Origin of the sequence: Akkermansia sp. (assembly GCF_020860705.1) — a bacterium.
Taxonomy (GTDB): Bacteria; Verrucomicrobiota; Verrucomicrobiia; order Verrucomicrobiales; family Akkermansiaceae; genus Akkermansia.
Genome location: NZ_JAJBTT010000053.1, coordinates 1 through 43,365 on the forward strand (window position 1 = coordinate 1; position 43,365 = coordinate 43,365).

46 protein-coding genes, 1 tRNA gene and 1 pseudogene are annotated in these 43,365 nt (G+C 51.9%); 27 read left to right on the plus strand and 21 right to left on the minus strand.

Going from position 1 to position 43,365, the window contains the following annotated elements; translation table 11 throughout:
* A partial coding sequence (locus LIO64_RS12035; protein WP_290549694.1) for a hypothetical protein occupies window positions 1-192 on the plus strand: 192 nt, incomplete at its 5' end.
* On the opposite strand, the gene LIO64_RS12040 is transcribed toward LIO64_RS12035, so the two are convergent.
* The 3 genes from LIO64_RS12040 to LIO64_RS12050 all read right to left on the minus strand — a co-directional run bounded on the left by LIO64_RS12040 (window position 193) and on the right by LIO64_RS12050 (window position 3,115).
* The gene (locus LIO64_RS12040; protein ID WP_290549695.1) at window positions 193-1,194 is read right to left on the minus strand and encodes a nucleotidyl transferase AbiEii/AbiGii toxin family protein; all 1,002 of its coding nucleotides are present in this window, start codon (window positions 1,192-1,194) and stop codon (window positions 193-195) included. It lies immediately after the preceding gene.
* Window positions 1,191-1,775 carry a DUF6088 family protein gene (locus LIO64_RS12045; protein WP_290549696.1) on the minus strand — a complete coding sequence of 195 codons (585 nt, stop codon included), beginning with the start codon at window positions 1,773-1,775 and terminating at the stop codon, window positions 1,191-1,193. The genes LIO64_RS12040 and LIO64_RS12045 overlap by 4 nt, the downstream gene beginning before the upstream one ends.
* Before the next feature lie 287 nt (window positions 1,776-2,062).
* On the minus strand, window positions 2,063-3,115 hold the full coding sequence (locus tag LIO64_RS12050; protein ID WP_290549697.1) for a restriction endonuclease: 1,053 nt from the start codon (window positions 3,113-3,115) through the stop codon (window positions 2,063-2,065).
* 297 nt (window positions 3,116-3,412) lie between these two features.
* Between LIO64_RS12050 and LIO64_RS12055 the strand changes: the two genes are divergently transcribed.
* The 9 genes from LIO64_RS12055 to feoB all read left to right on the plus strand — a co-directional run bounded on the left by LIO64_RS12055 (window position 3,413) and on the right by feoB (window position 15,863).
* Window positions 3,413-5,968, plus strand: a complete 2,556-nt coding sequence (locus LIO64_RS12055) for a type I restriction-modification system subunit M (protein WP_290549698.1) — start codon at window positions 3,413-3,415, stop codon at window positions 5,966-5,968.
* Window position 5,969: 1 nt separating this feature from the next.
* Window positions 5,970-7,145: a restriction endonuclease subunit S gene (locus LIO64_RS12060; protein ID WP_290549699.1), complete on the plus strand. Its 1,176-nt coding sequence runs from the start codon at window positions 5,970-5,972 to the stop codon at window positions 7,143-7,145.
* A gap of 171 nt (window positions 7,146-7,316) precedes the next feature.
* Entirely contained in the window at window positions 7,317-10,472 is a 3,156-nt protein-coding gene (locus tag LIO64_RS12065) for an HsdR family type I site-specific deoxyribonuclease (RefSeq protein WP_290549700.1), read from the plus strand.
* Window positions 10,473-10,747: 275 nt separating this feature from the next.
* Entirely contained in the window at window positions 10,748-11,599 is an 852-nt protein-coding gene (locus LIO64_RS12070; protein ID WP_290549701.1) for a DUF932 domain-containing protein, read from the plus strand.
* A 45-nt stretch (window positions 11,600-11,644) separates the two neighbouring features.
* Window positions 11,645-11,950, plus strand: a complete 306-nt coding sequence (locus LIO64_RS12075) for a hypothetical protein (RefSeq protein WP_290549702.1) — start codon at window positions 11,645-11,647, stop codon at window positions 11,948-11,950.
* Window positions 11,951-11,982: 32 nt separating this feature from the next.
* Window positions 11,983-12,111, plus strand: a complete 129-nt coding sequence (locus tag LIO64_RS12080) for a hypothetical protein (RefSeq protein WP_290549703.1) — start codon at window positions 11,983-11,985, stop codon at window positions 12,109-12,111.
* A 701-nt stretch (window positions 12,112-12,812) separates the two neighbouring features.
* Window positions 12,813-13,469, plus strand: coding sequence for a metal-dependent transcriptional regulator (locus LIO64_RS12085; protein WP_290549704.1), 657 nt, complete (start codon window positions 12,813-12,815; stop codon window positions 13,467-13,469).
* A 28-nt stretch (window positions 13,470-13,497) separates the two neighbouring features.
* Window positions 13,498-13,722, plus strand: coding sequence for a FeoA family protein (locus LIO64_RS12090; protein ID WP_290549705.1), 225 nt, complete (start codon window positions 13,498-13,500; stop codon window positions 13,720-13,722).
* Between the two features lie 8 nt (window positions 13,723-13,730).
* Complete coding sequence (gene feoB / locus LIO64_RS12095) at window positions 13,731-15,863, plus strand: ferrous iron transport protein B (RefSeq protein WP_290549706.1); 2,133 nt, start codon at window positions 13,731-13,733, stop codon at window positions 15,861-15,863.
* Between the two features lie 273 nt (window positions 15,864-16,136).
* Here feoB and LIO64_RS12100 read toward each other — a convergent pair whose 3' ends face one another.
* From LIO64_RS12100 to LIO64_RS12120, 5 genes are all read right to left on the minus strand, one after another.
* Complete coding sequence (locus tag LIO64_RS12100) at window positions 16,137-17,036, minus strand: SDR family oxidoreductase (protein ID WP_290549707.1); 900 nt, start codon at window positions 17,034-17,036, stop codon at window positions 16,137-16,139.
* A gap of 439 nt (window positions 17,037-17,475) precedes the next feature.
* Window positions 17,476-18,036, minus strand: coding sequence for a chromate transporter (locus LIO64_RS12105; protein WP_290549708.1), 561 nt, complete (start codon window positions 18,034-18,036; stop codon window positions 17,476-17,478).
* A complete protein-coding gene (locus LIO64_RS12110) occupies window positions 18,033-18,602 on the minus strand; it encodes a chromate transporter (RefSeq protein WP_290549709.1) in 570 nt (189 codons plus the stop codon). Before LIO64_RS12110 ends, LIO64_RS12105 begins: the two co-directional genes overlap by 4 nt.
* Before the next feature lie 382 nt (window positions 18,603-18,984).
* A complete protein-coding gene (locus LIO64_RS12115) occupies window positions 18,985-19,245 on the minus strand; it encodes a hypothetical protein (protein WP_022396429.1) in 261 nt (86 codons plus the stop codon).
* Between the two features lie 120 nt (window positions 19,246-19,365).
* Window positions 19,366-19,767 (minus strand): hypothetical protein, encoded by a 402-nt coding sequence (locus LIO64_RS12120; RefSeq protein WP_290549710.1) that lies wholly within the window; start codon window positions 19,765-19,767, stop codon window positions 19,366-19,368.
* 407 nt (window positions 19,768-20,174) lie between these two features.
* Between LIO64_RS12120 and LIO64_RS12125 the strand changes: the two genes are divergently transcribed.
* Window positions 20,175-20,642, plus strand: coding sequence for an acyl-CoA thioesterase (locus LIO64_RS12125; protein ID WP_290549711.1), 468 nt, complete (start codon window positions 20,175-20,177; stop codon window positions 20,640-20,642).
* 28 nt (window positions 20,643-20,670) lie between these two features.
* On the opposite strand, the gene LIO64_RS12130 is transcribed toward LIO64_RS12125, so the two are convergent.
* The 5 genes from LIO64_RS12130 to gpmA all read right to left on the minus strand — a co-directional run bounded on the left by LIO64_RS12130 (window position 20,671) and on the right by gpmA (window position 26,635).
* Window positions 20,671-22,080 (minus strand): DHA2 family efflux MFS transporter permease subunit, encoded by a 1,410-nt coding sequence (locus LIO64_RS12130; protein ID WP_290549712.1) that lies wholly within the window; start codon window positions 22,078-22,080, stop codon window positions 20,671-20,673.
* Between the two features lie 118 nt (window positions 22,081-22,198).
* Complete coding sequence (locus LIO64_RS12135; RefSeq protein ID WP_290549713.1) at window positions 22,199-23,356, minus strand: acyltransferase; 1,158 nt, start codon at window positions 23,354-23,356, stop codon at window positions 22,199-22,201.
* Window positions 23,357-23,609: 253 nt separating this feature from the next.
* Window positions 23,610-24,500, minus strand: a complete 891-nt coding sequence (locus tag LIO64_RS12140; protein ID WP_290549714.1) for a hypothetical protein — start codon at window positions 24,498-24,500, stop codon at window positions 23,610-23,612.
* 331 nt (window positions 24,501-24,831) lie between these two features.
* Window positions 24,832-25,854, minus strand: a complete 1,023-nt coding sequence (locus LIO64_RS12145) for a 2-hydroxyacid dehydrogenase (RefSeq protein WP_290549715.1) — start codon at window positions 25,852-25,854, stop codon at window positions 24,832-24,834.
* A 16-nt stretch (window positions 25,855-25,870) separates the two neighbouring features.
* Entirely contained in the window at window positions 25,871-26,635 is a 765-nt protein-coding gene (gene gpmA, locus LIO64_RS12150) for a 2,3-diphosphoglycerate-dependent phosphoglycerate mutase (RefSeq protein ID WP_290549716.1), read from the minus strand.
* A 204-nt stretch (window positions 26,636-26,839) separates the two neighbouring features.
* On the opposite strand from gpmA, the gene LIO64_RS12155 reads away from it, so the two are divergent.
* Window positions 26,840-28,771: a beta-galactosidase gene (locus LIO64_RS12155; protein ID WP_290549717.1), complete on the plus strand. Its 1,932-nt coding sequence runs from the start codon at window positions 26,840-26,842 to the stop codon at window positions 28,769-28,771.
* Between the two features lie 67 nt (window positions 28,772-28,838).
* Here LIO64_RS12155 and LIO64_RS12160 read toward each other — a convergent pair whose 3' ends face one another.
* A complete protein-coding gene (locus LIO64_RS12160) occupies window positions 28,839-29,411 on the minus strand; it encodes a tyrosine-protein phosphatase (protein WP_290549718.1) in 573 nt (190 codons plus the stop codon).
* Window positions 29,412-29,419: 8 nt separating this feature from the next.
* On the minus strand, window positions 29,420-30,073 hold the full coding sequence (locus LIO64_RS12165) for a nitroreductase family protein (RefSeq protein ID WP_290549719.1): 654 nt from the start codon (window positions 30,071-30,073) through the stop codon (window positions 29,420-29,422).
* A gap of 355 nt (window positions 30,074-30,428) precedes the next feature.
* On the opposite strand from LIO64_RS12165, the gene LIO64_RS12170 reads away from it, so the two are divergent.
* The 5 genes from LIO64_RS12170 to LIO64_RS12190 all read left to right on the plus strand — a co-directional run bounded on the left by LIO64_RS12170 (window position 30,429) and on the right by LIO64_RS12190 (window position 35,393).
* Window positions 30,429-32,588, plus strand: a complete 2,160-nt coding sequence (locus LIO64_RS12170) for a hypothetical protein (RefSeq protein ID WP_290549720.1) — start codon at window positions 30,429-30,431, stop codon at window positions 32,586-32,588.
* A 134-nt stretch (window positions 32,589-32,722) separates the two neighbouring features.
* Window positions 32,723-33,250, plus strand: coding sequence for a gamma carbonic anhydrase family protein (locus LIO64_RS12175; RefSeq protein WP_290549721.1), 528 nt, complete (start codon window positions 32,723-32,725; stop codon window positions 33,248-33,250).
* 19 nt (window positions 33,251-33,269) lie between these two features.
* A complete protein-coding gene (locus LIO64_RS12180) occupies window positions 33,270-33,755 on the plus strand; it encodes a bifunctional nuclease domain-containing protein (RefSeq protein ID WP_290549722.1) in 486 nt (161 codons plus the stop codon).
* Between the two features lie 226 nt (window positions 33,756-33,981).
* Window positions 33,982-34,067 (plus strand) — tRNA-Tyr (locus LIO64_RS12185).
* A 156-nt stretch (window positions 34,068-34,223) separates the two neighbouring features.
* Window positions 34,224-35,393, plus strand: a complete 1,170-nt coding sequence (locus LIO64_RS12190; RefSeq protein WP_290549723.1) for a tyrosine-type recombinase/integrase — start codon at window positions 34,224-34,226, stop codon at window positions 35,391-35,393.
* Here LIO64_RS12190 and LIO64_RS12195 read toward each other — a convergent pair.
* The 4 genes from LIO64_RS12195 to LIO64_RS12210 form a co-directional block, all read right to left on the minus strand.
* Complete coding sequence (locus LIO64_RS12195) at window positions 35,388-36,011, minus strand: hypothetical protein (protein ID WP_290549724.1); 624 nt, start codon at window positions 36,009-36,011, stop codon at window positions 35,388-35,390. The two genes, LIO64_RS12190 and LIO64_RS12195, sit on opposite strands and share 6 nt — an antisense overlap.
* Window positions 36,012-36,094: 83 nt before the next feature.
* Entirely contained in the window at window positions 36,095-36,385 is a 291-nt protein-coding gene (locus LIO64_RS12200; protein ID WP_290549725.1) for a YHYH domain-containing protein, read from the minus strand.
* A 90-nt stretch (window positions 36,386-36,475) separates the two neighbouring features.
* Window positions 36,476-36,814, minus strand: coding sequence for a hypothetical protein (locus LIO64_RS12205; protein WP_290549726.1), 339 nt, complete (start codon window positions 36,812-36,814; stop codon window positions 36,476-36,478).
* 112 nt (window positions 36,815-36,926) lie between these two features.
* Entirely contained in the window at window positions 36,927-37,685 is a 759-nt protein-coding gene (locus tag LIO64_RS12210) for a hypothetical protein (RefSeq protein ID WP_290549727.1), read from the minus strand.
* Window positions 37,686-37,884: 199 nt separating this feature from the next.
* Here LIO64_RS12210 and LIO64_RS12215 point away from each other — a divergent pair, with 199 nt between their 5' ends.
* Both LIO64_RS12215 and LIO64_RS12220 read left to right on the plus strand, forming a co-directional pair.
* Window positions 37,885-38,013: a hypothetical protein gene (locus LIO64_RS12215; protein ID WP_290549728.1), complete on the plus strand. Its 129-nt coding sequence runs from the start codon at window positions 37,885-37,887 to the stop codon at window positions 38,011-38,013.
* 101 nt (window positions 38,014-38,114) lie between these two features.
* Window positions 38,115-38,954 carry a phage antirepressor KilAC domain-containing protein gene (locus LIO64_RS12220; protein WP_290549729.1) on the plus strand — a complete coding sequence of 280 codons (840 nt, stop codon included), beginning with the start codon at window positions 38,115-38,117 and terminating at the stop codon, window positions 38,952-38,954.
* Between the two features lie 320 nt (window positions 38,955-39,274).
* Here the strand turns inward: LIO64_RS12220 and LIO64_RS12225 are convergent, their stop codons facing one another.
* Both LIO64_RS12225 and LIO64_RS12230 read right to left on the minus strand, forming a co-directional pair.
* Window positions 39,275-39,976 (minus strand): hypothetical protein, encoded by a 702-nt coding sequence (locus LIO64_RS12225; protein ID WP_290549730.1) that lies wholly within the window; start codon window positions 39,974-39,976, stop codon window positions 39,275-39,277.
* Window positions 39,977-40,005: 29 nt separating this feature from the next.
* Window positions 40,006-40,353 (minus strand): hypothetical protein, encoded by a 348-nt coding sequence (locus LIO64_RS12230; protein WP_290549731.1) that lies wholly within the window; start codon window positions 40,351-40,353, stop codon window positions 40,006-40,008.
* 130 nt (window positions 40,354-40,483) lie between these two features.
* On the opposite strand from LIO64_RS12230, the gene LIO64_RS12235 reads away from it, so the two are divergent.
* The 8 genes and pseudogenes from LIO64_RS12235 to LIO64_RS12270 all read left to right on the plus strand — a co-directional run.
* Window positions 40,484-40,960: a hypothetical protein gene (locus LIO64_RS12235; RefSeq protein ID WP_290549732.1), complete on the plus strand. Its 477-nt coding sequence runs from the start codon at window positions 40,484-40,486 to the stop codon at window positions 40,958-40,960.
* 195 nt (window positions 40,961-41,155) lie between these two features.
* The gene (locus LIO64_RS12240) at window positions 41,156-41,290 is read left to right on the plus strand and encodes a hypothetical protein (RefSeq protein WP_290549733.1); all 135 of its coding nucleotides are present in this window, start codon (window positions 41,156-41,158) and stop codon (window positions 41,288-41,290) included.
* Complete coding sequence (locus LIO64_RS12245; RefSeq protein WP_290549734.1) at window positions 41,287-41,643, plus strand: helix-turn-helix domain-containing protein; 357 nt, start codon at window positions 41,287-41,289, stop codon at window positions 41,641-41,643. Before LIO64_RS12240 ends, LIO64_RS12245 begins: the two co-directional genes overlap by 4 nt.
* A complete protein-coding gene (locus LIO64_RS12250) occupies window positions 41,640-42,245 on the plus strand; it encodes a hypothetical protein (protein ID WP_290549735.1) in 606 nt (201 codons plus the stop codon). Before LIO64_RS12245 ends, LIO64_RS12250 begins: the two co-directional genes overlap by 4 nt.
* A gap of 23 nt (window positions 42,246-42,268) precedes the next feature.
* A complete protein-coding gene (locus LIO64_RS12255) occupies window positions 42,269-42,451 on the plus strand; it encodes a hypothetical protein (RefSeq protein ID WP_290549736.1) in 183 nt (60 codons plus the stop codon).
* A 71-nt stretch (window positions 42,452-42,522) separates the two neighbouring features.
* Window positions 42,523-42,942 carry a hypothetical protein gene (locus LIO64_RS12260; RefSeq protein WP_290549737.1) on the plus strand — a complete coding sequence of 140 codons (420 nt, stop codon included), beginning with the start codon at window positions 42,523-42,525 and terminating at the stop codon, window positions 42,940-42,942.
* Window positions 42,939-43,148, plus strand: a complete 210-nt coding sequence (locus LIO64_RS12265; RefSeq protein WP_290549738.1) for a hypothetical protein — start codon at window positions 42,939-42,941, stop codon at window positions 43,146-43,148. The genes LIO64_RS12260 and LIO64_RS12265 overlap by 4 nt, the downstream gene beginning before the upstream one ends.
* A 7-nt stretch (window positions 43,149-43,155) precedes the next feature.
* Window positions 43,156-43,365, plus strand: a pseudogene (locus LIO64_RS12270) (polymer-forming cytoskeletal protein); the annotation flags it as partial.

Genomic DNA, 43,365 nt, shown 5'->3' on the forward strand with positions numbered 1-43,365 from the left:
CCAGGAAGTTTTGGCTTGATGAAGGGTGCAAGTGCGCAGTATTTTGAAGTTTCTAATATACACATCGGGCATGGCAGGGATACGTCCCTCCATGCCCATCTTGTTTTCATCAGTGGTGTGATTTTCTTCTCTTTTTCGATTTGGTTGGCTGGTATTGTTTTTGATCACCCACCCATTTTGACGTTGAGCTGATCATTTCTTGAATTTCAATTCCACAAAGTCCCGAATACGCTGTACGATGACGGCAAACTCTTCAATTTCGCCAAACAACATCGGTTTCATTTGGATGTAGTCACGAGCCCATGCCTGATAACTGTGGTCGTCAGGAGGCAGGATATGCATATCGGACGGGCTCAGGTGATCATAATCGATCCACGAATATCCGTAATTGACCGCACGCTGTTGTTTGATTTGTTCGAACAGAGACCCGTCGTACATGCCATTTTTGATCAGGGCATCCAGATCATAATAGTGTCTCGCCAGTCGTGGTTTGCTGGGGCCACCCCGCACGTTTTCCTCATGCAGAATGAACGCCTTTTCCCAAAAGATGCGTTTGGGAGAAACGACTTGCAGAGAAACAGGCGCTGCCAGCTCGGGAAAAACATGAGCTATATAGGATTCGATCTCAGCCGGGGACGAAGGCGTTGTCTCTGCTCTGCCGCTTAGTTCCAGTTTGACAGCTGGAGCCACATAGGACCCAGCATCATGTTCCAGCACGGAAGGATAATGAATATAAAGAACGAACGGATCACGGGCCTTGCTGAGATCTTCCAGTTCAAAACGAACTCCTGAAATGCCGCGTCGTTCAAAAGATTGCTGTAAGGTCGGCAGGATGAAGTCACGCATCAGACTCCTGTAGTACTCTCTCATTTTACGCTGCTTGCGATCACGCTGCGACGAAGATTCACCAGGGACAGGGAGTAGTTCACCGGACATGTCAGGAAAGAACGCAGGAGATAAGGCAATGTCTATGTCCTCAGAAAAGCGCTGGATACAATGGAAGGCTTTCGACAGGGACGTACCGCCCCGGAAACACAAATGGGGGTTCAATGCCTGGTGTTCAAACAACATCTCCAGCACCCTGCATACCCAGTAGTCTTTTTCCAGAAAGAGAGCTGGCAGGCCCAATTGGTGCTGAGTTTCAGCGAGCACATCACGTTGCTGTTCGGGGAAAAGCTGGAAATAAGGAATCATGATGGCAAATTGAAAATGATAGGACGCATCCATTCAGGAGCTTGGGGCGTCCACCGGTTGAGCTGTTTCTTATCGTTCGATGAAAGATTTTGCGACAAACGGGAACGCACTTCTTCCACATTAGTCTGATCCTTACCGAGGAAACGCAATGCCATATATACTTCTCCCATGATGGTGCCAGACAAATCCATCAGGTTTTTGGCCGTGCGGCGTAACCTGATTTGCAAAGCCCCGATACGGAAGTCTTTTGACCGTCCATCCGTCAAATATTCATACGAGGCGGGAACCTGATCGATCAATCCGAGTTTGTTGGCAAGGCTTGCTCCGGACGGCATGATACGGGAACCTGTTTTACGAGCCAGAGCCTGAATGATCTGATCCGGGGACGGAGGCAATGGCCGTTGAGAATAACTGCTGATTCGGGGCATGTAATACAATCCGGTTGCAATTCTGACAATACATCCCCTCTCTGCCAACCGGGAAAGAGACTGATCCAAAGCAGCTCGAGAGCCAAGCTCCTTCAAGTCTACAGCTGAGAACACATCTCCCAAGGCAAATCGCTTTTTGATTTGCTTCAGCATGTCAATTCTGGTTGCGGACAAGTTCATATCTTTCTGAGGAATCGTAAATAATCTGCACGATTTCTGACATAAGGTCAAGATATATGCTTGCGCGTTTTCTGACATCCTGGATTTCAGACAATGTGTCTTCCCCATGCCTTTCAGGCGTGATGACACTCCGATTTGTCCGGGAGAGCATAAATAACATCACCACCTGGCCCTTCAGTCTCACCCGGAATGCCAAAGAGTTCGTACCATATTCAGAAGCTAGCCGTGAGGTGGGGCTTCTTTTTAGGACGGGACAACATCTACATTTCTTCCTCATCGGTGAAGAAAGAAGGCGTCAATTCCAGAAGTTGGTAACGGTTTTTTCTGACTCCCAGATTATATTCCACGAGCAGGGAAACCAGTTGCTCGCCATCAATCAAGTCAATGGATGCATGGGAAGAGGAGCGGGTTGCTTCCTCTCTGGCCCCCTTGGAAAAGCCGGAAGTGGTCACAATCAAGCCGCGTTCGTCCGTTCCCAAACTGCCACGGAGTTGCTGAACGATAGGGGACTGCACATTGGCTTTCCACCGTTTGGCTTGTACGGCCAACTTGATGTGAATGGCATCATGCACCGTCATAATGCCTCGCACATCAACACCGCCATCACCTCCGTAGGGAGTCCGGCTTACTTCGGAAAATCCCATGTTATCTAATAACAGAGCTATCAGCCTCTCGAAATTTAGAGGAGATAATGTCTTTACTTTCTCCATCAATTGCTTCCTTTTTTTCTCATTGTGAGAGTCAATCTGTTGTTCAAGCCCCGAAGATTCCCAAGAAGTGAGTCCTATCATTCCTTTGCCCAGCCTTTTGAAACGAGGCACTCGCCCTTGTTGCTCCATTCGTTGGATTTCTGTTGAAATTCTGGCTCGCATACTTGCTTCCGGAGTCAGTCCCTCCGTCTTAAGCCACCCCAGTTCCAGGGCTTTGTTGGTGATATCCCTGTAGTGCATGGGGACATTCCCGGAGAAATGAAGAAGGATCTTTTCCGCACAGTCGGAAAACGAATAGGAAGCGTCGCTCTTCTCCGGTAGTCTTTTTGTGGCTGTCTTGCCTGCATGATGCTCAGCCGTCGTGGACTTGATGTCCGCTTTTGGATTCAGCGCAAACAGCCCGCCTTCCACTTTGACGAACCTCGATTGACTCCCGTGCTTTTTCATATCGTCATAGATACGCGCGCTTACTGTCGCAGCGGGAGTCTTCCCCTGCGAGCTCCACATGCCACGTTGAATGAGCAAATCAGTAAGCTCCCTGGGGTGCATGGGAGATGCAGACTCATTCAGTAGCAGGGAAACAGAATCAAGAAGATGGCTCATAACAGGAGTAATCAGGAATTGCCTTAGCCTACCATTCTTTCGAGGTCGGGCAATCTCTTTTATTTCCTCCGCATCGTCACGGATACAGCCGATGTTTTGCGGAGAAGTCTCCGGGCTTTGTTCTCGACAATATGACCTATCCACGCTACTAATTCGAAGGCTTAGCTCCCCTCATGGTCGTCGTATTTGGGGTAGCAAACCAACACCGAATCAACGAATATTGAGTCGGCAAAAATCTATCGATATCGAAAGCCGTCAGGCAACATGGGGAATATCCCCATCCGTCAGGAACACGTTATGAACAAGCAACAACTCGCTGCAAAAATTTGGGAGTCCGCCAATAAGATGCGCTCCAAGATCGAGGCCAACGAATACAAGGATTACATTCTCGGTTTCATCTTCTATAAGTTCCTGTCAGACAAGGAGGTCAAGCACCTCAAGGAGAACGATTGGACGGATGAATATCTTCCCGATTTGAAGGAAGAGGACAGCGAAACCGTCGAGAGTGTCCGAAAGAATATTGGCTACTTCATCTCCTATGATCATCTGTTCTCTACATGGATTGCCAAAGGCAGAGACTTTTCGGCGGATCACGTAATGACTGCGCTTTCGGCCTTCAACCGCTTGATCAACCCTTCACATAAAAAGGTATTCTCGGGCATTTTCACCACGTTGGAGACTGGTCTTTCCAAGCTGGGGGACACTTCCGGTGCGCGCACCAAGGCCATTCGAGACCTGATCTATCTCATCAAGGATATTCCCATGGATGGCAGGCAGGACTATGACGTCCTGGGCTTCATTTATGAATACCTGATCAGCAATTTTGCTGCCAATGCCGGGAAGAAGGCCGGTGAGTTCTACACGCCGCATGAGGTTTCCCTCCTCATGTCCGAGATCGTAGCACACCACCTGAAGGAAAGAACGGAAATCAGGATTTACGACCCCACCAGTGGTTCCGGCTCTCTGCTCATCAATATCGGCAAATGCGTCGCCCGGCACATGGGCAATGACGACCATATCAAATACTTTGCGCAGGAGCTCAAGGAAAACACGTACAACCTCACCCGCATGAACCTCGTCATGCGCGGCATTTTGCCGGACAATATCGTTACGCGCAACGGCGATACGCTGGAAGAAGACTGGCCGTATTTTGACGAGAATGACCCGATTCACAGTTATAATCCGTTGTACGTCGATGCCGTCGTTTCTAACCCTCCCTACTCCCAGGCATGGAATCCGGCCGATAAGGAGGCGGATCCCAGATATGCCCGTTTTGGACTTGCCCCCAAGGGGAAGGCAGACTACGCCTTCCTCTTGCACGACCTCTTCCACTTAAAGAGCGATGGCGTGATGACGATTGTTCTGCCTCATGGCGTGCTGTTCCGTGGAGGCGAGGAAGGAATGATTCGTAAAAATCTGATTGAGCAGAATCATATCGACGCCATTATCGGGCTTCCTGCCAATATCTTTTTCGGCACGGGTATTCCCACCATTGTCATGGTTCTCAAGCAGAAACGCCCGAATACCGATATCCTCATTGTAGATGCTTCCAAAGGCTTTGAGAAGGTCGGCAAAAACAATGCCCTCCGCGCTCGCGATATCAAAAAAATCGTGGATGTCGTCACCGCGCGTGCTTCTGTGGAGAAGTTCTCGAAAGTCGTATCTCGCGATGAAATCCGGGCCAACGATTACAATCTCAATATTCCCCGTTATGTGGACTCTTCCGAGAAGGCAGAGAGTTGGGACGTTTACGCGTCAATGTTTGGCGGTATCCCGGAAAAGGAACTGCTGGAGCTGCACGAATATTGGGAAGCCTTCCCGAATTTGAAGAAGGACCTGTTTTCTCCAGTCAATGACGCGTATCGCGAATTGTGTGTACCGAATCTCAAGAAGGCCATTTCGGAACACCCGGACGTAACCGCCTTTATTTCCCGCTTCGCCGAAGCCTTTGACGGGTTCGAATCCTTCCTGCATTCGGAACTGATCGAGAAACTGCAGACGCAGGGCACGTCCGGTGAAGAAATGATTCTCTGCGAAGATATGTTCGCCAGGTTGACGAATATCCCCCTGATTGACAAATATGAAGCTTATCAACTCCTGAATGACGACTGGACCCAGATTGCTGTCGATCTGGAAATGATCCAGACGGAAGGCTTTGCCTGTGTCAAACAAGTCGATCCCAACATGGTGTTGAAGAAAAAGGATGGCAAGGATCACGAAGTGCAGGAGGGCTGGAAGGGGCACATTCTTCCCTTTGATCTCGTGCAAAAAAAACTGTTGCCGAATGAACTCGCTTCGCTGAAGTCAAAGGAAGAGCAACTTGCCGCGATCCCGGGGAATTATGAAGAGTTGCTGGATGAGCTGAGCGAAGAAGACAAGGACAAGGATTTCGTCAACGATGAAAAGGACGCCTTTGTCCCTGCTGTCGTGAAGAAGGCGCTCAAGTCCAGAGAGGAGGCCCCGGAAACCCTTGCTATCCTGAAGAAGGTGGATGCGCTCTTCACCAGGGAAAAGGCCCTTAAGAAGCAGGTGAAAGATGAAGCCGTAGCACTGCATATGCGTACCCGGGAAACCATTGAGGCTCTCCCGGACGAACAAGTGCTGGAGTTGCTGAAGCTCAAATGGATTACTCCCCTAGTCGAGAGCGTTAACAGTTTGCCCCAATCCATCATCAGCGAGCTGGTGACCAAATTGGAAGCGCTTTGTAAGAAGTACGAAACAACCTATGCCGAAGTGGAACAGCAAATTATCGACACGGAACGTACTCTGGTTGGAATGTTGGGCGAACTGCAAGGCAATGAGTTTGATATGAAGGGACTCATGGAGTTCAAAAAGTTGCTTGAAGGGAAGTGATATGGGTGAAGATGTAAAAAAACCGGCTATAAGGTTTGCCGGATTTACGGATGCTTGGGAACAAAGGATGCTGAAAGGAGTAGCAAGTGTACGAACTGGTTTCCCCTTTGATAGCAATGTTTTTTCTGATACAGGAGCTTATTTGGTCATTACGAATGGCAATATACAGGATGACAATCCAACAGTAGACAACAATGTTGGAAACAGGATTGATATGGCAGATGAACGTATAAAAGAACAATACGTGTTGGATATAGGGGACATTCTTGTTACGATGGATGGAACTGTTGGGCGTACTGCAAAAGTGGCGCATAGTCAGTTAATTTTAGCACAACGAGTCGGGAGGTTAACTGCCAAAGAGAATTTCGAATTTTTATATCAGGCTCTCAACACGGGAGATTTTTTGGATGCGATGACAACCTTATCACATGGGGGAACTATCAAACATATATCGCTCGCGGAAATTTCTGGATACACATTGTTGGTCCCAATAGACAAAAAAGAACAGATCAAAATAGGCGACCTCTTCCACAATCTAGACGATCTCATTACCCTTCATCAGCGTAAGTATGACAAGCTGGTGAATCTGAAAAAATCCATGCTGGAAAAAATGTTCCCACAACATGGTGCTGATACGCCAGAAATCCGTTTTGCCGGATTTACGGACGCTTGGGAACAGCGGAAGCTGGGAGAGCTTTGCAATATTGCCACAGGAAAACTTGATGCGAATGCAATGATCGAAAATGGTAAGTACGATTTTTATACTTCGGGCATTAAGAAGTATCGCATTGATGTAGCTGAATTTGCTGGTCCAGCCATTACAATCGCTGGAAATGGAGCTACTGTCGGGTACATGCATTTGGCCGACGGCTTATTTAATGCTTATCAAAGGACTTATGTATTAACAGGATTTTGTGCTGATCGTCAGTTCCTTTTCTCCTCTATCGGTAATGTATTACCTAAGAAAATTAAAGAAGAAGCGAGAGCGAGTAATATTCCGTATATTGTACTCGATATGCTTACTGATCTAAAAATTCAGTTACCGCCAACACAACTAGAACAATCCCAAATTGGCGACTTTTTCCACAAGCTAGACGACCTAATTACTCTCCATCAGCGCAAACTGGAAAAGCTGCAAAACATCAAGAAATCTTGTCTGGAGAAGATGTTTGTCTAAGATGAGAAGACGCTTTTCATGATGAACGCTCAAGCTAACAGACCTTGGGCAATTTCAATAAACGTCTGACAAGTACCGTACTATTTTGTAAAACTCCCCTCACTGCCCTATTTATCCACATCCCTACGCCCAAGAGGCATGAGATGAACAACCCAAAACGACCGAACACATATGATTTGCTCCCAGGAAAAAGATTTTGAAGACGCCCTAATCGAAATGTTGACGGAGAAGGGCTGGGAGAAAAACGTGTTGGCCAATTACACGGAAGAGCAACTCATCCAGAACTGGGCGAACATTCTCTTTGATAACAACAGGTGTGTTGATCGACTGAATGACTACCCCCTGACTCCCGGGGAAATGCAGCAGATACTGGAACAAATCAACGTTCTCAAGACTCCTTTGATGTTGAATGGTTTCATCAATGGCCGCAGTGTGACGATTATTCGCGACAACCCCGATGATGTCGAACATTTCGGCAAGGAAGTTTCCTTGAAAATTTATGACCGCATGGAGATTGCCGCCGGGCAAAGCCGCTATCAAATCGTCCGGCAACCCAGATTCGCTTCATCGTCCGCCATGCTCTCTGACCGCCGGGGAGATTTGATGCTGCTCATCAACGGAATGCCGGTCTTCCACATTGAACTGAAAAAAAGCGGTATCCCTGTCAGCCAGGCTTGCCATCAGCTTGAAAAATACATGGCAGAGGGGATCTTCACCGGCCTCTTTTCTCTGGTGCAGATTTTTGTAGCCATGAATCCTGAAGAGGCTGTTTACTTCGCCAACCCGGGACCGGAGGGGAAATTTAACCCCGACTACTATTTTCATTGGGCCGATTTTAATAACGAGCCTATTAACGATTGGAAACAGATAGCCTCTACCTTGCTATCCATTCCGATGGCGCACCAGCTCATCGGCTTTTACACGGTGGCCGACAACTCTGACGGTATCCTGAAGGTCATGCGCAGTTACCAGTATTTTGCCGCCAGCGCCATTTCCGACAAAGTGGCCAAGACAAAATGGGAAAAAGAAGATCAATTGGGCGGCTACATCTGGCATACCACCGGTTCCGGCAAGACCATGACTTCGTTCAAATCCGCCCAGTTGATTGCTTCCTCACAGGATGCCGACAAGGTGGTTTTTCTCATGGACCGCATCGAACTGGGAACGCAAAGCCTGAAAGAATACCGTGGCTTTGCCAGTGAAGACGAGGATGTGCAGGCGACGGAAAACACGGGCATACTCGTCAAGAAGCTGAAAAGTACCGACCCGGCGGATACTCTCATTGTCACCTCCATTCAGAAAATGAGCAATATCAAGGATGAAGCGGATGGCGGCATGAACGATGCGGATCTTCAACTGATGCGGGCGAAGAGAATCGTTTTTATCATCGATGAATGCCATCGCTCCACCTTTGGAGATATGTTGATCACGATCAAGCGCACATTCCCCAAAGCCATCTTCTTTGGTTTCACCGGTACGCCGATTCAAGAGGAGAACCAGAAGAAAGACAATTCCACAAAAACAGTCTTCGGCAATGAACTCCACCGGTACAGTATTGCCGACGGTATCCGCGACAGGAACGTGTTGGGTTTCGATCCGTACATGGTTCTCACGTACAAGGAGAAAGAATTGAGAGAAGCTATCGCCTTGGAAAAGGCCAAGGCTGATTCCCTGGCTGAAGCGCTGGCCGATCCCCGGAAAAGCGAGGTTTTCTATCACTACATGCGGTTGCCGATGGCAGGCAGTACGGATGATGATGGAAACTACAGGAAGGGAATCGAAGATTACCTCCCTCAAGCCCAGTACCGCAGCAAAGAACACCAAAGGATGGTGATCCAGGATATCCGCGAGAACTGGATCAACCTGAGCTATAATGGAAAGTTTCACGCGATCCTCGCAACCAATAGTATCCCGGAAGCTATTGACTATTATCGACTCTTCAAGACCGAGGTTCCGGAACTTAAAATCACTGCCCTTTTTGACCCCAGCATCGACAATAAGGACGGAGCCGTGGTGAAAGAAGCCGTGCTTGCGGAGATCATCGAAGACTATAATCATTGCTATGGTCAGGAGTTCAGCATACCGGCGTTCCCCAGAATGAAAAAGGACATCGCGGCAAGGTTGGCGCATAAAAAGCCTTATGAGAGAATCGAACAGACGCCGGAAAAGCAGATTGATCTTCTCATTGTCGTTGATCAAATGCTCACCGGCTTTGATTCCAAATGGATCAATACGCTCTATCTCGACAAGAAACTCAAGTACGAGAATATCATTCAGGCGTTTTCCCGGACCAACCGCCTGTTCGGACCGGAAAAGCCCTTTGGTACGATTAAGTACTACCGCTTCCCTCACACGATGAAAAGGAACATTGAGGCGGCCGTCAAACTCTACTCGGGCGATAAGCCCCTGGGGCTGTTTGCCGAGCGCCTCCCCCGAAACCTTGATGGCATGAATGATCTCTATGCGCAGATCAAAGACTTGTTCAAGGAGGCTAGGCTTGATGACTTCACACGCCTTCCTGATGACGGCTCGGCCAAAAAGAAATTTTCCGGCCTCTTCAGGAAACTCAACGAGCATCTTGAAGCGGCAAGAATCCAAGGCTTCCATTGGGAAAAGCTGGAATACACGTTTACGGATGCTGATAGCGGTAAGAAGTATTCCATTCGCGTTTCACTGGATGAGAAGACTTACAAGGTGCTGGCATTGAGATACAAGGAACTGCTTGGGCCGGGAGGGAACCAGGAACCGGGAGAAGATATCCCCTACGATATAGCTGGTTATTTGACCACCATCGATACGGATGATATCGATTCCGACTACATGAACTCCCGTTTCGACAAGTACCTAAAACTGCTGACCCGGCCGGGAGCTGAAGCCGAAGCCATCAAACAGGCAATGGATGAGCTCCACAAAACATTCGCTACGCTTTCTCAGGAGGAACAAAAATTTGCGGACATCTTCCTGCATGATATCCAACGCGGGGATGCCGTGCCCGAAAAGGGGAAAACGCTCCGGGACTATATTACGGAATACCGTGCCAAAGCCAAAGATGATCAGATTCACCGCTTCGCCCTTGCCCTTGGCCTTGATGAAAACCTGCTACGCAAGATGATGACATTACGAGTGACAGAGAGCAACATCAACGAGTTCGGTCGCTTTGACGCTCTGAAAGCCACGATAGACAAAAAGAAAGCGAAAGCCTGGCTTGAGAAAAGAGAAGGGTATGCCATCATTCCGCCAAAAGTACCGATGAAAATCGATATGCTGCTCAGACAATTCATTATCAGCGGAGGCTTCGATATCGAGCCCCCAAATGAATGCGATTGAACGGGGAGAAGATTAACTATAAACTTTACCATATAAGTTCGGGGATAGTAGAGGCGCTTCATCAGGAGTCGTCCATTTCAAAGATGGTTATACTCCTTTATACCTTATCCCAGATATAAATGAGTATAATTTTTGGTTCTACCATCCTGAAATTCCCCCTCCCCTCCCGTCATATATCCTTGAGTAAGTAGATTCTCTGCTTCCTGCCTGTGCCCGCCTTCCGGTCTTGTTCCGGGGGCGGGCTTTTTGTTGCAACAAATCAATCATCAATGAACATGAATACTCACACATCTACTCGTGAACTCTATCGCAATCGAGACAACAGCCCTCTGGACAGAGTCCAGATACGGCGTGTCGCCCCCTCCGTCTTCGCCGACCGTGAGGACGACAGCCGTTCGGGAAAATACCGTTTCGTCTCCTCCGACTCCCTGCTTGACCAGATGGAAGAAGCCGGATTCCTCGTCGTCGGAGCTCAGGAACAACGCACCCGAAAACCGGACGGCACACCCACCCGCAAGCACCTGATTCGCTTCGCTCACCGGGACGTGCTGGAACACAACCGTGATCAGCGCATCGAAGTGGTCATGATCAACAGCCACAACGGCAGCTGTTCCTACCAGCTCATGGCAGGCATCTTCCGACTGGTGTGTACCAACGGTCTGATTGTCGGGGCGCGTATTGCCGCGATCAACATCCGTCACATGGGCCATACCGGGGAAGAGGTGATCGCCGCCAGTCTCCGGCTGGCCGGAGAAACGCCCCGGATCATGGACGACATCCGCCGCATGCAGGGAGTCGAACTCCTTTATAAACGACATGTGGACTTCGTTCATGAAGCGGCCCGGCTGTGCCTGGGAGGTGACTATGAAGACAGGATACGTCCCGATGCCCTTCTGTCGCCCCGGCGCTGGAACGACATCGGCTTTACGGCGGGAAGTCCGGCTACCGTCTGGCAGTGCTTCAACCGGGTTCAGGAAAACCTGATCCGGGGAGGAGTACCCTTGAAGCCTCAGAAGGAGAATGTCTACCGACGCCGTTCCCTGCGGGCGCTCAATGGCATTGACGGCAATACACGCCTGAACCGGGAACTCTGGGATCTGGCCGACAGCTATACCGTGAACAACTGACCTGAGATGACCATGAAAAGAAAATATCATCTGAGCTTGAGACGTATGGGACGGACTCCATCCCTGACCGGGCTGGAGCTGTCCATTCTCCTGCACCTTCACGGCGACTTTGAATGCAGTGACGAGGAGATCATGGCGGAATGCCGTGGCATCGAACAGGAGAGCGTCAGGCATGCCGTCCGTGGTCTGGCAGGGAAGGAATTCATCATCCGCACAAAGGAAGAAGAATTCCTGCTTCGGTCCGACTGCTGGCTGATTACCTATGCCGGACGACAGGCGCTCAAGCAATGGGTGTCCGCTGCTGCTCCGGCTCGTCGATCATCCCGGACAAGAGCTCACGCATCAGCATAGCCATGAACATGAAAGACCTCCTCATTGCTCTGGTGGTACTCGTTATGCTGTGTCTGCTGGGGCCGGCTGTCGTCGGCATCCTGTCGGCACTGGTGACCGTAGCTCCGTACCTGCTCGCCGTGTTGTTGATCCTGGGCGTCATCGCCTTCTTCTGCAAGTAACTGGAAAAGCATGGATGACGAGGTCAGAATATGCAGCCGTAATCAAAGAGCTTGACCACTGCTTCCGTTCACCGTAACGCGTAGGGGGGGGCTAGCCTCCCTCCCAAGGTGGGATAAGTTTCCGGGACAACCGGGAAGAACCTTGAAAAAATCATTATTTTCTGCATTATCTTTTCGCCGGGTTGGTCCCGGAACAAAGAAAGGAGGTGTGATATGTGATCTATTATATCGTGTTAATCAGGCTGATTGAATTACTTATTGTAATGTTCAATTAACGAAAAACCCCGTCCTGCGGCAACAGGACGGGGTAATTTATAGAGATGTATATGTGATATACAATAGTGTTAATCTAAGCCCAATATGTGGGATTTCTACCCGTAGTCAAGAGGAAAATGTAACAATCACTTATAAACGCTACCGCTTGACCCAGTTGGAGACATGTTAAAAAAGGTTGGAATTCCGCCAAAAATCATTGAATAACCGATTATAACCGACCTGTTTTGAGGTATGCCGCAAGTTTTTCCAGGCCTTGCGGGAAAAACGGAAAATGGAAGAATATCTGTCTATCTCTTTCCAAAAGCCGTCCATAGCCGTTTGCCATGCGGCGGAAAATAGCGCTGCTGACACGGGATATGCTTTTTTGTTTGAGCGGAATATCGTTTTGTTAGGTATACCTTATAACGCAAGAGATCATCAGCACCATGACCAGCAGCCGTGAAGATTATTTAAAAGCCATTGCCGAACTCCAGCGGGGCAGGGAGAAGGTCGGCAACAGGCATATTGCTGCGTATTTAGGCGTTTCTGCGGCTTCCGTCAGTGAAATTATCCGGAAGATGGAGAAGGAAGGACTGGTGCAGAATATGGAGAAGCGCTCCATCCGCCTGACGCGGAAGGGAGAGGAAGCGGCGATGCAGCTGGTGCGTATCCACCGGCTGTGGGAGGTTTTCCTGGTTAACCATCTCGGGTACTCGTGGGAGGACGTGCATGAGGAGGCGGAGAAGCTGGAACATGCGGCTTCCCCCCTCTTGATGGAAAAGCTGGACCGTTTTCTCGGCTACCCGGAGATGTGCCCCCACGGAAGAACAATACCGGGCAGGAAAGATCAGCCCTTGCAGGAAGGGCCGCTTTCCCGTTTGTCCGACATCCCGGCGGGGATTCCGGCAGTGATCAGGCGCGTCCCCGAATCAAAGGAACTGCTGGAGCTTCTCACTTCCCTGGGCATTCATCTTCATGAGACGGTAGCCCGGATGGAGGAGGAAGCGCCCGGCGGGGCTTTTCTGGTAACGGCGGAGGAAGGGCAGCGGCTGGAATTGCCGGCTGCCGCGGCTGATGCCATTCTTGTGGAAGTTTCTGCATGAATAATCAATAGAAAGGAATAAACGGACAATGACATTGAACCAGTTGACTGAAGGAGAGGCCGCCAGGATTGAGTCCCTGCGGATGGAAGGCCGCCTGAGACGGCGGTTGATGGATATCGGCATGATTCCCGGAACCCGGGTGGAATGCCTGGAACGGGGGCCGTTCGGAGATCCCGTGGCCTTTCTTGTACGCGGAACGGTCATGGCGCTCAGGTCTTCCGATCTGGAACTCATCACTGTAAGGTCCGCCTGAACCCAGCCATGGAAGGAAACCCGGTGAGGCCGGACTGCGGCGTGGAAAAGGATGGGGCTTGCGGCTCTCAGGAAAAACGCATGCCTGTCGTGGCCCTGGCAGGCGCTCCCAACGTGGGAAAGAGCACGGTGTTCAATGCGCTGACGGGGCTGCGCCAGCACACCGGAAACTGGCCCGGCAAGACGGTCGTCCGTGCGGAGGGCATCGTGGGGCGCGGCCCCCGGGAGTATCTTTTGGTGGATACGCCGGGCACGTATTCCCTGCTGGCCTGTTCTTCGGATGAAGAGGCGGCTCGCGATTTCATTTGTTTCGGTGATGCGGATGCCGTCATTGTGGTGTGCTCCGCCACCAATTTGGAACGGGATTTGAATCTGGCCCTCCAGGTCATGGAGACGACGGGCAATGTGGTGGTCTGCGTCAATTTGATGGATGAGGCCCGGAGGAAGGGCATCCGAATCAATTGCCCGCTTTTGGAAAAACGTCTGGGAGTGCCTGTTATTCCGGCATCAGCCGCGAAGGGGGAAGGGTTGGAGGCCCTGGCGGAGACGGTGCAGCGGCTGGCGTGGTCCGGGGAAAGGCGTCCTCCCCTCCGGCTGTCCTACGGAGAGGACGTGGAGCCATGGCTGGCACGTTTGGAGGCTTCACTTGCCGGGCGTCCATGGCATGGACTGGCTCCCCGCTGGGCGGCCGTCAAGTTGCTGGAGGGGGATGAGGGAACGCTGGGCCTTCTGGAGCAATATGAGGGAAGCGATTTGAGAAAAGAGGAGGTGGTGGAAAAAATTCTCCGCGAAGCGGCCGGGGCGGCGGAAGCCAGGGACTTTGGAGACCGTGTGGCGGCCGTGTTCGTTGAACGGGCGGAACGCCTGTGCCGGGGCGTAGTCGTGGTGCCGGATGGAGGGGGAACGGGGCGCGACAGGCGCATCGACAAGGTGCTGATGGGGCGGTGGACGGCTTATCCCCTGATGTTCGCCCTGCTGGTGCTCATTTTCTGGATTACCATTGTAGGGGCGAATTATCCTTCCCAGGGGCTGGCGGACCTGCTCGGGAAGGGGCAGGAGGCCCTTACGTCCCTGTTCCGGCTGGCCCATGCTCCGGAATGGCTGCACGGGGTGCTGGTGCTGGGCGTTTACCGCGTGGTGGCGTGGGTTGTGTCCGTCATGCTGCCTCCAATGGCCATCTTTTTCCCCTTGTTCACGCTGCTGGAGGATTCCGGCTACCTGCCCCGCGTGGCGTTCAATATGGACAAGGTTTTTCAGAAGTGCTGCGGATGCGGCAAGCAGGCGCTGACCATGTGCATGGGGTTTGGGTGCAATGCCGCGGGAATCACCGGATGCCGGATCATTGATTCCCCGCGGGAACGGCTCGTAGCCATCCTGACGAATAATTTTGTCCCCTGCAACGGCAGGTTTCCGACGCTGATCGCTCTCATGACCATGTTTTTTGCCGGATCCGTGGCGTCCGGCTTGCAGCCGCTGGCCTCCGTCGCGGGATTGGTGCTTCTGATCGGGCTGGGCGTAGGGATGACCTTTGCCGTAACGGCCCTTCTGTCCCATACGATTCTCAAGGGAACACCCTCTTCCTTTACCCTGGAACTGCCTCCCTACCGCAAGCCCCAGATCGGCAAGGTGATTGTCCGTTCCTTTTTGGACAGGACCCTGACCGTTTTGTGGCGCGCGGTGATGGTGGCGGCTCCCGCGGGGATCGTCATCTGGCTGATGGCCAATATACGGGTTGGAGACGCCAGCCTGCTTGTCCACGGTACGCAGTGGCTGGATCCCGCTGGCCGGCTGATGGGGCTGGACGGCGTGATTTTGATGGCCTTTATTTTAGGCATTCCTGCCAACGAAATCGTTTTTCCCCTGATCATCATGGGCTACCTGGCTTCCGACAACATGATGGACATGGACGATATGAACGAATTGAAGTCTCTCCTGGCAAACAACGGATGGACCTGGGTGACGGCGTTATGCACCATGCTGTTTTCCCTGATGCACTGGCCGTGTTCAACTGCGCTTCTCACGGTCCGCAAGGAGACGGGCAAGTGGAAATGGGCCATTCTTGCCTTTGCCATTCCGACGGTCTGCGGCGTTGTCCTGTGCCTGCTGGTAGCTGGAATGGCGCGTTTGATGGGGTTTGCATGATGATCAAATGAAATTCATGCTCCGCCAGGGCACAAGGGCGGAAAAGAGGCCATATGGCCGGAAGATCCGGCAACTGCGGAGAGCTGAAAGAGCCGCCGTTTTGCCTTGAGGAGCACGCGTTGATCCGGGGATTCCATTGTTCAGTGGTAAAAATTTCCCTTTCCGGACCCCCAGAAAGGGAACAAACGCCTCAAGATTCCGTGCCCTCGGAAAAGCATGCTCCTGGCGGTGGAAAGACGGCCGGAATCTTCTTCTAAAGCTGCGAATTCCGGATCAGGACAGATGCATGCCGCCGGTGACCCCGAAGACTTCCGCGGTGATGAAGCTGGATTCCTGGGAGGCAAGGAAGACGTACAGTCCGGATAATTCCACAGGTTGTCCGGCACGTTTGAGGGGTGTTTTCTGGCCGAATTCCGGCAGGTCTTTCTGAAGCTGGCCTCCAGTCACTTGCAGAGGCGTCCAGACAGGTCCGGGAGCCACCACATTGACCCGGATACCCTTGGAGGCTACCTGCTTGGCCAGAGCGCGGCTGAAGGCGATGATGGCCGCCTTGGTGGAAGCGTAATCCACCAGGTTTTTCCCGGGCTGGTAGGCCTGGATGGAGGAACAGGTGATGATGCTTGCTCCCGGCTTCAGGTGCGGGAGGACGGCCTTGGCTATCCAGAACAGGGAGAAAACATTCACTTCAAACGTCTTGGTCAATTGTTCCGTGGTAATGTCCTGAATGTCTTCCACCGCCACCTGCTTGCCGGCCACCAGGGCCAGAATGTCCAGGCCGCCGAGTTTTTCCAGGGCGTCCCTGATGAGGTTTTGGCAGAAGGATTCATCGCTGAGGTCGCCAGGCAGCAGAACGGCTTTCCTCCCTTCCTTCCTGATAAGTTCCGCCACTTCTTCCGCATCGCTTTGTTCCTCTGGAAGATAGTTCAGGGCGATGTCCGCTCCTTCACGTGCGTAGGCAATGGCGGCCGCACGGCCTATGCCTGAATCTCCTCCCGTAACCAGGGCTTTCCGTCCCTGGAGTTTTCCGCTTCCATGGTAGCTCTGTTCTCCGGCATCCGGAACGGGGTTCATTTCCGATTGGAGTCCGGGAGCTTCCTGCTGCTGTTTTTCGTATCCGCCCTGATGGAATTCATGGCCGGGGTCCTGCATTTCCTGAATGTTTTTGGTGCTCATTTTTTATGAATCATGTTGTTGGCACGGGACTGCCGGGAAAGATGAATGGCCATGCCGCCACGGCATGGAACAGGACTGGCCGTGTTTCTTTCCCCGGCGTTCCGCTTCTCCTATCCGTGGTGACCGGGAATCGCCTTATCTGTTCAGGAGAAGACATGGTTTTGTCTCAACATGTCATTGATATTCATTCGTATAAGGTTATTTTTGAATATTGTTCTCCTTGATCGGGATAGAATGGTTCAATCACCGGCCTTCCTTGAATCCTTTTAAATTTCTCCAATTTGTTTCCAGAGAAAACTATCGTAGGGGAACAGGCAAACAAGTTGAGCGGCAATGCATTTAAATCATTTGCCTTCCTTTTTGTGCCCAGCTGGGGGGGGGGAGAAGCCTTCCTGTGTCCCCGCTCTATCATGGAACAGCGTGGAGCAGGACTTCAGACTCATCCATAGATGAAATATCCGGCCAAACCCGTCAGAACCATCAGCAGAATGGGGTTCATCTTCCATTTCCGCAGGATGAACAGGGCTGCGCCGAACAGGATGACGCTTGGGAGGTCTGCCTCTGCAAGGGCGTGCCAGTCAAAGGTGCCGCAGAAAGTCAGCAGCAGGATGGTGCCTCCCGCCGACATGATCAAGCCTACGGAAGCCGCTTTCAGCCCTTCCAGAACTCCGGAGATGTAAGCGGATTTTTGATGTCTTTGGAAAAAGAGGTGCAGCAGGAGCGCCGCCGCCACGCCGGGAATGATGCATCCCAGGGTGGCCGCCACAGCTCCCGGAATGCCGGCGATTTGCAGTCCCACGAAAGTGGAGGTGTTGATGGCCAGAGGTCCCGGCGTCATCTGGGAGATGGTGATGATATCGGTAAAAACCTTCTGCGTAATCCAGCCCTGGTGAATGACCACCTGGTCCCGGATCATGGGGATGACGGCATAGCCTCCGCCAATGCTGAACGCTCCGATCTGGAGAAAGACGCTGAAAAGCTGCCAGAGCGGCTGTATCATCCGGACCTCCTTCCCAGCGTTTTCCGGACGTGCCAGAGGCTCAGGAGGCAGCACACGGCCAGAATGGCGGCGATATTGAGGTGAAAGACGAAGCTGGCGATGAATGCCCCCGGAACCAGAGCGTTCAACAGGGCGGATTTTCTGCGGAGGATCATCTGCCACATGTCCACGACAATGTCCACAATGAGGGCCGCCACCCCTGCCTGCATGCCGCGAAGCACCGCTTCCACGGCGGTGTTGGAGCTGAATGCCTCATACCAGACCGAGATGAGGGACAGGATCACCAGCGGAGGAATGACGGCTCCCAGGCAGCTGGACACGACGCCGGCCATGCCTGCGGCGCGGTGCCCCGCCAGCGCGGAGAGGTTGACGGCAATGGCCCCCGGCGTGGATTGGGCGATGGCAGCCATGGACAGAAGTTCCTCTTTGGAGAACAGCTGTTTTTTCCGGACAAAGTATTTGTTGATCATCGGCACCACGATGTAGCCGCCTCCGAACGTGAAGGCCCCGATGAACAGGTTGATCCAGAACAGCCAGAGGCATCGTTTCACTTGTTCGCCTGTCATGTGGTTTGAAGAGGAGGGCGTTGTTGGCATGTTGCCTCGGCAGAAGAATGGGGGTAGTTGTTTCTGGGAAAGGGAGGCTGAGGCTCCGGCGTGGTTCCGTTTTCCCCGGCTGCGGAGGAGTTTTATCTTGTCACAAATGCGAATGGAATTCCATGCCATTACACGGATAAAAGGGAAAAAGAGAGAAAAAATGTTCTCGTTGCCAACCCAGGGGGATGGTTGCCATGAAGCCCCGCGTATGGCGTGGCGGGCAGTAAACACGAAAAAGTCCGGGAGGCTTTAGCCTGCCGGACGTGAAGGGAATCGGGAGAACCGGCGGAAGAAAGCCTTTTCTTCCCGTCTGCTTTTGGGTGGAAGAGAAAAGGCGTGGAAGAAGCTGGGGTCAGCTTTCTTCCTGTTCCAGTTCCGCCTTACGGGCCAGGATTTTTTTCATGACGGCGTGGCGGTCCCCTTCCGGAATTTCCACGGGGTTGCCGCGGTAGTCGCTGGTCATGGCGGCCAGGGCGCCCCCCACATGGTGCATGTTGAAGATCGGCAATTTCCAGGTGGAAGGCTTTTCAGGGTCGGGAACGTAGGCGAAATCGGAAGCGGGATGTTCCTCTCCATCCACTTTTTTCATTTTAGGTTCGTGGTCGCGGTCCATAAGGAATGGACAACCGAATCCGCGCGCCATTGTAAAAAAGCTCGGGATAGAACGCACAAATCCGTTCATCCGGCGGAAAAACGGATAATTCCCGTCCGGTTTTATTCTTGATGAGGCCTGTTATTCCTGCGGGTTCAGAGGGGTCAGTTTCAGATTCACCATGCCTCCCGTAAAGTAGTAGACAGGGCTTTTCCTCCCCGGCACGTCCAAGGGTTCCCTTGCCATTTTGGATTCTCCCACCAGGGTGTCATCCACTTCCAGTCCGAAGCGTTTAAAGGTTTCCTTATAGGGGGCAAGAAGCTTTTCCTCCCGTACCAGCCTTGCACAGGCAGCCATGTAGTGGCCATCTTTGTTGGAGACGCGGCTTTTTCCCTCCCGCGCAAGCTGCTTGAATTTTTCCTGAATGTCTTTCGCCCGCCCCAGGGAAAGCGTGGAAAAACGGGTGATTTTTTCCAGCGGGACACCTTTGGCCTGCTGTTCTTTCAGAAATTGGTCCAGGGCTGAGAGGTAATCTTGCAGCATATAATCTTTTGGATACGGGAAAGAGCTGTCTCTCAACCAATACGCGGTTTCTTCGCCTGAGTGGGGCCATTCCGTCAGCGTGAATTCGAAGCGGGGCGCCTTTTTTTCTTTTCCCTCCTGTTGAAGGGAATGGGAGGCTCCGGGAGCCGTTGGTCCAGCCATGGAATTCGGAATGGCCAGCAGGGAAAGGAAAACCGGAAAGATGGCTTGTATAAAGGGAATCCGCATGATTCTTTCTAACCTGACAACAAACCTATCGTCAATATTTTATTGTTATATACATACGGATTTCGTTCTCCCTGGGGGCGCAGGCCGTGATGGGGCCTGTTTCGCTTCCGCGTTTTGCTCTTTACAAGAGAGCCGGGATAGATGAGCATAAACACCGTAATTTATAATTATTCTTATTTATGGAAAATACATACCACCATACCCAGCTTCCGGAAGAGCGCATTCCCGCCTTGCGCGTGGAGCCGATGCCTGCGGATACCAATCAGAGCGGGGAAGTGTTCGGCGGCTGGGTGATGAGCCAGGTGGACCTGGCGGGAGCCAATACGGCCATGCGTTATGCGCTGAGCCGTTACATCGTGACGCGCGCGGTCAGCAGCCTGACGTTTGAGGCTCCCGTGCTGGTAGGGGACGTGGTCTCCTTTTATACGGAGATTATCAAGGTGGGGCGCACTTCCATCACCGTAAAGGTGGAGGTGTACGCGGAACGCCTCACGAAGCTCTGCAATAACATTGCCAAGATTACGGAGGCGGAACTGGTTTACGTGGCCCTGGGGGCCGACAAGAAGCCGATTACCTTGGAAGAGTCCCGCGCCCAGTTTGCGCAGTGCTGTTCGATTGAAACGGGGGACAGCGTTTCCTGCTCCTGACCGGGTGCAGGACCGGTTTTTTCCGGTCTTACGCCGCTTTTTTCCGTCTGCGGGTGATTCCCTTGTTCTTGTCTACCAGGGCGAAGATGAAGGAACTGGCCGCGGCAATGATGCCGATGGTGACGAAGGTGGCGTGGAAGGCGGCTTTCACGGCGTCTCCGGATGTGGCCGAATGGCCGCCGAAGCTGTCAAGCAGCAGGGAAGCCGCGGCAATGCTGATGGCGATGGACAGCTGCATGATGGTGGAGAGCAGGGAATTGCCGCTGCTGGCGTCTGCGTTGGGGAGGTCAATCAGCGTCAGGGTGTTCATGCAGGTGAATTGGATGGAGTTGGCTCCACCCAGCAGCGCGAGCATCCCCAGCAGCGTCAGTTCATGGGTGCCTGGGCCGATGAAGTAGAAGGCCGCCAGCAGTGATCCGATGGTAAAGGTATTGATCACCATGATGTTCCGGTAGCCGAATTTGCCGAGCAGGCGCGGAGCGAACGTTTTTGCCAGCAGGTTGCTCAGCGCCAGGGGAATCAGGGACATGCCGGACTGGAGGGCGGAGTAGCCCAGGACCACCTGGAAAAATAACGGAATCAGGTAGGGCAGGCAGCTGCCCCCCAGGCGGCACACGATGTTTCCGGCGATGCCGATGGCGAAGTTCCTGATGCGGAACAGGGACGGGCTGAAGATGGGCGCTTCCGAACGGAACGCCAGCACCCAGTACAGGAGTTGCAGTATACCTCCGGCAGCCATGAGCAGGGTCATACGCATCTTGTCGGCTGCGCCTCCTGCGGAGGAGAGCCCCATGGTGACCAGGACGGCGGAGGAAGAGAAGAGGAGGAAGCCCGGCCAGTCGAATTTCTGTTCCCTGACCGCTTTCAGGTCCGGCATCAGCTTCCAGGTGGCCCACAGGCCCGCAAGGCCCACCGGGATGTTGATCAGGAAAATCCAGTGCCAGGAGGCGTATTGGACGATGATGCCGCCCAGCACCGGACCCAGAAGGGGACCCAGCAGCGCCGGAATCGTTACAATATTCAGGACGTTCACGAACATGGAACGCGGATAGGAGCGCAGGACGACCAGGCGCCCCACTGGCATCAGGAAGGCTCCCCCTATACCCTGGATGACGCGGCAGGCCGTCATCATGGAGACGGAGGTGGAGAGGGCGCAGAGCAGGGACCCCACGGAGAAAACGGAAATGGCAAAGAGGAAGGTGCGGCGTGAGCCCATCTTGTCGGATACCCACCCGGAAGCCGGAATCAGGACGCAGACGGTGAGCATGTAGGCCGTTACCAGGGAGTGAAGCTGCAGCGGATGGCTGTGAAAGCTGCGGGCGATGGTGGGGATGGCCGTATTCAGAATGGTGGCGTCCAGCATCTGCATGAAAAATGCCGATGCCACCAGAAAGGGCAGATAGCGCAGGGCTTTTGAAGATGTCGGCAGTTTTTCCATGGAAGACCGCCGCCAGTATCCGGCTGGGCCGCTTTGGGGGCAAGGCAGATGTTTGTCCGGCTGCCTCCGCTGTTGTTCCGGGCATTCCCGGTGGAGCCGCCGTGCCTGCGGCTCCGTTTTACGCTTGGGGCGGTTCCTGTGCGCGCCGTGCGAGCACACGCCTGGAGAGCCACGCGCGTACGGGTTCGTCATAAAGCTTCAGACATCCGTAGGCTACGGCGATGCAGAGGAAAAGCACTCCAACTGCCACGGGCAGAGCGCTGGAAAGAGGCGCTTCCGCATCGTGCACCCAGGCCAGGTAGAGGTAGACAATGGGATAATGGGTGATGTAAAGGGGGTAGGAGATGTTTCCCAGAAACCGGCTGGCTTTGGAGGAAATGTCTCCGGGGATGTCGCTGGCTCCCAGGAAGACCACCGCGGGGAAAATGACGATGATGCAGAAGGCGTCATACAGACCGTTCAGGTGGAAGTGCTCCGCTCCGCCCACGTGCGGCATGGCCAGGGCGGCCGCCAGAAGCAGGCTGCACCACCAGAAGCCGTGCCTGATCCGGCCGGGTTTGCACAGCCGGTACAGGAGCAGGCCCCCGAAGAAGGGGAACATGAGCCGCGTCAGCCCTATCCGGCACTGTTCCACGTCCAGCGTCCAGCCGCCGATGTTGTTTCCCTGCGTGTAGCATTGGTGAATGAGGACGCAGGCCGCCATGAACACCAGGACGGCCAGCCATTTAATGGTGAACTTCCTGATGAACAAGGCATAAAGGATATTGGCGATATATTCGAAAAAGAGGGACCAGGCCGGCCCGTTCAGCGGGTGCATTTCCGACCATCCCCGCACGTCCAGAGAAACGGGGACGGGAAGCAGCGTAAAGCCCACGGTCATGACCAGCAGCATTTTCCATACGGGGGTTTGTTCGATGTTCGGGAAAATTTCAGAACCCTGGAAATAAAAAAGGGCCCCACCCAGCAGCATGCCCATGACCACCATGGGCTGAAGGCGCACCAGCCTTCGCTTGCAGAAATCCCATAAGCTCATTTTTCCCCATCGGTCGTCATAAGCGTATCCGATAACGAACCCGGACAGCATGAAGAAGAAATCCACGGCCAGATAGCCGTGATTGATAATCTGGTCCGTGTGGAACTGGAAGTCCTTGACGCTTCCTTCAAGCATATGGAACAGAACCACCATGACGGCTGCCACGCCGCGCAGGCCGTCCAGGGCGGCATAATGCGGTTTGGGAGCCAGGACGGAAGGAGAGAGGGCGACCGGAGAGCTCATGGTATATAGTACGGTAAAAAATGATGGTGCTTACATAAAATGGACTGTATTTGCCTTGCGGGCGGCCGCAGTCCCCGGAAAGGCCCTTCCCGGGAAACCCCTCTGGTCCGGTTTGTACTAAAGAGGCTTGCCGGCAGACGGACGGACCGCTCCCTATCCTCCACAGACGGGGTAGGACGTAAAGAAAAATGATGAGGCATGTTTTTCCGGCGCCCTTTCAAGGCGCCGGGTGCCGCGGAAGGCAGGAAGGCCTTTATGGAGCCGGTGTGAGCACAACGGACTTTGTTTCCGCCCCGCTGGTGATTCCTTTGATCGTCAGGGTGCATTTTCCCGGCGGCAGCGTAAGGGTGCCGGGAGAGTATTTGACGAACCGGGACCAGCCGCCGGTTCCCGGAAAGGTGAATTCCGTCAATTGATCATTGACGGAATAGCCTATCTTGAAGAGGGTGGAAGCCGCGCTGGCAATGGCATAATCCGTCGTTACCGTATAGGTTCCTTCTTCTTTGGTGTAGATGTCCCAGCTGACGGAATTGAAATGGGACAGGATGATGAATTTTCCCACGTCTTTTGCCAGAGCGCGCGTGACGAGGCAGTTTTCAGGCAGAAGCGTGATTTTACCGCTTGCCCCCGGCTGAACCACCGGGAAGATGGCAGCGGGAATCAGCCTGATATAGCGGAGGTAAATGCCATCCCTCCCTTTTTTCTTGAGGGTGAAGGTTTGTTTCCCCTTGGTCAGGTTCATGCGGCCAATATGGTAGATTCCCCCATCGGCTGCGCCGCCGCCGGAAGTTGGCACTTTCCACAGGAAAGGGGCGCTGCTGCCGCATTTCAACTCATATTGGGCAGAGGCGGAGGCGGTCCAGGGGAACGTGTACCAGGTTTCGATGATGTATTCCCCGTCATTGGGGATATTGACTTCCCAGCTGCCGCCGGAGTCCTTCTTGGCCATGCTGGCGATAAATTTATTGGAATTGATTTTTGCCAGCTTGCTGTCCACAAGATCGGCGTCTTCCGCCTTCATCAGGACGGCTTTTCCCTTAATGATGCCGGAGCTGGCTGTTTTAATCAGGCCTTCCGCCGGGAATTTGGCTTGTACGGTCCCGCAAATCAGAAGAGGTACGAACAGCGTCAACAGTAATTTCATGTTAGATATGGATGGTTGGAGTTGAAAAACAGAGATAAATCTCTTTCTTCCTTGTCCTGCAAGATCTGATTATGGTCAATAAAAAAATGGAAGATTTTCCGTGTTCTTCCCGAGAGAAGCAATTATTTAAGAATGACCGGAAACTCTTATTGCAGTTGATTTCCGGGTGCGGGCGGAATTCCTTCCGAATAGAGGGAATGTGATGAGCATGGCAACGCGGAAAATAGCGGCCACTCAGAGAGATGGGCTTTCTTGTGAACTGCCTGTCCGCGGGAACGTCAAAAAGCGGCAGTATTTTTTCCCGCTGGCGTGGGGTAACCTGCTGTGTCCGCTAGAGGGACTGGAGCGATACGCGGTTTTCCAGCGGCTTGCCTTCCAGAAAATCCCGGATATTGTGCAGGGTGACCTCCGCGATGTTGTGCAGGGCCTCCTTCGTGAAAAAACCCTGATGGGAAGTCAGGATGACGTTGTTGAAGGAGAGCAGGCGCGCCAGGGTATCATCATCAATAATCCTGTCGGACTTGTCTTCGTAAAAATATTCCCCTTCCTCTTCATAGACGTCCAGCCCGGCAGACCCCACTTTTTTTGATTTCAGACCGTCAATCAGCGCATCCGTGTGAATCAGCTTGCCGCGTCCTGTGTTGATGATCATGACGCCGTCCTTCATTTTTCCGATGGAGTCCGTATTGATCAGGTATTCCGTTTCCGGGGTGAGAGGGCAGTGCAGGGAGATGATGTCGGAGCGTGCGTACAGGTCCTCCAGCGTGGTGTATGTAATGCCGGCTTCTTCCGCAAAGCGCTGGTCAGGGTACGGATCGTAAGCCAGGATGTTCATGCCGAATCCCTTGAGGATGCGAATGAGAATTCGGGCGATCTTCCCCGTTCCGATGATTCCGGCCGTTTTCCCATGCATGTCAAAGCCCATCAGGCCGTGCAGGGAAAAATTGCCGTCCCTGGTGCGCCAGTAGGCACGGTGGATCTTGCGGTTCAGGGCCAGCATCAGGGCCACGGCGTGTTCCGCTACCGCATAGGGGGAGTATTGGGGCACCCGGACGACGGGCAGTTGCTCTTCTTCCGCCGCTTTCAAGTCCACGTTGTTGAATCCGGCGCAGCGCAGGGCCAGCAGTTTGACGCCGTTTTCCTTCAGGCTCCGGATCACTTCCCGGTCTGCCGTGTCGTTGACGAAAATGCATGCCACGTCCATGCCGCGGGTCAGCGGTACGCTGTCCGGAGTGAGATGCCCCTTGAAATAGCGGATGTCGTAATGGAATTCGCGCTCGTTGATCGGGTTGAAGGATTCCCGGTCGTAGGGTTTGGCGTCAAAGAACGCAATGCGGCATGGCTGGTCGGTCATATGGAATGAATGGAGGTTAGGCGGTTGGCGGTTTTTTCCCCGCGCTTCCCTGGTTGGCGACGGCTTCCATGCGTTTGCGGATTTCTTCCGGATCCCCCAGAAAGTAGTCTTTCTCCAGGTTCAGGGAATCGTCAAATTCAAACACGTAGGGAATGGCAGTGGGCAGGTTCAGGGAAAGGAGCTGTTCGTTAGGGATGTGTTTCAAATACTTGATCATGCCGCGCAGTGTGTTGCCGTGGGCTACGATCAGGATGTTGTCCACTGTCCGGAGGGAGGGGAAAATGGTTCCCTCCCAGTAGGGCATCATGCGGTCAATCGCATCCTTCAGGGATTCTGTCCGCGGAAGCTCATGATCCGGGATGCCCTTGTAGCGGGGGTCCCATCTGGGGTTGGCGGGATCGTCCTCCGCCACGGGAGGGGGAGCCACGTCATAGCTGCGGCGCCAGACCAGCACCTGCTCGTCTCCGTATTTTTCAGCCGTTTCACTCTTGTTCAGGCCCTGAAGCATGCCGTAGTGCTTTTCATTCAGCCGCCAGCTCTTGGCGACGGGAAGCCAGTCCTGGTCCAGACGGTCCAGCACGCAGTTGAGCGTTTTTACGGCGCGCTTGAGATAGGAAGTATAAGCCTGGTCAAAAGCCATGCCCTTGTCTTTTAACAGATCGCCTGCATGGTTCGCTTCCTCCACTCCCCGTTCCGTCAGGTCCACGTCCGTCCATCCGGTAAATCTGTTTTCACGATTCCACGTGCTTTCTCCATGGCGCAGAAGAACAATTGTTTTCATTTCTCTGAATTTAGACACATGGCTTCCGGCATTCGCGCAAAGGAATTCCGGTACATGACATAAAATTACAGCTTCCTGGATGGGAAAAAATCGTGTTATCCAGTTCCTGAAGCCTGGTGAAGAAGGGAAGGGGAAGCCCGCAAATGCGGCGGGACATGTAAGATTGTGATTGGCAACCCTCTTTAAATGGATTAACAGTTCTCCATGATAAAACAATATGGGTTTAGATGGACTGCCGCCCTGATGGCTGCCGGAATGGGCGCGTTGGCCTGGGCGGGTCCCGAAGCGGTCCAGAACGTGCAGAGGCCTGCTCCTGCCGGAGGCTCCCGTGCGGTGTTCAAGTTCGGCGGAGAAGGGAACCAGGAATTTATGTTGAATGGAAAACCGTTCCAGATCCGTGGAGCGGAGATGCACCCCCAGCGCATTCCCAGGGAATACTGGAGGCACCGTATCAGGACCGCCCGTGCCATGGGATTGAATACCATTGCGTTTTACGTGTTCTGGAATGACCATGAACAGCCGGACGGCAGCTTTGATTTTAAGACGGGCAACCGCAACCTGGGAGAATTTCTCAAAATTTGCCAGGAGGAAGGCATGTGGGTTTTATTCCGTCCCGGCCCCTATACATGCGGAGAATGGGATCTGGGCGGTCTTCCCCATTATTTGCTGAAAGATCCCAAGGCCAAGCTGAGGACTACGGAAGACGCCAAGTTCATGAAGGCGCAGACGCGGTATCTGGAAGCGGTGGCGCGGGTGGCGGAACCTTTTTTAGTTAAAAACGGCGGCCCCATTCTGATGACCCAGATTGAGAACGAATACGGCAGCTACCAGAGGAAGGACCGCAAGTATATGGAATGGCTGAAAGAGTTTTGGACTAAAAAGGGCTTCGGTCCCTTTTACACGTCGGACGGAGCCGGAGAAGGTTTTCTGAAAGGCGTGGTGCTTCCCGGCGTGGCCGTGGGATTGGATCCGGGGCTGAACGACGGCCACTGGAACGTGGCCAATAAATGTAATCCGGGCGTTCCCGTTTTTTCCTCGGAAACGTACCCGGGCTGGCTGCGGCACTGGGGAGAAGGAAACTGGGCCCCCACCCCTGAAATCGTCAACCATGTCCGCTGGTTTATGGACAAGGGGCGTTCCTTCAGCCTGTTCGTTTTCCACGGAGGCACCAACTTCGGGTTCACGGCAGGAGCCAACAATGGAGGGCCCGGGAAATACCAGCCGGACCTCACGAGTTACGATTACGGCTCTCCTGTGGATGAACAGGGCCGGAAGAATGAATATTACGACCGGATGAGGGAGGTTATTCTGGAAAAACTGCCTCAGGAAGTTGCTGTTCCGGAACCTCCCGCGGATATTCCGGCCATGGAGATTCCGGAGTTCACGCCCGTGGTGCATGCCGGCCTTTGGGAGAACCTGCCCAAGCCGTTCCGGTCCAAATTCCCGCAGCCGCCCTATTTTGAGCAGTGGAACCAGAACCAGGGCATGGCCATTTACACTACTTCCGTTCCGGCGGGTCCGGCTGAAAAGCTGGAATTCACTAACCTCAATGATTATGCCCAGGTATATTTAAACGGGGAGCTGGTCGGCACGCTGGACCGCCGCTTGGGGCAGAAGAGCATAGAGCTGCCGGAACGAAAGAAGCCCGGAACGCTGGAAATCCTGGTGGAGGCCATGGGCCATATTAATTTCCACATCAGCATGGAAAGCGACCGCAAGGGCCTGTACGGAGACGTGAAGCTGGGAAGGCGTGAATTGAAGAACTGGACGGTAAGGGCGCTTCCCCTGAAAGCTTCATCCATTGTCCAGGCACCCAAGGGGAAAGGCCCTTCCGCGAATCGGGAAGGAGCGCATTTCCGGGCTGTGCTGAATATTGAGGAACCCCAGGATACGTTCCTGGACATGTCCCGTTATGCCAAGGGGTATGTGTGGGTGAACGGCATCAATGTGGGACGGTATTGGAATGTGGGGCCTCAATTAAGGCTGTACGTGCCGGCTCCGTTCCTGAAAAAAGGGGAAAACGTGATTGATATTCTTGACCTTCATGAAAAGGAACCCAAGCCCATCCGCGGCATGAAGGAACGCAACAAGGAAGCCGGAAAAGTAAATACCAGGAATCTGGACAACCAGTGGTAAAGGTGCCGTGGCTTCTGTCTGGGGCTTCCCAGGGAAACGGACCAGAGGAAGAACCGTAGCCTTGAAGTCAGGCGTCTTTCATCTGCCGTTTTTGCCGGAATTCCGCTTTAAAGGCCTTCCAGTCCGTACTCCTGACCAGTTCTGCAAGGTTGGAGTAATAGGACTGGTGATGCCCGAAGCGCTCGTCCGTCAGTTCCTCAAGCGCTTTTTCCGGCGTCCAGTCCTGCATGACGATACGGTAGGCGGCGCAGACAATCCCGGTGCGGTCGGCTCCATGCCAGCAGTGTACCAGAACGGGCTTGGGTGCACTGCTAATGACCAGGAGGCAGCTCATGAGTTCTTCCCGTGTCACTTTTCCGGCCGCCAGTTTAATGCGGTACAGGCGTAGCGGGCCATGCCCCGCATTGTCGGCGTCGCTGTGGTATTCCCGCAGGTTCAGGACGGACTTGATCCCCAGTTTTTCCAGGGCCTTGAACCCCTCGTCGCCGGGCTGTGCGGAACGGTACAGTTCAGGACTGAGCCGATAGCAGTTTTTGATGCCTTTTACCTGGACGGGAATGGGAGCCTCCTTCCCGGTCTCCGCGCAGACAGCAGGAAGGGCCGCCGCCAGGACGGCCAGTACGGCAGGATTCCAGTTCATGGCTTCTTTCAGGAATGGGGAGGATAACCGACGCTCTGGGCGTACAGGACTTTTTTGAAGATGGGGAGTTTGAGCTGCTGCTGAAGATAGTCGGCATCCAGCATGGCACGGAAGACCGTGCCGATGCCGGCGGAAGTGCAGAAGAGGTAGACGTTTTCTCCGATGAAGCCCACGCCCGTGCAGGCTGTGACCAGTTTTCTTTTGGTGTCAAAGTCTCCGGGCTGTTTGGACTGGTCTACCACATAGACCAGGTTCAATGGCGCGGAAGCCACAAATTCCTGTGTTCCTGTGGCGGCTCTCAGATCACCCTGAACTACTTGGGCCAATTGGTGGGTTTCCGGTTTGTAAAGATAGGCGCCTTCCGGAAGAACGACGTAGATTTCTATTTCGTTGGAATTCCTGGAGGACGGCGCCGTACGGTAATCCGGATCATCCCGGTTGACGCCCTGCGCCGCCCACAGCAGGGAAGACAGAATTTCCAGAGGGATGGGTTTGTTGGCAAAGGATCTGGTGGAATGCCGTTCCTTCAGGACCTGCATGAGAGGCTTGCCTCCCTTCTTGTCCGGCGGGGGCAGCACGATGTCAGCGCCGGGCGCTGTTCCGGAGAGGAGTACTGCAGAGCTGACGGCAAAAAGGAGCCGAAGAGCATGAAAAATATTCATAGTCAGTAAAAAAGAGAGAGTTCAGGGAATAATCAGCAGGATGTTTGTATTTTTACCGTGTTTTTGGGAACACACGGAAACTTGATCCTATAAAACGAACTTCAAAATACAAGGAAAAAGCACTTGGACTGGTTCTTAACACATTCCGGAAGATGGATTCTCCGGTGAAGGAAGCCGTTTCAAGTTGACGTTGGAAAGGTATTACGCTTTTATGTGAAGTGGAACAGGGTGGGGACCGTTTTTCCGCCCTGGCCCAAACTGTCCCAACCTTCTCAAACTGTACCTGATGAACCCTGGCAATCCTTTACGTCCCGGCTCCCCCAGATATAAAAAGTCTTCCTCCGGGGGCATTATCATGACGATTATCCTGGTGCTGGCTCTTGCCGGCGGCGGTGTGGTCTATCACCGTATTTCCGTTCAAAGGGAAGCGGAAGCCGCAGAACTGGCGGCCAGAAAGGAGGCGGAAGAAAAGGCGGCCCGTGCACGCAAGGCCGCGGAACTGGAACTGGCGCGCAAGGCTGCAGAGGAACGGGCGCGTGCGGAGGCGGCGGAGAAAGCGCGGCTGGAAGCGGAGCGCCTGGCCGCAGAAGAAGCGGCCAGAAAACGGCAGCAGAAGAAACCGGAAGCAGTGGAGCCGGCTCCCGCAGAGCCGAAGGAGGAACCTGTGGTGCAGGAGGAAGACCCGCGGCTGGAGATTTTCAAGAAGCCCGTCCTGCTGGTCAGTTTGAAGGCCAATAATGCCGCCAACAGGAAATTGTTTACGGACGCCTTCAATCTGGCTCTGGAAACGGGACGCTATGATTTATACGCTGGTTTTCTACGCTCCAACCTGGAACGGGACGCCGTGAAGGTCATTAAATTCGGCAAATTTGACGGGACCATGTATGAGCAAAGCCCGTTTTTGATACGGGCCAATGAGTTGTACCAGCTCATCAGCAAGGTGGGGCCGGAAACCATTCAGGAGCAGATCCAGGAAAGTTCCCCCAGATATTTTTATCCATGGCTCTTTTCGGACCCCTCCGATCCCCTGAGGCTTTTCCTGCGCACGATGGCGCGGGAGCAAACTCCTAAGGAGCAGTGGGGCGGCATCCTGCGGAAGTGGGCGGAATTCTGGATGAAGACCTCCGCCATGCCGCGGAGCAAGTATTCTTCCCTGGCTCTGGCTTGTGCCATGCTGGATCCGCGCATTGCCTCCGCTCCGTCCAAGCTGCGTGCCTCTTCTTCCAGCAATATCTCTACCACGCCTCTGACGCTGGAGCAGGTGTTTGAGTACTTCATGGAGATGGATGAAGCCCATGAGCTGCTGACAGATATTACCAAATTAAGCCCTTCCGAGCTATTGTTCGTGGTGGATGTGCGTCTGCCGAGGTCGGAAATGGACTGGGCTCGCAAAAAAGTGCGTCTTACCCGTAAAGGCTGGGGGGGCGCTTATTCCATGATCCGTTACCGGATGGACCGCGCCGCCCTGGGCAAGGACCCGTATAAGAATTATACCTTTCAGGAGATTCTGGATGAAGGCGGCATCTGCATGGACCAAGCCTATTTTGCCGTGAATACCGCCAAGTGCAACGGCATTCCCTCCGCTTACGTTACCGGGGACGGCAACCGCGGGCCGCACGCCTGGATCAACCTGCTTACAACGGATGAAACCTGGCAGTCCTATGGCGGGTACGGGTACAACACAGGGCATTTTTCCCATCCGCACAACCGCAAATCCAAACATGAATCCACCCTTCTCCAGGGCATGGACAAGAAGGTGAACGGAGCCCGGCTGGACACCTCCCTGGATTATCTTTCCCTGGCGGACCTGTTTGAAGAAATGCAGAAGCCGGATTGCGTCAAGGTGATGCTGGACGCCGCCACGCAGACCACTCCCGGAAGCCCCCTGGGCTGGGAACGCCTGATTGAACTGATGGGCCGCCCGGAAAGCGGAACAAAGCTGGAGGAATGGGACGCGCTGGTGAGCGTGATCAAGCGCAAGTTCCGTTCCCGTCCGGATTACCTGGCCATGGCTTCCCGTGTGGAGGATGAATACATTTTCCCCCTGAGGGACCCCTCCATCAACAAGCGTAATGTGGCCCGTGACCTGAAAAAGCTGGAAAAGGAAACGGATGAAGGCCGCAGCGACCTGACTTCCGCCGCCATCAAGCGCCAGGCGGATATCCTGATGGAGAATGGGGACAAGGCGGGAGTGGCTTCCCTGTACCGGAAATCCATGAAGGACTACGCACGCCGTGCGGAAGTGTTTGAAGCATTGATGGGGCAGTATTACCGGTATGTTTCCCAGGACCAGGATGCCGTGCTGCAGCTGGCCAAGGAGGCGGAGTCTTCCTACAACCGTTATATCCGGACCAAGTCGGACGACTATTTCAAGGTGAAGAAGGAAGTCTCCATCCAGAAAAAAATCGCCGGATATTACGAAAAGGGCGGCAATGAGAAAAAAGCCTCCGCCCTGCGCAAGGATGCGGAAAAGCGGGAGAAGAACAGCAAGAAAGGCATCCGGGAAGAGCGCTAGCATGGCAGGTGCCCATGCCTTCCCTTTCATTCCCGCAAAGGTGGGGCCGTGTTTGTCTGCGGCAGCGGCATACCTGTGGAATGAACGTTTTTAGGCTGGCATGCTGTCTTAAGTTCAACTAATACATGACCTATATGGCACGAGAACCTTACGCGAACTTCTGGCCCAAAGTGGCGGATACCGCTTTTGTGGCGCAGAGCGCCGACCTGATCGGAGATGTTACCATTGGAGAGCACGCCAGCATCTGGTACCACACCACGCTGCGCGCGGACATCAACAAGATTGTTATTGGGGACTACTCCAATATTCAGGACAACAGCTGCATCCATCTGGCGGACGACTTCGGCTGCTACGTGGGCAGCTACGTGACTGTGGGCCATGGGGTGATTCTGCACGCCTGCACGGTGGAGGACAACTGCCTGATCGGCATGGGTTCCATCATTCTGGACGGGGCGGTGATCGGCCAGGGGTCCGTGGTGGGCGCCGGCGCGCTGGTGACCAAGGGCACCGTTATTCCTCCCAATTCCCTGGTGCTGGGTTCCCCCGCCAAGGTGGTGAAGGACCTGGGGCCGGAATCCCAGGCCAACAACCGCAAATGGGCTGAAAAATACGTCAAGGTGGCCGCCCGGTATACGGAACGCGTCATCAATCCCGGTTTTTAACATTTAATGTTCGCCCTCCATGCCGGATGAAAAGCTGATTACCCTGGAACTGTACGCGCTGCTCTATACCCGGGCGGGTGCGGGAGTATGCCTGCGTGATCCGCTGACCGGCAAGGTGGGCGTGATGTTCATGGAACTGGCGGACGGCATGGCGCTGGAACGCAGCCTGAACGGGGAACGCCCGGTGCGGCCGGATACGTCTTCCCTGCTGGCGCACTTTTTATCCGCCATGGAATGCCGGGTGAGGCTGGTGCTCATCAATGGCCGCAAGGATGAAGTCTTTTATGCCCGCGTAGCCGTGGAGGCCGCCAATGAAGTCATGGACAAGCTGGTGGAGCTGGACGCCCGCCCGTCTGACGCCCTGATGATTGCGGCCCGGTTTGGAACCGGAATCAAGATGGTCCCCGCCGTCTGGGAAAGCATGGAAAATATCCTGCCCCAGCTGGAGCAGCTGGACGCAGATTCCCCGGACAGCCGCGCTCCCGTGTATGTGGGAGAGCCGTAGGAACGGCGTTTCCAAGGTCCGCACTCTTCCCTGTCCGGAACCTGTTTTTCCTCCTCCGTTCAGGCCGTTCCGGGCGGTCCGGGCTTGATCAAACGCCCTTCCTTTTTCCGTCCGGAGACATGACTGCTGCCTAAGAGCTTCCGGCCGTTGGGCGTGCTTACTTTTTATAAAAAAAACTTGCTAAGGCGCAGGAATCCCTATACATTCGCCGCACATCACTTCAAGTGGGTAGATTCCCGAGCGGTCAAAGGGGGCAGACTGTAAATCTGTTAGCATTCGCTTTCGAAGGTTCGAATCCTTCTCTACCCACCACTTTTCCTTTTCCAAACCCTTGCAAAAGCCTTGATTTTGCAAGGGTTTTTCATTTCCTGCTTTCCATAAAGCACCATAATACGCTACCGTGTCAAGGTACATCACAAGGTACATTTTCTTGTTTCTGTAAGGTACATCACAAAATTACTCACTATTATGGCCGGGTTGAAAAAAAGAAATAACACATGGTTTGCTTCCTACTATGTTGCGGGAAAGCAACAGGTGAAAACAACAGGGATTCCTATTGTCCCTTCCGTCATTCCTCCGGGAAAGACAAAGGCTGCTATAATGAAGCAAAACGAGGCCAGCGCGCGTCTCGTGGCACAAGAACTTGAAAAGGCAGCACTTGGCCAGCGGGTGGATGCTTCCACGATCAAAGGCATTATTGGGGAGAAGAAAACCAGGACGCTTTTGAAAGGAAAGAGATATATGCAAGGGGTAAGGGAATACCTGACGGAATGGATGCAGACACGTCAGCCGGGAACACTGAAGAATGACCGGGTAGCAGTGAGACGGTTTCTTCTCTTGCTGGGAAACTCTCAGGATATTCCGTTGGACATGGTGACGTCTGACCATGCCCGGCGCTTCATGGAAAACGAACTGGAAAGGGTTTCATCGGGAACTGCAAAGAATTTGACTGATTGTCTCCGTGCCGCTTTTAACAGAGCCGTGGAAGCTCAGGTCATTGAGAACAACCCTTTCCGCAATGTAACACCCGGGAAGATAAATAGGGCCGATAAACAGGAGCGCCGGGCATTCACAATGGAAGAAGTACGGCGCTTGACGGAAATACTGCCGGGAGAGTGGCCTGACATGATCCGGGTATGTCTTTATACAGGAGGGCAGCGTTTAGGAGATATTGCAACCCTCCGGTGGGAGCAGGTGAACTTGAAAGGCGGCCTGATAGCCATGACAACGGAGAAAACCAAGCGGAGGATGAACAAACCAATTCTTGCTCCCCTAAAAGATGTATTGGAGGGCCGGCTGAAAAATCAGGTGAGCGAATACATTTTCCCCCTGGCTGCCATGAGATATGCTCAAGCTGGGAACCGTGTTTCCAAGCTGTCTATTGAATTCAACAATCTCCTAAAACAGCACGGATTCATTGAGTCAAAAAAGGAGACGAAAGCAGGAGCTAGAAGAAATATGGCCGAATTATCCTTCCATAGTTTACGGGCAACCGCTGTTACCGCCTTGAGGCTGGCTGGGGTGCCCGCCGACCTCTGCCGGGTGATTGTGGGGCATGATTCTGAAGAGATTGAACGGGTATACTTCCGTCCGGATTCTGAAGCCATAGAAGAGGCTATGAAGCATCTTGCTTTATGAGAGTACAGCAGGACGAGGTTTACTGAGCTCTTCTCTTAAGCTATCATTTACAGCTTGAGAAATATTTAACTGTTCTTGTAGGTTATTGATTTTTTGAGTTAGGGCTTCAATTTGTTCTTCATTTGTTATAGGTTCATTTGTTGATGAAATAATTTTATTAAATATTTTTAAAAATCTTCTCCATTTATCATTAAATTCTGACCTAAGTTGATCTTCTGAAATAGGATTCCTGCAATAAGAATTTATGGTTCTTAATAAATTAAACATATCGTTTCTTTCAGGGACTGTAAGTTGAAATTGCTTCATGGGATAATTAATTTCTTGATCCGAAATATTGATTAAAAATCCACATACAGGAACCTTTAAGCCATCTAAAAAACCAGCTTCAAATTCTATCCAGGGTTTTTCTTTGTTACACTTTGTTAAACATGAAATAGCTATTTTTGAATCTCGCATATTTTGCAATACAAGCTCAAGGCCTTTTCCTCCTTTACTAATATCTGTTTTACTAAAAAATGGATCAATATCTTGTATAACGGAAGGAAGCCATTTTTTGAAAAGTTCGGCAACTTGTTTGCTAAGCTCTCCACTCCAACTGATAAAAACTTTTGTGGACATATATTATAATTCTATTTTTATAGATAGTTTTTGATGAGGTGTAGAGTGCTACTATTTTTATCGGACATAGCAGGTTGGTGAGGTTATTGTTTCGAGGCTCCTCCACAAATCTTGCAATTCACGCCGCTTGGCGTATCGCTGGCATGTCCTTTGCAAGCCCGGTAGTATCGGCACCCTTTATTGTGGGTCTTTCCTGTTGAACTGATCCAGTACGCTTTTTCTTCTGCCGAGGGTTTGGGCGCAGGTTTTCGGTGGTAGTGATATTCGCCCGTCTTGCGGTTGTAATGGCCTCCATTGGCGTCCAATCCGCCAGGATGCGCATCCGAGAATGCAATGAGAGAAATAGCCGCGAAAATGAGAGAGAACACTTTCATATGCAAATCATAATACCATGGAATGAAAGAGTTTGTAAATAATGTGCTTAACTCCCTCAAAGATGGTTTAAAATGGTTATTTCCAACATTTTAAGGAATCCGTTTGTTCTCTATTCGACTTTGAACCCATTCATCAATATCAACTACTTCCCCAGGCTTGAGATGCAACGCAATCCAGCCCCGGAGGATGGTGTTTTCCAATTGCAGGGCTTCCAGACTACCCGGTTCCACTCCTCGGATTACTCCCAAGGGTGGTTCAACCTCACCTATCAACTCTTCAATGCGGGCTCGTGAACTTACGGGAATAGGACGACGCGAGGACATCCAGCCATAGACGGTATGAATGCTGACTCCACATTGTTCGGCAAGCCAATTACAATCCTTTCCGTTTTCTTTGAGCCATTTCTTGATGTCACTTTTCGAGTGCATTTCTTGAATATATCATACCGAAACAAGGAAAACAAGAGGTGATGCTTCTGGAGAGGGAACAAAAAAGCCCAGCAGATGCCGGGCTTGGTTTTACGTTTTTGATAGGGGGATTTTAGAATGGGATTTCGTCGTCCATAGTGCCCCATGGCATGGGTGGGCATTCTTCTTTGTTTAAAAAACTATCTAAGTCGTTATTAATGCGTTCTTCTGCCCACTTTTTCAATACGCTTGCAACCCATTCGCTAAAGTTTGAAAAACCAGCTATTTTTGCAGCTACCCTCGCATACAGAAGTGGAAAATTATTACTTCCTACAACTCCCCAATATTCATCTGTTGGAATATCAGACAAGGAAATCATAGAAGCTTCAGCTTGCTCCATTATGAGAATATCAAACTTAATATTTTTCTTTTTACATTTTTCCCTCTCTTGAAGCAGTAGTTCACGAGTTTTGCTTGTAAGGACATTGGTAATTATTGATACGTATTTCCCATTAATAGGAGTCTCTGAGGATGGGTTATAAAAAACATTCTCTATTTCAGCATTTAAGGCATATGCTATCAATGAAGCATCAGCTTCATCAATCACAGCAATGTAAAATTGTTTCTTGGGAATATTATACGCCTTTGGAGATGGATCGAAATCCGGATTTATAAAATGATAGCGATTGTCATTATAATAGTTTACCAGAAGTGCATCAATACTATCAACATTCTCTTCAATAATAGGATTTCCGCCGTAAAACCAATTTTTAACTGTTCCTTCTGACTTCCCCAACCAACTAGCCAGCCACTTCATAGAAAGACCACGCTCTCGAAGCCAGGCTCTGACCTCCTGCTTATAGGAGGCTTGAGGATCTTTTTCGTCGTCCATAGATTTATATAGTGTGATTCCATGTGATATGTCAAGCCGCATATGAGTGATTTCAATTTATGACAAAACATTTTAGTGGACTTTGCATATGTTGGTATGATAACACATGTCACATATGAACGACATCAACAATCTAACTGCTGCAGAACTTGCGCAGTCACTCCGAGTACATAAAAATACCGTTTCTATGTGGGCTCGCATGGGAATGCCCTGCATCTACATCGGCAGAGTCACGGAACCTCGCCGTGGTTCCCGCCCCCGCTACGATCTGGAAAAGGTGAAAGCCTGGCTGGAAGAACGAAGCAAGAAAAGAACTTCCGTGGCTTGAGCAAGCTACCCGTGGACATGCGGTTCATCCAAAAATAACGAAGGCCACCTGCGGGAACAGGTGACCTTCACACTGGGGGAGACCCCAATCAATCAAAACATATGACTATTAACATAGTAGACAGAAGTCCGCAAGGTGAAAATGCCTTGATGCCGCAGAACGGTGTAGTGCCGTTCCAGAACGAAACCCTGAATTGCACGGTCCGCGCCGTGGTGAAGGACGGGGAACCCTGGTTTGTCGCAAAAGATGTTTGTGATGCGCTGGAGCTCCGAACGAATAACCTGCGAGCCATTCTGGAGGAAGATGAAATAGATTTGTCCAATGACTATACTATAGACATTGCTCAAAATGGAGGTCGCACTCCTCTCATCATCAACGAATCCGGACTCTACTCCCTGATTCTCCGCTCCCGCAAGCCGGAGGCGAAGAAGTTCAAAAAGTGGGTGACGGCCGAAGTCCTACCCTCCATCCGGAAATATGGAGCCTACGCAACAGAGACCAAGCTGGAAGAGATGCTGGCCGACCCGGACACCATGATTCTGACTCTTCAGGCGTTGAAGACCGAACGAGAGAAGAGGAGGGCTCTTGAGGCGAAAGCTGCGGAAGATTCTCCCAAGGTGCTTTTCACCGATGCCGTGATGGCCTCCAACAGCTCCATCTCCATCCGCGAGCTAGCAAGATTTCTGCACCAGAACCATATCGACATCGGCCAGAACCGTCTTTTCCGACAACTCCGGGAAGAAGGTTACCTGTGCAAGAGCGGTACGGATCACAATCTTCCCACCCAACGGGCTATGGAGCTTGGACTTTTTGAGGTCAAGAAAGGCGCCTATATTGACTCCAAAGGAACCAACGTTGTGACCCGAACCACGAAAGTGACAGGCAAAGGTCAAGTTTACTTTGTGAATAAGTTCTTGGGGAGGCCCGCAGAAGCAGTGTAGTTACTATTCCCCCGTTTCCTTGTGGAAGCGGGGGATTTTTACTGCCCTCGGTATGGCATAGCCGTGTGAAGATGCAACGTAGCATCAAGCCATTCTTCCGTCGTCAATCCCCGTCTTGCCGCCTCAATTTGGATAAGCCGGTAACGCTCATTGGAGACCCTGATATGTACGTCTGTTTCCCTGTACACCTTGGCGTAGTGACTATCAATGAGGTTGTCCAGCAGCCGCTGTTTGTCAGCGGGGATGGGAACCGTAGACAGCCATTTGTCTATCATTACTTTTTTGGCTGAATGTGTGAGGCTCCCGGCCGAACTGATGAGCTATCTATCTTTTTCCTTAGATTCGTTTTTGTTTCCAAGTATAGTTGAAACATCAATATTTCTAGGAGATGAAACATTTACGCGTCCAGCTTGTACCTCATCATAACCAGGTGTGTTCTCTCGTTCTAAACGAGATTTGACAGCATGTATTTTTACTTCTTTCTCTTTGTCTTCCATGATTTTATGAAGATTAATATACCCAAATGCAGTCATTAAGATCGCAGAGAAGCAAAATACTCCACCTCCAAACCAGTTCAAGAAAATAGTAATTTTGTTAGAAAGGGTATTTTGTGAATTTGGAAACGGATTGTCACCAATTGGATCAGCATCTGCTATAGCTTGTGAGTGACGTGCATTTGCTTGAATGGAAGTAATGATAGCTACAATAGAAGCGGCAATTGTCACGCACCAGCCTACCCAAGAAGTAATCAGCATCCAGCCCGTTGATGGATCAAAACCATCTCGAACAAAGTAGTAGGAGAGGGCAATAGCCGAAGAAGAAATAGTCAGGAGAGCCTTGTCTAAGGAGGCTTGAGACCCAGTAATGATATTTTCAATTAAGTGACGCTCTCTATCTTGTCGTTCAATTTTGGCGAGGTTTATTTGGGCGGTGAGAGCTTGTAAATGTCTTTCATTTTCCGCTTTTTCATGTTCCTCTTGATTAAGCTGTTTCCCGGTTGTGAGTGATAATTTGATATTCATTAGCTGATTTGATTAGGGATAATGGGATCTTATCGTCTACACCGGACATCTGACAGCGCTCCTAGCACCTCATCCACCCACTCTGGCAGTGTGAGGCCGTGAAGTTCCGCCACATGCTGCATATTGCGGTAGCGAGTAGGTGATACTGGTAGCGTAATGATTTTAGGAGTTTCGTCATCTCCATTATCTATATGACGCTTGGCATATAGTTCTCGGATTATGCGTTCGACGAGTTGCCGTCGCCCTGGAGGTATTGAAGCCGTTGAAAGCCATTTATCCAACTGTCCTTTACAGATACCGCATAAGTCTGCAAATTCAGCCCTGGTGATGCCGGTTTCAGCCAAACATTTTCGGATACGGTTTTTCAATTCATCCATGTCCACATATTTACCATAGGGCAAATTCTAGCAAGTTTTTTCTGGGTATTTTTACCTTTGGTAAAATTATTCTTGCAAGAAGATTTACCAATGGTAAATCTTGCTTATCTAACAAATATAATTCCAAATTATGAAAGCAATTTACACAATCTGTCCGGACAGCCTAATTTGTAAGTTTCCCGTATTCGGCTGCGTTATCAGCGACTTTGGAATAAAACTTTCTAGTATCGTCCAAGTTGATGTGTATGTACCAATTTATTTACATTATATGCTTATTATCAATAATGAAGAAAATAGTAGAGATTATAATATGATATTTTTGAATGAAAAACATTCAGAAAAAATGAAAATTAGTGTTGACTGGTGGTTAACCACCATGCATGATATGCCCATGCCCAGTCAACGGAAGATAGACAAAAAGCAGATTTCGGTATGGATACCGATCGTTCTCTTCCGCAAATTTCAAAAGAGAGCGCGCGAGCTGAATATGACTATGACGGAAATCATTACGGCTTATTTAATACAACAAACTCAAAACATAAATCTCACACCAGAAGACTATGAAAACATTGCGAGGGAAATACGAAAAAAAACAAATAACAATTAATCTTCCTATGGATTTGTTTGAGCGGATAAAATTACGTGCAAGGAAGGAGCAAAGATCTCTTTCCGGGCAAATAGTTTTTTTGCTTGCAGGTGGTGAACCACCTATTGAAAGGCATATCCCTAGAGAGCATATTTTTTTACCCAAAGGTGGTGAACCACCTTGTGACCAAACCCTTCAACCCAAGAAACCCTCCGCATGAAACCTTTGGACTGTATTTTGCTGATATGCCTGTTCGGTTCATTCAGCGTGATGTTGCTTCTGGCCTATATCGCCTTTGCTGCTGACGCCATCATATTGCGAAAAAGAAATTCTCATCAAGACATTATATGAAATTTGAAGAAAACAACCCCTTGACGAAGTTGATCAACGAAGGCAACGGGAAAGCTCCCCTCAATGTGGAAGCTGCTCTTGTCTGGTCGGAATGGCTATTGGAGCGTTTAAGGGGAGATGCAGGAAAAATAGATCGCTCAGGGGAAGGAGAAATTGTGTGGGCCAGCCAGAAGACGCTTGCCAAGCGTTACGACATGAGCCGGTCGTCGATAAGCCGCTATTTATTGGAAGCTATGGAAAGGGGCGCAGTACGTTTTATTCGTCCTCATGATGGGGATAGAGAAGGGCTTATCAGATATAATATTCAAGATATAGACGCCTTCATGGCGGGCGTCAGAAAGGAGCAGAAATGATCACCAAACACAACGAAAAAGCCCGCGGCATGAACAAAAAATCAATTCGAAGGAAATACTCCCCTGTCAAAAAGAAATTTTCTTCCTTTATGAGTGATAATGTAAGTATCTCTTTTCTCGTTCCTTGCGTAATTAATACGAACGTCCCGGCGAAGAAACTCTTCCTCAAGACAAGAACCAGCAACAAGTTGGGTGAACTCGAGCGCCCATCGGAGCTTAATGGTGGCATCCGCCAACTCCCATTCTCCACGATCCAGAGCAAAGATGAGAAGATTCTGCTGTGCCTCTCGCAGTTGTTCTTCTCGTTGAGTTCCTTGGAGGTCCAGCTTGCCAAGCTTTACACGCAGCCGGTCATTGATACTCGTAAGCTGGCGATTCTGGCGGATGAGACGGCGGAACTCAAGAGTGTGGCGCGGGAAGCACTGGCTTATTTTCATGGAGCGGACAATGCGGTTAAACCTCCTTTTCAGCCAAGCGGCAATGATTTTTCTGAACCGGTAGATGAGAGTCAACACGACTGCGGAACCAACAGTAACGGATATTCCTTCAATGATGTTGGCCCAACTGATTCCTTCAAACATGGTAAAGAGTGTAACCAATAACCCTAAACCTTTCAATTCTAACAATGATTATCGAATACGACAATGAAGATCGCTGCATCCGGGTGGATGATGTGGCCGTGAGTCACGCGGAAGCCGAACGGCTCATGAACGAGCACGAAACCGCAGCTGCAGCCCTCGAAAACGCCCTGGTGCAGTACGAACGGGATCACGCCACGACCGACAATCCCGATGGTCATACCGACTGAACCATGGAAGACGCCCTGATTGACGAATTTATCCAGCTTGGCTGGTACGAGCTTTAACCCTACCTCTTGATATGAACTCGGACAGAAAAACGATGGCTACCCTGGCAGACGCCCTGGAAGCCATTGCCGGAGCGCTAAGAGCGCTTGCCAATTCTCCCATTCCATCTTCTCCGGAAGCCGCTGCCGCCGGTCTTCCGGATTCTGACGAGGCGCAGGCTATCGCAGCTTTTCATGGACAGGCCGTCGTTACACTGGATGATGTACGGTTCGTGACCAGGTGGGGCCGGGAACGCATTCTTTCCCTGGTTAAGTCCGGCGAGCTTAAACCGCTGCCAGGCACCGGATCTAAAGCTTGCCCTTATGAGTTTTCTGCACTGTCTGTGTGGCGTTACATCCACCAGAGAGACAAAGCATCAAGCCTCCCCGAGCAAGGGAAGGATGTCAATATTCTTCCTCCAAGCAGAAGCAGGAGAAGGGGGGCTGCAGCATGAAGGCTTTTTTTGAAATGCTGGGCGCGGGAGCCTGTGGCCTGCTCATTGCCGCAATGGCATGGCTGGTTATCGAGATAGACAACGCCGAGCTCCAGGCCGGAAAATCCCCGCATTCCGGGTTTTCCCCTGACTGCCCCACCACGAAAGCTTTTGACGGTTTCGCAAAACCGTCCCGCCCTCACGGTATGAGGAGCAATAACCAATAGAAAACCAATGCAAAAATATAAATTTACAGGAGAGACGAAAGAGGTCTATGGCCTCACTTTGCACCAGATTGTGTGCGTGACGGCGTTTGCCTCCATAGCTGCCGGAGAAATTGGTGGCTATATAGAAAAGGAAGAAAACCTATCCCAAGACGGGAACGCCTGGGTCTACGGGAACGCCAAGGTCTACGGGAACGCCAAGGTCTACGGGAACGCCAAG

Bases quoted from the DNA above. Each gene is read 5' to 3' on its own strand.
- LIO64_RS12100 (WP_290549707.1), bottom strand. From the start codon at position 17,036: ATGAGCACCAAAAACATTCAGGAAATGCAGGACCCCGGCCATGAATTC.
- LIO64_RS12205 (WP_290549726.1), bottom strand. From the start codon at position 36,814: ATGCACTCGAAAAGTGACATCAAGAAATGGCTCAAAGAAAACGGAAAG.
- LIO64_RS12055 (WP_290549698.1), top strand. From the start codon at position 3,413: ATGAACAAGCAACAACTCGCTGCAAAAATTTGGGAGTCCGCCAATAAG.
- LIO64_RS12225 (WP_290549730.1), bottom strand. From the start codon at position 39,976: ATGAATATCAAATTATCACTCACAACCGGGAAACAGCTTAATCAAGAG.
- LIO64_RS12255 (WP_290549736.1), top strand. From the start codon at position 42,269: ATGATTATCGAATACGACAATGAAGATCGCTGCATCCGGGTGGATGAT.
- LIO64_RS12065 (WP_290549700.1), top strand. From the start codon at position 7,317: ATGATTTGCTCCCAGGAAAAAGATTTTGAAGACGCCCTAATCGAAATG.
- LIO64_RS12260 (WP_290549737.1), top strand. From the start codon at position 42,523: ATGAACTCGGACAGAAAAACGATGGCTACCCTGGCAGACGCCCTGGAA.
- LIO64_RS12235 (WP_290549732.1), top strand. From the start codon at position 40,484: ATGAAAGCAATTTACACAATCTGTCCGGACAGCCTAATTTGTAAGTTT.
- feoB (WP_290549706.1), top strand. From the start codon at position 13,731: ATGGAAGGAAACCCGGTGAGGCCGGACTGCGGCGTGGAAAAGGATGGG.
- LIO64_RS12215 (WP_290549728.1), top strand. From the start codon at position 37,885: ATGGGAATGCCCTGCATCTACATCGGCAGAGTCACGGAACCTCGCCGT.
- LIO64_RS12045 (WP_290549696.1), bottom strand. From the start codon at position 1,775: ATGCTGAAGCAAATCAAAAAGCGATTTGCCTTGGGAGATGTGTTCTCA.
- LIO64_RS12245 (WP_290549734.1), top strand. From the start codon at position 41,287: ATGAAATTTGAAGAAAACAACCCCTTGACGAAGTTGATCAACGAAGGC.
- LIO64_RS12050 (WP_290549697.1), bottom strand. From the start codon at position 3,115: ATGAGCCATCTTCTTGATTCTGTTTCCCTGCTACTGAATGAGTCTGCA.
- LIO64_RS12265 (WP_290549738.1), top strand. From the start codon at position 42,939: ATGAAGGCTTTTTTTGAAATGCTGGGCGCGGGAGCCTGTGGCCTGCTC.
- LIO64_RS12210 (WP_290549727.1), bottom strand. From the start codon at position 37,685: ATGGACGACGAAAAAGATCCTCAAGCCTCCTATAAGCAGGAGGTCAGA.
- LIO64_RS12075 (WP_290549702.1), top strand. From the start codon at position 11,645: ATGGGACGGACTCCATCCCTGACCGGGCTGGAGCTGTCCATTCTCCTG.
- LIO64_RS12170 (WP_290549720.1), top strand. From the start codon at position 30,429: ATGACGATTATCCTGGTGCTGGCTCTTGCCGGCGGCGGTGTGGTCTAT.
- LIO64_RS12115 (WP_022396429.1), bottom strand. From the start codon at position 19,245: ATGGACCGCGACCACGAACCTAAAATGAAAAAAGTGGATGGAGAGGAA.
- LIO64_RS12165 (WP_290549719.1), bottom strand. From the start codon at position 30,073: ATGAATATTTTTCATGCTCTTCGGCTCCTTTTTGCCGTCAGCTCTGCA.
- LIO64_RS12175 (WP_290549721.1), top strand. From the start codon at position 32,723: ATGGCACGAGAACCTTACGCGAACTTCTGGCCCAAAGTGGCGGATACC.
- LIO64_RS12250 (WP_290549735.1), top strand. From the start codon at position 41,640: ATGATCACCAAACACAACGAAAAAGCCCGCGGCATGAACAAAAAATCA.
- LIO64_RS12200 (WP_290549725.1), bottom strand. From the start codon at position 36,385: ATGAAAGTGTTCTCTCTCATTTTCGCGGCTATTTCTCTCATTGCATTC.
- LIO64_RS12220 (WP_290549729.1), top strand. From the start codon at position 38,115: ATGACTATTAACATAGTAGACAGAAGTCCGCAAGGTGAAAATGCCTTG.
- LIO64_RS12060 (WP_290549699.1), top strand. From the start codon at position 5,970: ATGGGTGAAGATGTAAAAAAACCGGCTATAAGGTTTGCCGGATTTACG.
- LIO64_RS12125 (WP_290549711.1), top strand. From the start codon at position 20,175: ATGGAAAATACATACCACCATACCCAGCTTCCGGAAGAGCGCATTCCC.
- LIO64_RS12090 (WP_290549705.1), top strand. From the start codon at position 13,498: ATGACATTGAACCAGTTGACTGAAGGAGAGGCCGCCAGGATTGAGTCC.
- gpmA (WP_290549716.1), bottom strand. From the start codon at position 26,635: ATGAAAACAATTGTTCTTCTGCGCCATGGAGAAAGCACGTGGAATCGT.
- LIO64_RS12140 (WP_290549714.1), bottom strand. From the start codon at position 24,500: ATGAAATTACTGTTGACGCTGTTCGTACCTCTTCTGATTTGCGGGACC.
- LIO64_RS12195 (WP_290549724.1), bottom strand. From the start codon at position 36,011: ATGTCCACAAAAGTTTTTATCAGTTGGAGTGGAGAGCTTAGCAAACAA.
- LIO64_RS12085 (WP_290549704.1), top strand. From the start codon at position 12,813: ATGACCAGCAGCCGTGAAGATTATTTAAAAGCCATTGCCGAACTCCAG.
- LIO64_RS12180 (WP_290549722.1), top strand. From the start codon at position 33,270: ATGCCGGATGAAAAGCTGATTACCCTGGAACTGTACGCGCTGCTCTAT.
- LIO64_RS12160 (WP_290549718.1), bottom strand. From the start codon at position 29,411: ATGAACTGGAATCCTGCCGTACTGGCCGTCCTGGCGGCGGCCCTTCCT.
- LIO64_RS12135 (WP_290549713.1), bottom strand. From the start codon at position 23,356: ATGAGCTCTCCGGTCGCCCTCTCTCCTTCCGTCCTGGCTCCCAAACCG.
- LIO64_RS12040 (WP_290549695.1), bottom strand. From the start codon at position 1,194: ATGATTCCTTATTTCCAGCTTTTCCCCGAACAGCAACGTGATGTGCTC.
- LIO64_RS12240 (WP_290549733.1), top strand. From the start codon at position 41,156: ATGAAACCTTTGGACTGTATTTTGCTGATATGCCTGTTCGGTTCATTC.
- LIO64_RS12070 (WP_290549701.1), top strand. From the start codon at position 10,748: ATGAATACTCACACATCTACTCGTGAACTCTATCGCAATCGAGACAAC.
- LIO64_RS12130 (WP_290549712.1), bottom strand. From the start codon at position 22,080: ATGGAAAAACTGCCGACATCTTCAAAAGCCCTGCGCTATCTGCCCTTT.
- LIO64_RS12155 (WP_290549717.1), top strand. From the start codon at position 26,840: ATGATAAAACAATATGGGTTTAGATGGACTGCCGCCCTGATGGCTGCC.
- LIO64_RS12110 (WP_290549709.1), bottom strand. From the start codon at position 18,602: ATGACAGGCGAACAAGTGAAACGATGCCTCTGGCTGTTCTGGATCAAC.
- LIO64_RS12190 (WP_290549723.1), top strand. From the start codon at position 34,224: ATGGCCGGGTTGAAAAAAAGAAATAACACATGGTTTGCTTCCTACTAT.
- LIO64_RS12105 (WP_290549708.1), bottom strand. From the start codon at position 18,036: ATGATACAGCCGCTCTGGCAGCTTTTCAGCGTCTTTCTCCAGATCGGA.
- LIO64_RS12230 (WP_290549731.1), bottom strand. From the start codon at position 40,353: ATGGATGAATTGAAAAACCGTATCCGAAAATGTTTGGCTGAAACCGGC.
- LIO64_RS12145 (WP_290549715.1), bottom strand. From the start codon at position 25,854: ATGACCGACCAGCCATGCCGCATTGCGTTCTTTGACGCCAAACCCTAC.
- LIO64_RS12120 (WP_290549710.1), bottom strand. From the start codon at position 19,767: ATGCTGCAAGATTACCTCTCAGCCCTGGACCAATTTCTGAAAGAACAG.